Source organism: Mesorhizobium sp. 2RAF21 (genome assembly GCF_052115345.1).
GTDB lineage: Bacteria > Pseudomonadota > Alphaproteobacteria > Rhizobiales > Rhizobiaceae > Mesorhizobium > Mesorhizobium terrae.
In genome coordinates, this window is record NZ_JBFRGM010000034.1 from 1 (window position 1) to 42,270 (window position 42,270).

Consider the following 42,270-nt stretch of genomic DNA (forward strand, 5'->3'; position numbering starts at 1 on the left):
AGATGCTGGCGCCTTCCGGGCGCCCCGCCAGTGTTCTTGCCCCGGACCGACCTCGCCGTCGTTCGCGACGGCAGACTTCGGGCCTCGAAGCCGCCATTTGCGGCGGCCGGGTTTTTCCAGGGCCCGGACTTAGGGCTCGTCACCAGACAGCGCCACCGTTAGCGCTGCCAGTCCGGCACCGGCGCCCTCCCTGATACCCGGTGCGCACCAGGTTCCCGTGAGGGCGATGCGCCGATTGTCGACTGAAGGCGAGCGGCGTGAACAAATCCGCGCACGATTTTTCGCGTGGTTTGCGGCAAGGGATTGAACGGACAAGGTTCTTTCTTTCGACCTGCGTCTTCCTCCACGCATCCAATCCACATCCCGCACCGTGCCGACGCGTCAGTGTTCCGGCATGGATTCCCGACACGCTTCGCTCGTTCCTCGCTCACGCGGTCGGGAATGACGGATGTCCTCGAGCGCTTTCGCCAATCGCGCGGTTCTGATCGCAACGGTTTTGACGGCCACTGTCGTTCGCACCGACGGGTTTAGGGGACCGCCGTTGTTCGCGCAGACGGTTTTAGGGATCGCTGCCGTTCGCAACGACATTGATGCGAGGCTGGGCATGGACAATTGGCGAGACCGCCCATGCAACTCGTCATTCCCGGCCGCGTGAGCGACCGCAGGGAGCGGTGCGTGTCAGGAATCCATGCCGGAACGCTGACGCGCCGGTGCGGTGCAGGACGTGGATTGGACGCGCGGCCCGAGGCCAACGGAATTGGAAAGGAACCCTTCAGTGGCCGTCGAAGGCCATCAGGGTACGCACCGGCACATTGAGCGCCTCGAGCTTCTTGCGGCCGCCGAGGTCCGGCAGATCGATGACGAAACAGGCGGCGATGATATCGGCGCCGATCTGGCGCAGCAGCTTGACCGCCGCCTCCGCCGTGCCGCCGGTGGCGATCAGGTCGTCGATCAGGATGACCTTTTCGCCCGGCGCCACGCCGTCCTTGTGCATCTCCATCTCGTCCAGCCCGTATTCCAGGCTGTAGGCGACGCGCACGGTTTCGTGCGGCAGCTTGCCCTTCTTGCGGATCGGCACGAAGCCGGCCGACAACTGGTGGGCGACGGCGCCGCCGAGGATGAAGCCGCGCGCCTCGATGCCGGCGATCTTGTCGACCTTGCGGCCGGCATAGGGATGCACCAGCTCGTCGATGGCGCGCCGGAAGGCCTGGGCATTGCCGAGAAGCGTGGTGATGTCACGAAACAGGATGCCGGGCTTCGGATAGTCCGGAATGGTGCGGATCGAGGCCAGCAGCGTGTCGGTCGAAGAAGATGTCATCGGGAATCCATGTCGTGCCGCCCCATCGATAGAGACTGGCGCGGGCAAAGGAAAGTGCGAAGCCGGCATGGCCTCGCATTTTCGGCCGCGACCCGTGGCCTGCCCCGCTCAGGCCAGGGTGTCGGGCTCGGTGGCGCGCGGATCGTCCGGCTCCGGTGCCGCCTTCAGCGCCACCGCGACGAGGCCCGCAGCGACCATGAAGGCGCCGACCAGCCACAGTCCGGCCTTCGGGTTTCCGGTCAGGTCGGTCAGCCAGCCGGTCACATAAGGGCCGACAAAGCCGGCGAGATTGCCGAGCGAGTTGATGAGGGCGATGCCACCCGCCGCCGCAGCACCTGTGAGGAACATGGTGGGCAGCGCCCAGAAGGTGGGCAGCGCCGCGCAGATGCCCATGGCGCAGATCGTCACCGCGATCATCGTGGTGAAGGGTGACTGCATGTAGAGCGCGACGGGAATGGCGAGCCCGCCGACAATGGCCGGGATCGCCACATGCCAGACACGTTCGCGGGTGCTGTCGCCGTGGCGCGCCCACAGATACATGGTGACGGCGCCGAACAGGTAGGGGACGGCGACGATGAAGCCCTGCTCGACCAACGAGTAGTGCGTGTTGAAGGTCTGCTGGAAGCCAGCGATGATCGTGGGCAGGAAGAAGCCGACCGCATAGAGCCCGTAGACGATGCCGAAATAGACGAAGGCCAGCGCCAGCATGCGCGGCTGCGTCAGCGCCTTGACCAGCGGATAGTGATAGCGCTGCGCGGTCTGGACACGTTCGGTATCCATCTCGTTTTGCAGCCAGGTGCGCTCGTCGGCGTCGAGCCAGGCCGCGTCCTGCGGCCGGTCGGTCAGGTAGAACCAGCACATCACGCCGAGCAGCACCGCCGGCAGGCCCTCGACCAGGAACATGAAGCGCCAGCCGTCGAGCCCGAACAACACGCCATGGCCGGTGGCGATCAGCCAGGCCGACAGCGGCGAACCGAATACCGACGACAGCGGTATCGCCACCATGAACAATGCCACCGCCCGCGCGCGTTCACGCTTGGGGAACCACAGCGTCAGGTAGAGGATGATGCCTGGGAAGAAGCCCGCCTCGGCGATGCCGAGCACGAAGCGCAGCGCATACATGGTGAGCCCGTTGGGCACGAACGCCATCGCAGAGGCGACGATGCCCCAGCTGACCATGATACGCGCGATCCAGCGGCGCGCGCCGACCTTGTGCAGCATCAGATTGCTGGGCACTTCGAGCAGCAGATAGCCGATGAAGAAGATGCCCGAGGCGAGCCCGAAGGCCGCCTTGTCGAAGCCCAGCGCATCGTTCATGCCGTGGGGTGCCGCGAAACCGATATTGGTGCGGTCGAGATAATTGACGAAATAGAGCAGGCCCAGGAAGGGCAAAAGCCGCCAGGCGACTTTTTGAATGACACGCTCGCGGATGTTGGGGGCAACGGAAGTCGAGTGAGATGAACCGACCACGGCTTTTCTCTCCGATTCGACGCCCTCCCCCGTTGGCTACGTAAACATGCGCGCGTCAGGGTGTCCATTGGCATGCGCCAGGCTGAAACAACAAAAAGGGCGCCACCTGGGCGCCCTTTCCTGACGGTTGTGGTATCGAAGACTGGCCCGGAGGCAGGCTTCCTACATGCCGAGATCGGCGCGCAGTTCCGCCTTGGCCGCATTGTATTCGGCCTCGAATTCGGCGTTGTGCTGCAGGTTGGAGGCGATCACCGCGCCGGAGATGCGGCCCATTTCGATGTCGGACGGATAATGGATGCCGGCAACGACGCGGTTGTTACCGTATTCCCAGGCGCGCGCCATGATCTCAGGCCGCTTTTCGGGAACCATGTTGGACAGGATGATGCCCATCATGGTGCCAACCGTGGTGTGACCCGACGGCCAGGAGCCCGAGGTGGACGGCTTGACGATGGGCTTGACCATGTCGCTCAGCATATGCGGGCGGGGACGCTTCCAGGTGTCCTTGGCGGGATCGACGACCGCGCCTTCGGTGGCCGCGACGCGTTCGAAGAAGGCGTCGAGCTTGGGCAGCGTCTCCTTGGTGAACTTCGGACCCATGACGTCGGCGAAGCGCCAGACGTTCTCTTCGGCGTCGGCCTTGGCGCGTGCTTCCATTTCGGGCGTGCGGGTGAGCTGCATCGTCAGCACCTCGGCGATTTCGGCCTTGGTCTTGGCCGAATCATTGGCCGGCGGCGACGGCAGGATCGCGGTCAGATCGACATCGGTATTGGTGAGGAAGGGCTTGGCCTCTTCGGCCTGGCCGGTGGCGGTCAGGACGATGAGGAAGAGGCCGGCAAGCAGGCTGGTTTTGCGCATGGGAGACATCCTTTGCGAGGGAGACGGCGGAGCTTCTTCCGGCTCGGTGACAGCCATGTGACGCCACCCGCAAATGCAAAGGGCCGGCCTGAACGAACAGGCCGGCCCTTGCGGAAAACAGGATGTCCCAGGCGTCAGTGAGCGACGTTCGACCACACCTTGCGCTTGGTCAGATACATCAGCACCGCGAACAGCAAGAGGAAGATCATGACGCGGAAGCCGGTCTTCTTGCGGTCTTCCAGATGCGGCTCGGCGGCCCACATCAGGAAGGCGGAAACGTCTTCCGAATATTGCTCGACCGTCTGCGGCGCGCCRTCGTCATAGGTGACCTGGCCGTCGGAGATCGGCTTCGGCATCTTCAGCGACACACCCGCGTTGAAATACGGGTTGTAGTGCGTGCCTTCGGGAACGGTCATGCCGGCCGGCGGCTGCTGGTCGTAGCCGGTGATCAGGCCGTGGATATAGTCCGGACCGCCGGTGGCGTACTGCGTGAAGATGTCGATGACGAACTGCGGGAAGCCGCGCTCGATGCCGCGCGCCTTGGCAAGCAGCGACATATCAGGCGGAACCGCGCCGCCGTTCGACGCGGCAGCGGCCTTGTCGTTCGGATAGGGCGACGGGAAATAGTCGGAAGGAATGCCGGGGCGCTCGAACATCTCGCCGGCGTCGTTCGGGCCATCCGGAACGGTGTAGCCGGCGGCGAAGGCCTTGACCTGCGCTTCCGAGTAACCGAGGTCGGAGAGCGTGCGGAAAGCCACCAGCTTCATCGAGTGGCAGGCCGAGCACACTTCCTTGTACACTTTCAGGCCGCGCTGCAGCTGTGCCTTGTCGTAGGTGCCGAACGGCCCCGCGAAGGTCCAGTTCATCTCCTTCGGCTTGTGGATCGGGAAATGCGTCGGGTTGGCCTCATGCGAAGCCTCCCCTGCCTTGCCCGCTTCCTCGGCATAGGCGGCCGCGCCGACGAAGAGCGCGGAGACCGCCGCGAGCGAAATGAGAATCTTCTTCATACCAATATCCCCTGGATTCTCTTGACGCTCAGCCCTTGGTTTCCGGAGCGGCGGTGGCGCCCGACGGATGCCCGGAGCCGGACTTGTTCTTTTCCAGAACCGCCTCGGTGATCGAGTTGGGCAGACGCCGCGGCGTCTCGATCAGCCCGAGCACCGGCATGATAATCAGGAAGAAGGCGAAGTAGAACAGCGTCGCCAGCTGCGCCATCAGCACATAGGAGCCTTCCGCCGGACGCGAGCCCAGCCAGCCGAGCAGGATGGCGTCGATCGCGAACAGCCAGAAGAACAGCTTGTACCAGGGCCGGTAGACAGCCGAACGGACCTTCGAGGTGTCGAGCCACGGCACTAGGAACAGCATGGCGATGGCGCCGAACATGGCGAGCACGCCGCCGAGCTTGGAATCGATCGGCCCGATGTTGAAGGTGATGGCGCGCAGGATCGCGTAGAACGGCAGGAAGTACCATTCCGGAACGATGTGGGCCGGCGTCTTCAGCGGATCGGCGACGATGTAGTTGTCGGGATGGCCGAGATAGTTCGGGATGTAGAAAATGAAGTAGGCGAACAGCGCCAGGAACACGATCATCGCGAACGCATCCTTGATGGTCGCGTAGGGCGTGAAGGCGACGGTGTCGGTCTTCGACTTCACCTCGATGCCGGTCGGGTTCGACTGGCCCACCACGTGCAGCGCCCAGACGTGCAGAATAACGACGCCGGCGATCATGAACGGCAGCAGGTAGTGCAGCGCGAAGAAGCGGTTCAGCGTCGGATTGTCGACCGCGAAGCCACCGAGCAGCAGTTCCTGGATCCAGGTGCCGACGAGCGGAATGGCGGTGAAGAAGCCGGTGATGACGGTTGCGCCCCAGAAGCTCATCTGGCCCCACGGCAGCACGTAACCCATGAAGCCGGTCGCCATCATCAGGAGGTAGATGATGCAGCCCAGGATCCACAGCAGTTCGCGCGGCGCCTTGTAGGAGCCGTAATAGAGACCGCGGAAGATGTGCATGTAGACGGCAATGAAGAAGAACGACGCGCCGTTGGAGTGCATGTAGCGCAGCAGCCAGCCATTGTTGACGTCGCGCATGATCTTCTCGACCGAACCGAAAGCGAGGTTCGTGTCGGAGGTGTAGTGCATGGCCAGCACGATGCCGGTGAGGATCTGCGCCACCAGCATGATCGAAAGGATGCCGCCGAACGTCCACATGTAGTTCAGGTTGCGCGGCACCGGATAGGCGACGAAGCTGTCATAGACGAGCCTCGGCAGCGGCATGCGCGCGTCGAACCAGCGTCCGATGCCGGTCTTGGGCGTATAGGTCGAGTGTCCCTCGCTCATGGATATGTCCCCCTGCCTCAGCCGACGCGGATCTTGGTATCGGAGATGAATGAAAAGACCGGCACGGCCATGTTTTCCGGCGCCGGGCCCCGGCGGATACGGCCGGACGTGTCGTATTGCGAACCATGGCACGGGCAGAACCAGCCGCCGAAATCGCCCTGCTGGCCGAGCGGAATGCAGCCGAGATGGGTGCACACGCCGATCATCACCAGCCAGTTCTCCTTGCCCTTGCCGGCGGAGCGGTCAACGTCGGTAGCCGGGGCATCCGAGGCGAGGTTGGCGTTGCGGGCGAGCGGATCCTTCAACTCGTCCAGCTTGACGTCCTGCGCGGCCTTCACCTCTTCCGGGGTGCGGTTGCGGATGAAGACCGGCTTGCCGCGCCACTTGACGGTCAGCGACATGCCAGGCGTCAGCGAAGACACGTCCACCTCGACCGAGGCCAGCGCACGCGTCGAGGCGTCGGGCCGCATCTGGTCGATGAACGGCCAGGCGACCGAAGCCGCGCCGACAACGCCGGCCATGCCGGTGGCGATATAAAGAAAATCACGGCGATTGGGGTCGTGGGTATCGTCGGTTGCGCTCACGGGTGCCTGGTCCTTTCGCCTCTTCCGTGCCGAAGGGCGAGCCCCCTGTCCCGCTTGAGCATCCCCGCTCAATTCGCACCGGCCCGACAGCGCATGGCAACAGGCTAGCGAATTCCTCCGGCATTTGGATTTCGGTTTATGCGTGCGGCCCGTTTTTGTCCAGTCGGGTGAGCACGACAGGGCAGATTGTCGCGGGGACAAATGCCGCGCCGGGAAACGATCCTAGCCCGCACCCAGCCTGACAAGCACTTCCCGCGGGATTTCAAGGTCGCGGATCACTGCATCGTGACGGCGGAACCCGCACAATTCGCGCTGGATGAACCAGGCATAGACCGCGTCCGCCGCCTCCTTGAGCAGTTTGACCCGGCCGGGCTCGTCGCCGGCATGGGCGCGCAGGCGAGCGACGGCTTTTTCAGCCCGTTCGCCAGCCCTGCCGAGCGCCGCCGCCTTTTCGGCCAATATCTCGTGGCCGAGCGCATCGAACAGCATTTCGGAGGCGGAATTACCGGAGAAACGGGAAGGAGGGCGCAACGACATTCAGTGCCTTTCCTCGAGAGCAGGCTTTTGCGCCTGCCCATCCAACATCAGGCGATGCGTGACGAAGTCCTGCTGGACGGGTTGGAAACCCAGCGATTCGTAGAAACGATGCGCCGCAACCGGTGCGCGGGTGTTCAGCACGGAAAAGTGCCGGCCGGCGGCGTCGATCACCGCGCCGACCAGAATGGCGCCCACGCCACGCCGGCGATGGGCTTCGCCGACATAGAGGTGCCGCACCCGGCCCTGCCGTTGCCCGGCGACATAAGGATCGATGTTGAGGCCGCACACGCCTGCCAGCTCGCCGCCGCGCCATGCGCCCAGCAACATCTCGCCCATCGCGTCAAAACGATTGCCGCCTTCGGCCCAATTGCCCTCCAGCCGCGCCAGCATCGCAAAACCGTTGCGCCGGCTTTCCTCCAGCAATGGCTGGAACGGCGGCGCCGTCGGCTGGAGAGGCTGCACCAGATAGGCGAACGAGACGGCCATGACCTCACTCCGCCGCCCTGGTCTCGTCCAGCGGGTCTTGCTCGTTGAACAGGAAGCCGCCGGATTGGCGTTTCCACAGCCGGGCATAAAGACCGTCGAGCGCCACCAGTTCGTCATGGGTGCCTTCCTCGACGATTCGGCCCTTGTCCATCACCACCAGCCGGTCGAGTGCGGCGATGGTGGAGAGCCGATGCGCGATGGCGAGGACGGTCTTGCCCTCCATCAATTGATAGAGATTGTCCTGGATCGCCGCCTCGACCTCCGAATCGAGCGCCGAGGTCGCCTCGTCGAGAATGAGGATCGGCGCGTCCTTCAACATCATGCGGGCGATCGCCACCCGCTGGCGCTGGCCGCCGGACAATTTGACGCCGCGCTCGCCGACCTGCGCCTCGTAACCTTTGCGACCGCGGGGATCCTCGACGTCGACGATGAAGTCGTGCGCCGCCGCACGCCTGGCCGCCTCGACGATCTCGGCGTCGGAGGCGCCTTCGCGGCCATAGCCGATATTGTCGCGGATCGAACGGTGCATCAGCATCGCTTCCTGGCTGACCACGCCGAACTGGGCGCGCAGCGACGCCTGCGTCAGGTCGCGGATGTCGCGGCCATCGATCAGGATGCGGCCCTTTTCGACGTCGAACAGCCGCAGCATCAGGTTGACGACAGTCGTCTTGCCGGCGCCCGACGGCCCGACCAGCGCGACGCGCTCGCCCGGGCGGATATGCAGGTTCAGATTGTCGATGACACCGCCTTCCTTGCCATAGTGGAAGGAGACGTTCTCGAAGCGGATGTCGCCGCTGGAGCGCGGTATGGCGACGGCATTCTCCGAATCGCGGATGGCCGGTGTCACCGAGATGGTTCGCGTGGCGTCCTGGATGGTGGCGTAGTTGCGCACCAGCCCGTTGATGTTGAACATCATCCAGCCCGACATCTGGTTGAGCCGGAAGACGAGGCCGAGCGCGGCCGCTATCGCGCCCGTCGAGATATGGCCGGTCGTCCAGTTCAACACCGCGATGACGGCGATCAGGCTCATCATGATGCCGTTGAGGACGGCGACCGAGGAGCGGACCGTGGTGATCGCGCGGGTCAGCCGCACCACCGCCGTCAGGAAGCCCTCCAGCCCGTCGCGGATATAGGCGTGCTCGCGCTTGCCGCTGTCGAACAGCTTCACCGCGACGATGTTGGTGAAGGCGTCCACCAGCCGACCGTTGAAGACCGAGCGCTGGTCGGCGGTCTCGCGCCCGGCGCGCCGCATTTCAGGCAGGAGGAACCAGACGATGCCGGCGTAACCTGCGAACCACAAAGCGACGACGACGCCCATCAGCGGATCGAGCGAGACCAGGATGGTGATTGCCAGGATCAGGAAGGTCAGGAACGACCACATGGTCTGCAGGACGTTGATGATGAAATCGCCGACGGCCTCGCCGCCCTGCATGATCTTGGTAGCGATGCGGCCGGCGAAGTCGTTCTGGTAGAAGCCGTAGGGCTGCTGGATCACCCGACGGAACGCCTGCCAGCGCACCATCGAATAGAAACCCGGCACCACCACCTGCTGCTCGACGATCGCCGAGGCGATCATGATGACGGCGCGCACCACGAGGATGAGGAACAAGAGCCCGACCAGCGCCAGCCAATGATCGGTCAGCAATGCGGCCGGCGACGACTTGTCGAGCAGATCGATCAGCCAGCCGACCGACCAGTACATGGCCGCATCGACGGCACCCGCGAGGCCACCGGTGACCAGAAGCAAAAGGAAAGCGCCCTTGGCCTGGTTGGCGAAATAGAGAATGAACCGCCAGGCATCCGCCGGCAGCACTTCGCGATCCGTGTCGCTGAACGGATCGATGGTGCCCTCGACGGTGCGCCAGATGCGGTCTCGGAATCCTCCGGTGCTCACGCCCCAGTGTCCTCACTCATGGCTTGAACGAACTGATTCAAGGCATCAAATGCCACGCTCATCCTTTTGTTCCGATTCACGTCTTCGCGATAGCGGCCCGACCGGCCGCAAACACCGCTGAAGATCGGCATGGCCCGCCGCTCCATGTCATCGCTCCACCGCCGCTTCGGTCAGCTCAGCCTTCGCGCCGACGGCAGGTTCCTGTGCGGGACCGTCGTTCGGCAGGAAGCCGCCCGACTGGCGCTGCCAGAGCTGGGCATAGAGCCCGCCCCTGCCCACCAGTTCATCGTGCGAACCTTCCTCGATGATGCGGCCCTGATCCATCACCACCAGCCGGTCCATCGCCGCGATGGTTGAGAGCCGGTGGGCGATGGCGATCACGGTCTTGCCTTCCATCAAGCGATTGAGGTTCTCCTGGATCGCCGCCTCGACTTCCGAATCCAGCGCCGAGGTTGCCTCGTCGAGGATCAGGATCGGCGCGTCCTTCAGCATGACACGAGCGATGGCGATGCGCTGGCGCTGCCCCCCGGAAAGCTTGACGCCGCGTTCGCCGACATGGGCATCGAAGCCGGTCCGCTCCTCGCGGTCCACCAGACCGGCGACGACATCGGCGACATGGGCCGCATCCACCACCCGCGACATGTCGGCATCGGTGGCGTCCTGGCGCCCGTATTTCAGATTTTCGCGCACCGAGCGATGCAGCAGCGACGTGTCCTGGCTGACGAACCCGATCGCGGCGCGCACGCTCTCCTGGGTCACGTCGCGCACATCCTGTCCGTCGATCAGGACGCGGCCGTCCTGAACATCGTAGAGGCGCAGCAAAAGGTTCACCAGCGTCGATTTGCCGGCGCCCGAACGACCGACGACGCCCACCCTCTCACCCGGCGCGATTTTCAGCGACAGGTTTTCGATGAGGCCGCCTTTTCCGTCCTTGCGCCCGTAGTTGAAATTGACCCGATCGAGTTCAATCGCGCCCGTGGTCACCCGCAGCGCCCTGGCGTCGGGCCTGTCGAGCATCCTGATCGGCTTGGCGATGGTGGTCATCGAGTTGCCGGCCGTGCCGATCTGCCGGAAGATGTTCCCGCCGGCATCCAGGATCCTGTAGGAGATGCCCGCGATCTGCAGCGCAAAGGGGATGGCCGTGGCCACCGCCGCGGCACTCATGCCGCCCGCGCTCCAGCGCGCCAGCGCCAGCCAGCTGATGGCAACCAGCAGGCTGGCGTTCATGACGAACAAAGCCGACCACATGCCGGTGAACACGCGCATCAGCCGGTAAAAAGTCTTGGCGTGCTCGACCACCGCTTGCGACACATACCTGTCCTCATGCTCGCCGGTCGAGAACGTCTTCAGCGTCAGGATGTTGGTGTAACTGTCGACGATGCGGCCACTCATCACCGACCATTGTTCCGAAAGGTCCGTCGAACGCTGCGCGATCAGCGGCATGCAGTATCTGAGCAGCAGACCATAGAGCACCAGCCAGACGACGATTGCAGCGACCAGCGTGAGGTCGAACTGCGCCAGCACGGTGACGGCCACCGCGACGAACACCACGGCATACCAGACCGTATCGATGGTCAGGTTGACGGCGATCTCGATGGAATCGCCGCTCTGCATGACCTTGGTGCCGATGCGGCCGGCGAAATCGTTCTGGAAGAATGTCCAGTCCTGCCGCGTGACATGCCAATGGCTCTGCCAGCGGATCAGGTCGATGAAGTTCGGCGCGATGGCGTGGTTGCGGACAAGCGCGTCGAGGGCGATGGTGAGCGGCCGCAGGAAGACGACGCAGGCCATGACGACCAGCATCGTTCCATGCTCCGTGAAGAAGCCGCGCGGATCGGAACTCGCCAGCATGCCGACGATAATGCCCACGAAGATCGGCAGCATCGCGTCCACGACAGCGCCCGCCGCGACGAACAGCATGCGCATCGCGAAGCCGGTGCGGAACTGCATGATGAAATAGCGGAAAAAATTCCAAAGCCCCATCGGCGGCTGGCGGTTTTCCGCCAGCGCAACGGGGGAATAGCGGGTCTCAAACCAGTCGAAGACTTTGGCGAACATCTTCATCACTCACGCGGGTGCGAGCCCCTGGAACTCAGGTCTGGCACCCGGATTTTACCGATGCCAGACGCCAGGGATTCGTTTTCGACAGTCCAAAGGACACCATCCGCGCCGACCGGCGCGGATGGTGCAGGGCAAAACCTATTCCGCTGCTTCCTCGGTCACCTCGGCGCCCATCTTGGCCGCCGGTTCGTGGCCGGGATCGTCATGCAGCAGGAAGCCGCCCGACTGGCGCTGCCAGAGCTGGGCATAGAGCCCGCCCTTTTCGACCAGCTCGTCATGCGTGCCCTCTTCGATGACGCGGCCCTGATCCATCACCACCAGCCGGTCCATCGCCGCGATGGTCGACAGGCGGTGCGCGATGGCGATGACGGTCTTGCCCTGCATCAGCTTGTAGAGGTTCTCCTGGATCGCCGCCTCCACCTCCGAATCCAGCGCCGACGTTGCCTCGTCGAGGATGAGGATCGGCGCGTCCTTCAGCATGACGCGGGCGATGGCGATGCGCTGGCGCTGTCCGCCGGACAGCTTGACGCCGCGCTCGCCGACATGGGCGTCGAAGCCCTTGCGACCCTTGGCGTCGGCCAGCGCGCCAATGAAGCCGAGCGCCTCGGCACGGCGCGCGGCCTCGACCATGGCTTCCTCGCCGGCATCGGGACGGCCATAAAGGATGTTGTCGCTGACCGAACGATGCAGCAGCGACGTATCCTGCGTGACCATGCCGATATGGGCGCGCAGCGAATCCTGCGTGACGTCGGCGATGTTGTCGCCGTCGATCAGGATGCGCCCGCCTTCCAGGTCGTAGAAGCGCAGCAACAGGTTGACCAGCGTCGACTTGCCGGCGCCCGAGCGGCCGACGATGCCGACCTTCTCGCCGGGCTTCACCGTCAGCGACAGGTTTTCGATGACGCCCTTCTGCTTGCCGTAGTGGAAGCGGATGTCGTCGAAGCGGATCTCGCCCTTTTTGACATCGAGCTCCTTGGCGTTCGGCTTGTCCTCGACCAGGCGCGGCAGCGAAATCGAGCCGATGCCGTCATGCACCGTGCCGATATTCTCGAACAGCGCCGACATTTCCCACATGATCCACTGCGACATGCCCCAGAGCCTCAGCACCAGGCCGATGACCACGGCGACCGCGCCGATCGTCACCATCTCGCCGAGCCACAGCCAGATCGAAAGCGCCGCGACCGAGAACAGAAGCAGCGAGTTCAACACGTAGAGCACGCCATAGAGCTTGGTGACCAAACGCATCGACCGGTAGACCGTGTCGAGGAAGCTCGCCATGCCTTCCTTGGCGAAGGAGGCCTCGCGCTTGGCATGCGAGAACAGCTTCACCGTCTGGATGTTGGTGTAGCTGTCGACGACGCGCCCGGTCATCGTCGAGCGGGCGTCGGCCTGTTCCTCACCGACCTTGCCGAGGCGCGGGATGAAATATTTCAGCAGCACCAGATAGCCGATCAGCCAGACGGCGAGCGGCACCGCCAGGCGCCAGTCGGCGGAGCCGACGATCACCAGCATGCCCAGGAAGTAGACGATGACGTAGTTGAGCACGTCGATGAGCTTGATGACGCATTCGCGCACGGCAAGCGCGGTCTGCATCAGCTTGGTGGCGATGCGGCCGGCGAACTCGTCCTGGTAGAAGGTCATCGACTGCTTGAGCAGATAGCGATGCACCTGCCAGCGAATGCGCATGGGATAGTTGCCCATCACCGTCTGCTGGTTGAGCAGCGAATGGAACCACACGGTCCCGGGCAGCACGAAAAGCACGACGAAGGCCATGCCCGCCAGCTTCCACTTCTCGGTCTGCAGGAAGGTCTCGCGGTTCTGCGCCGACAGCCAGTCGACGATATGGCCGAGGAAGCCGAACATCCACACTTCGGCAACAGCGATCGCCGCGATCAGAACGGCATCGATTGCGATGTAGGGCCATACGCCGCGCGTATAATGGATGCAGAAGGCCAGCAGCGTCTTCGGCGGCTCGACCGGCTCCTCGGCCGGAAACGGATTCAATCTATTCTCAAACCAGCGGAACATCGTTTCGTACTCTAAATGAAAAATTGGGAGGCGCGCGCAGCTTTAAGCCGCGCGCGCCCATGCGGTTGCATCACTCTTCTCTTCGGCCTGCCGGGCAGCCGGCTGTCTCGCATGGTCCCTGCCTGGACGGGAAGCGGCAAGGCCTTCGCCTACAGGCCCGCGCTCTCCCTCCTGAGAGGCCGACGCCGGAACATCCGTCTTCACCAAGCGCGGCTTGAACAGGCCGATGAAGCGGCGCACCAGCGACGGTCGGCGGGGAGCCGGAACGGCCATGGAGAAGTCGACATCCGGCAGCATGCCGCGATGCGGCCGGCGCCTCATCTCGGCATGCGACGCCGACGAGTGGGTTTCGCCGACCAGCAGCGCCCAGCTTGCCAGTTTGCGTTCGTGCAGGCTGCGTGAGCCCGGTGTCTTACAGGGATCGAACATCGGTCCGTCCTCCAGTGAAAAGAACAGGTTGAAAGATGGATTGGACCCATCGGCAAAAGGCATGCCGGTGGTGAAAAACGGTTGGAACTGAACGCGGTCAGACGGGGCGTACAGCCCCCGGGTCTTGGGTAAAAACATCGCAGGATTCCCTTGATGGCCGGAAGAGAGGTCCGGCTGGGATCGGTGCGATGGAGCCTAGAGTGCTAGGAGAAACGTCGAACCGAGCCAGCCGTCGGGCATACGCCCCACGCCAGAAGGCGTGTGATACACATGGTCAGGATGGTTTCCATGAACGCCTCCGTCGGTTCGAGTTGACAATGCCGGCCTGATACACGCATTCGCAAAAAATGACCAGATGCCAGTCGAGCAATCGCCGAAACCAGGAACCATCTGTGGCCGATCTGCCACGCATCCAGAAGACGCCGAAATGAAGCACGGTCTGCGCATCGCCCTCTACCAGCCGGATATTGCCGGCAATACCGGGACAATTTTGCGCTTCGCCGCCTGCACGGGCCTTGCCGTCGACGTCATCGAGCCTGCCGGCTTCGACCTGTCCGACCGCAACCTCAGGCGCGCCGGCATGGACTATCTGGAAATGGCGGCGCTCACCCGCCATGTCGACTGGCCTCGCTTCGAGGAGTGGCGGCGCAGCGAGGGCCGCCGGCTGCTGCTTTTGTCGACCAAAGCGGTCGTGCCCTATACGGATTTCGCCTTCGCCGAGGGCGACGTCATCCTGTTCGGGCGCGAATCCGCCGGCGTGCCGGACACTGTCCACGATGCCGCGGACGCGCGTCTGCTCATCCCCATGCAGGCCGGCGCCCGCAGCCTCAACGTGGCGCTTTCGGTGGCCATGGTGGCTGGCGAGGCCTTGCGGCAGCTGGCTTAGCGCCTCTATTCCGGTGCCCTCCGCCTCGGCCGGAGCACTGAAGACAGCACGCCGTCCGTCTTTTCCAAGATGACTCGCCGAAACCGCCCAGCCTGACGCGCACATCGTCTTTCGCCTTCGCTTATCTCTCGAAGACAATTTCTCTACAAGTTCAAGCTAACTTGAAGTCAAGAGACGCGAGGGACGGAGGCGCTTTGGGCCGCCGCGCCGGGTCAATCGGCGACCGGCAGCCTGCGAATGGTGAATTCGATGACGTCGCCCGGCCGTTCGAACCAGCTTTCGATGGTCGTCCAATAGGCCTGTCTGGGCCACCGTTCGAACCACTCCTTCGCCTTCAATCGGGCGTCGGAACGCGGCAACACAAAGGTTTCGCGCAGGAAGCCGTCACGTGGCGTGGCCTCGGCGCGGGCACGGTCCAGCCTCTTCTTGAGGCCATCCAGCGGTGGTCTTGCGGGAGTACGCACAAAAAGAACTCCTTGACCCAACTTCTGAGAAGATTAGGGATCGCGCCCGAAAAAGACGAGTCATTTGTCGGGCAAAGATGCCCGCGCCCGGAGACGGCACTTGGAACGACCCGAAATACCGGCTGGTCTGCCCGCCGACATCGAAGACAAGAAGCAGCGCGCCCGCGCCTGGTTCGAGGAACTGCGCGACCGCATCTGTACCGCCTTCGAGGCGATCGAGGACGAACTGACCGGCCCGCAGGCTTCCTGGGCGCCCGGCCGCTTCGAGCGGACGCCGTGGCTGCGCGAGGACGGCAAGGGCGGCGGCGGCACCATGTCGATGATGCATGGCCGCGTCTTCGAGAAGGTGGGAGTGCACACATCCACCGTCCATGGCGAGTTCTCGCCCGAGTTCCGCAAGCAGATACCGGGCGCCGAGGAAGATCCGAGCTTCTGGGCAAGCGGCATCTCGCTGATCGCCCACCCCTGGAACCCGAACGTGCCGGCCGTGCATATGAACACGCGCATGGTGGTCACCTCCAGACACTGGTTCGGCGGCGGCGCCGACCTGACCCCGGTGCTCGACCGGCGCCGCACCCAGGACGATCCCGACACGGCCTGCTTCCACCGCGCCATGCAGTTCGCCTGCGAGAAGAACGCGGCGGTGGCCGACTACGCCCGCTTCAAGACCTGGTGCGACGACTATTTCTTCCTGCCGCACCGCAACGAGGCGCGCGGCATCGGCGGCATCTTCTTCGACTGGCAGCAGTCGCCGCAGGAGAAAGGCGGCTGGGAGGCGGACTTTAATTTCGCGCAGGATGTCGGCCGGGCTTTCCTGGTCGTTTACCAGCATCTGTTGCGCGGCAACTTCAACGACAACTGGACCGACGGCGACCGCGAGGAGCAGTTGATCCGGCGCGGACGTTATGCCGAGTTCAACCTGCTCTACGATCGCGGCACGCTGTTCGGCCTGAAGACCGGCGGCAACGTCAATTCGATCCTGTCCAGCCTGCCGCCGCAGGCGAAATGGCCCTGATTTGACAGGAACTTGCCGCCACACCGGCTAATTCGCCCAGGCTTCGCCAGGGCAAACCACGGCCGCGACGGCCATTTTCGAGGCAACCAAAGCGGCGGCGGCGTGTTATGCTAACCGTTCCGACGACGAGGAAAGGAGGACTTCGATGAAGGAATTTCACTGCGGCTCGCTCGTCCCCGGCTGCGACTGGCACACCCGCGCCGAGGAGGAAGCGGAGGTCATGCGCCGCGCGGTCGAGCATATGCGCGAAACCCATGGCGAGACGATCATCCGCGAGACCATGGTCGAGGCCATTCGCTCGCGCATCGAAAAGGTCCGCGACGCGGCCTGATCAGGACTTGTTGAGTATTTCGGCGGCGCGTTCGAGCAGCGCGCCGCGGTCTGGCTGGAAGCCCTTCTCCACCCATTCCGTCTCCAGCGTTTTCAGCAACGCTCCGAATTTCGGACCCGGAGACAGGCCAAGCGCCGACATATCGGCGCCCTTGACCGGAAAAGCCGGCTTTTCCCATTTCTCCGCGTAGCCGAGCAGACGCGCATAGCCGCCGGCCTCGGTCAGTGCCGCATCGTCGGTGGCGACACGGGCACGCGCCGCCGACAGCGACAGTTTCAGCCGGTCGACGACCGCCTGGCGGTCGCCGAGATACAGGGTCTTGGCGAGCATGCCTTCGGTCGTCTTCGCCTCGATAGTCGGCGTCAGCGCCCAGCGCTGCATGCGGTTTGCCTCGTCGGACGAAAACCGCAGCCGTTCCGCCATCGCCTTCATCCTGGCCGCATCCGGCGGCACCATAGCCGCCAGCCGTAGCAGCGGCTGTACCGGCCAGCCGAGATCGCGTTCCGCCGCGATCAGCCCGTGGACGGCGTCGATGCCCCACTTCTCGCTTTCCGGCAGCACGCGCGACAACACGCCGGCCTGCCGCATCCACAGCAATGCCCGCGACGGGTCCGGCGCCGACAGCAATTTCTTCAGCTCCGCCCAGACACGCTCCGCCGAGAGCCGGTCGAGGCCCTCTTTCAGCCGCGCGCAGGCTTTCAGGCCGTCCGCGTCGGGACGCCCTGCCCCATACCAGGCGAAAAACCGGAAAAAGCGCAGGATGCGCAGATAGTCCTCGCGGATACGCTTTTCGGCATCGCCGATGAAGCGCAGGCGTCTTGCGGCGATGTCGGCGATGCCGCCGACCAGATCGACCACGGTGCCGTCTGCCTTCGCGTAAAGCGCGTTGATGGAGAAGTCGCGTCGCTCCGCATCCGCCTTCCAGTCGCGGCCGAACGACACTTTCGCATGGCGGCCGTCGGTCTCGACATCGGCCCTCAGCGTCGTCACCTCGTAACCCTTGCCGGCAATCACCACGGTGATGGTGCCGTGTTCGATGCCGGTCGGCACCGCCTTGAACCCGGCGGCCCGCGCACGCCGCATCGTCTCCTCGGGGCGATTTGTGGTGGCGATGTCGATATCGGCCACCGGTTCGCCGATCAGCGCGTTGCGCACCGCGCCGCCGGCGATGCGCGCCTCTTCGCCCGCTTCCGACAGAGCGGCCAAAAGGCGCTTGAGGTTCTTGTCGGCGAGCCAGTCGGCCTTGTCGGCGATGGAGACGCTATCCGTCACGCGTAGAGCCTTTCATAGAGCGTGCGGATAATGCCGGCCGTCACGCCCCAGATGCGTTGGCCGTCATACGGCATCTCGTAGAAGAACCATTCGAGGTCGTTCCAGAAGCGGCTGTCGCGGCGGTGGTTGGTCGGGTCCATCAGAAAGCTGAGCGGCACCTCGAAGGCGGCGTCGACCTCGTCATGGTTCAAGGTCAGCGAAAAACCCGGCCGCACCACAGAAAGCACCGGCGCGATGCGGTAGCCGCTGCCGGAGACATAGTCCGGCATGCGTCCGACAATGTCGATGAAGCGGCGGTCGAGCCCGATCTCCTCGTGGGTTTCGCGCAAGGCGGCGAATTCAGGGGAATGGTCGTCGTCGTCGATCCGCCCGCCCGGAAAGGCGACCTGGCCGGTGTGGCTGCGTAGCGTTTCAGCGCGCTTGGTCAACAGAACGGTGGCTTCAGTGCCCCGGTCGATGACCGGGATCAGCACGGCGGCGTCGCGCAGCGGCTCGCTGCGTTTCAGGCGCGGATGGCCGGGGTTGAAACGATGGTCGCCATCCTCGTCGGGATGCACCAGGAAATTCTCTTCCCGCGCAGCGCGCATGCGGAAATCGGCAGCCGAGAACAAAGGAGGCAACGATTGGTCCATCAGGCGCTCAGTTCCGCAAGCCGGATCGCCGGCATGACCGGGTAGACCTCGCCATTCGACCGCAAGGCGAACATCGCCACGCCGCCGACGTCGATCTCCTCGCCATGGCCGACCAGTTCGTACATCACCGGCCGCGCCACCAGCGCCTCGAGCCGGCCGCGCACCAGCACATAGGGTTTCAACCCGCCGGTCTCGGCCTCGTCGACGAAGCGCAGCGGGTTGGCCGGCCCGACCTCGACCACGTCGCCGACATTGGTGCGGAAAGTGATGACCTGCTCCCCGTCCCCGGCCGAGACATCCACCTCGACGGCGACGAAGGGCGCGTCGACCACACGGATGCCGACCCGCTCCACCGGCGTGACCAGATAGGTCCTGCCGTCTTCGTCCTGCCGCAGCACGGTCGAAAAAAGTTGCACCAGCGGCATGCGGCCGATGGGCGTGCCGAGATAGAACCAGGTGCCGTCCTGGCGGATTTCCATGTCGATGTCGCCGCAGAAGGGCGGGTTCCAGCGTTCGACCGGCGGCAGGCCCTTGCCGGCACGGGCGGCACGCGCCACCAGCGCCTCCAGCCCGCGCGCGTCGGCGGCGGCGGTCATGCTGTCGGGTGCTTGTCCGGAGGTTGCGGTCATCGTCACGAAATAGTCACTGTTGTTGCGCTTGTCAGCTATACACGGTCAAATAAGCTCGGGGTCAGAGCCCGGCGAAGGCCGAATCGCCGTACGATGAACGCGCATATGATGCGGGCCGGCGTCCTCAACGACAAGGATCGATGCCTGATGAGCGTGATGGTCAAGGAAAGCCCGATCGACGAGAAAGAGATGATCGCCGCCGCCGAAAAGGCGCTGGCCGACATCTCGCGGGTGCGCGACGGCGTCGGCCGCGTCATCTTCGGCCAGGAAAGCGTGATCGAACGCGCCCTGGTGGCGCTTCTGGCCGGCGGCCACGCGCTGCTGGTCGGCGTGCCGGGCCTGGCCAAGACCAAGCTGGTGGAGACGCTGGGCGTGGTGCTCGGCCTCGATGCCCGCCGCATCCAGTTCACGCCCGACCTGATGCCGTCCGATATCCTGGGCTCGGAGGTGATGGAGCAGGACGAAAGCGGCAAGCGCTCGTTCCGCTTCATCCGCGGACCGATCTTCGCTCAGCTCCTGATGGCGGACGAGATCAACCGCGCCAGCCCGCGCACGCAGTCGGCGCTGTTGCAGTCGATGCAGGAATACCATGTCACCATCGCCGGCGCCCGCCACGACCTGCCCGCCCCCTTCCATGTGCTCGCCACGCAAAATCCGCTGGAGCAGGAAGGCACCTACCCGCTGCCCGAGGCGCAGCTCGATCGTTTCCTGATGCAGATCGACATCCTCTATCCCGAGATCGAGGCCGAACGGCGCATTCTGCTGGAGACCACCGGCATCGACGAGGCCAAGCCGCAGAACATGCTCGATCCCGCCCGGTTGCGCGATATCCAGACGCTGATCCGCCGCATGCCGGTGCCCGAGAGCGTCGTCGAAGCGATCCTCAAGCTGGTGCGTTCGGCGCGGCCCGGCCAGGGCAATGCCGAAACCGACAAGCATGTCGCCTGGGGTCCCGGCCCGCGCGCCAGCCAGGCGCTGACGCTCTGCGCCCGCGCCCGCGCGCTCTATGACGGCCGCCTCGCCCCGTCGGTCGACGACGTCAAGGCACTGGCCGAGCCGGTGCTGCAACATCGCATGGCGCTGACCTTCGCCGCCCGGGCCGAAGGCATGAGCGTGCGCGACGTGGTGGCGAAACTGACCAAAGGGCTGTGATGGCCAGGATCGGCGAGGCACAGGCACCGGTTGCCGCGCATGACGCGCTGGCAAGGGGCCGCCTGCGCGCATCGCTGGTGCCCGATCTGCTGGTCGAGGCGCGCCGCATCGTCAACACGGTGATCGCCGGCTGGCACGGCCGCCGCAAACGCGGCATCGGCGAGGATTTCTGGCAGTTCCGACCCTATGTCGAGGGCGAGGCGGTGGCGCGCATCGACTGGCGCCGCTCCGCCCGCGACGACCACACCTATGTGCGCGACCGCGAGTGGGAAGCCGCCCACACCGTCTGGCTGTGGGCCGACCCGTCTCCGTCCATGCTCTACAAATCGGCCGGCGCGAAAGTGTCCAAGCAGTCGCGCGCGCTGGTCCTGACACTCGCCATGGCCGAACTGTTGTCGCGCAGCGGCGAACGCATCGCCTGGCCGGGCGTCACCGACCCGTTCACCAACCGCAACGGCGCCGAGCGCATCGCCGCGCGCCTTGCCCATGCCGCGGTTTTGCCGGCCAGGCCCGACCTTTCCGGCATACGCCGCTTCGCCGACGTCGTGCTGATCAGCGATTTCCTTGACCCTGTCGAGGAGACGTTCGAATGGCTGGACGGGTTGGCCCGGCGTGGCGCGCGCGCCCATCTGGTCGAGGTGGCCGATCCCGCCGAGGAGACATTCCCTTATGCGGGCCGCACGGAATTCACCGACCCCGAAACAGGCGAAAAGCTGATCGCCGGTCGCGCCGAAGTGCTTTCCGAGGACTATCGCAGGCTCTATGTCGCCCGCCGTGAGACACTGGCGGCCTGGGCCAAGCGCCTGGGCTGGAGCTACACCGTCAACCACACCGACCACCTGGCTTCCGAAGCGCTGGTGCGGCTGCATATGGCGCTCAGCGTCGATGACAGCCACCTCGGAAGGGTCGGCGCATGAGCTGGCTGCCGCTCTCCTTCGGTGCGCCCATGGTGCTGTGGGGCCTCGTCGCCCTGCCCGTCATCTGGTGGCTGCTGCGCTTCACGCCGCCGCAGCCGCAGAAGGAAGTGTTCCCGCCGCTGAAGATCCTGGCCAGGGTGCTACGCTCGGAGGACACGCCGAACCGCAGCCCGTGGTGGCTGACCCTGCTGCGCCTGCTGATGGCCGGCCTGGTCATCTTCGCGCTGGCCGACCCGGTGTGGAACCCGCGCGAGCGTATCCCTGTCGGCGGCAGCCTGCTTGCCCTCGTCGTGGACAATGGCTGGGCGAGCGCGCCCGACTGGAACAAGCGTGTCGCTACCGCCGAGCGGCTCATCAACGATGCCGAGAAGAAGGAGATGCCGATCATCCTTGCCTTCACGGCGGAGAAGGCGAACCAGCAGATCGGTCCCTACAGTGCGGGCGATGCCCGCAGCCGCCTGAACGCGGTGCAGCCGCGCCCCGTGCCGGTCGACCGCGAAGGTGTTTTCCTGGCCGTCGCCAACACGATCGGCCAGAGGACCGGCGCGACCATCGCCTTGCTCACCGATGGCCTCGCCGCCAAGGATGATGACAAGGCTTTCGCGACATTGCTTGCGGCCAAGCCCGCCAACATCGTCTGGGCCGCGCCGGATCGTCTCGATATGGTCGGCTTGACCGCGGCCGACAACGGCCTCGATCGCTTCAGCGTCACCGCCATACGCGCGCCCGCAGGCGTGCCACGCGCCATGACCGCCGGCGCATTCGACGAAAAGGGCCGGCGTATCGGCGACGCTGCCCTCACCTTCCGACCCGGCGAAGCGGTAGCATCGGGCGAAATCGTCGTTCCCTTCGAACTGCGCAACGATTTCGCCGCGATCTCGCTGGACGGAGAAAATCACGCCGCCGGCGTCCGACTGCTCGACGGGACGGCAAAGCGCCGGCGCGTTGCCTTGCTGTCTCAGGCACCGACGGACGATACCAGGCAGCTTCTCTCCCCGCTCTATTACATCCGCCGCGCTCTTGAGCCATCGGCCGACATCATCGAACCGAAAAGCCCGGACCTCCAGGAGGCCATTCCGCAGCTTCTGGAGCAGAAGCCGGCGGTCATCGTCCTGGGCGATGTCGGCACCGTGCCGGACGCGGTGCGCGAGCCGCTGATCAAATGGATGCAGAATGGCGGCACCTTGATCCGTTTTGCCTCGACGCGGCTGCTTACCGCCGGCAATGACGACGAGTTGCTGCCGGTGAAGCTCAGGCTCGGCGAACGCCTGCTGGGCGGCGCGCTTTCCTGGACCGAACCGCAGAAAGTGACCGAGTTCCCATCGAACGGCCCGTTCGCGAAACTCGCGCCGCCGCAGGACGTGACCGTCTCGCGCCAGATCCTGGCCGAACCGACCCCGACCTTGGCCGAACACACATGGGCGACGCTGGCCGACGGCACCCCGCTGGTGACGGCCGACAGCCGCGGCAAGGGTATCGTGGTGCTTTTCCACATCACCCCTTCGGCGACGTGGTCGAACCTGCCGATTTCAGGAAGCTTCGTGGAAATGCTGAGAGCCATCGTCCAGCTCTCGCGCAACCAGGGCGCTGTTGGAGCATCAACGGAAAACGCGCCCGCCGCCACTTTGCCGCCCTACCGGATGATTGGCGCCGACGGCCAGATCGGGCCGCCAAGCGGTGAAGCAAAGCCCTTGCAAACCGGCAAGGCTCCGCTGCCCGTGACCATAGAGAACCCACCCGGTCTCTACGGTACCGAAAACGGCGTATTCGCGCATAATCTTTTGCCGGCGGATGCGACATTGGCGCCGATCAGCCGCCCGACGGTATCGATCCCCGTCGTCACCGAAAGCTACGCCGTCGACGAACAGCAGGACATCAAGGGACCGCTGCTGTTCGCCGCGCTTGCACTGTTGATCGTCGACGGATTGGTCGTGTTGTGGCTGACCGGTCTCTGGCGCCGGGCGGCCGGCCGGATGACGGCGGCAGCCGTCGCGCTGATCATCCTTCCCGCGCTGTTCCTGCCCGTACCGCCCGCCTTCGCCAGCGACGCCAAGCCCGGCGATCAGCAGGCGATCGACGCTGCCACCGTGACGCGGATCGCCTATGTGCTGACCGGCAATTCCAGCATCGATGCCGTTAGCCGCGCCGGAATGGGGGGGCTTACCCGTTTCCTGCGCGAAAAGACCGCGCTGGAACCCGGCGACCCGACCGGGGTCAACATCGAAAGCGACGACCTCGCCTTCTACCCGCTCATCTACTGGCCGGTGGACGCCAATGTCCCGGTGCCGTCGCAATCCGCGATCGCCCGCATCGACGAATATATGAAAAATGGCGGCACGGTTCTGTTCGACACGCGCGACCAGTTCGCCGCCACGCTCGACGCTTCCGCCAGTCCGGCGACGCAGCGCCTGCGCGATATTCTGGGCACGCTCAACGTGCCGCCGCTGGAGCCGGTGCCGTCCGACCATGTGCTGACCAAGTCGTTCTACATCCTGAACGAGTTTCCGGGACGCTATGCGGGAAGCCCGCTCTGGGTCGAGGCCTCGCTCGAGGCCAGCAACCCCGGCAACCGCCCGGTGCGCACCGGCGACGGCGTGACGCCGATCATGATCACTTCGAACGATTTCGCCGGCGCCTGGGCCGAGGACGAAAACGGCAATCCGCTCTTTCCGACCGTGCCGTCCGACCCGATGCAGCGCATCTATGCCTTCCGCGCCGGCGTCAACATCATCATGTACATGCTGACCGGCAACTACAAATCCGACCAGGTGCACGTGCCGGACCTGCTCGAACGGCTTGGTCAATGAGATGAACTGGTCGCTCGCCTTCGAACCGCTCCTGTCCTGGCCCCTGCTGGCGGCGATGCTGGTGCCGCTGGCGCTGCTTGCCGCTGTCGGCCTGTGGTTCCGTCAGCGCGGCGCAGTGCTGCGCCTTGTAGCCCTTGCCGCGCTGGCGCTTGCCCTGTTCAACCCGGTGTTCCTGGACGAAGATCGCGAAGCGCTGAAAAGCGTCGTCGCCGTCATCGTCGACCGCAGCCAGAGCCAGGACATCGGCGACCGCACCGCCCAGACCGACGCCGCCGTTGCCGGCCTGAAGGAACGGCTCGCCCGCTTCAAGCAGTTCGACGTGCGCGTCGTCGAGGCCGGCAAGAGCGGCGCCGCCGAGGAACGCACCGAGACCCGCCTGTTCTCGGCGCTCGACGGCGCGCTGCGCGACGTGCCGCCGTCGCGTGTCGCCGGCGCGGTGATGATCACCGACGGCGAGGTGCACGATGTGCCGGCCGGCCGGCCGGAGTTCAACGCACCGCTCCACGCGCTGATCACCGGCCACGAGAACGAAAAGGACCGCCGCGTGCGCTTCGACAAGGCGCCGCGCTTCGGCCTTGTCGGCAAGCCGCTCGACATGACCTATCGCGTCATCGCCACCGACGGGCAGACCGGGCCCGTCGACGTGCGCGTCTCCGTCAACGGCCAGCAGGTCGCGGTCGAACGCGCCTTCATCGGCCAGGAAATGCCGCTGCAGGTGACGATCCCCAGCGCCGGTCGCAACATCGTCGAACTCACCATCCCGAAGGAGGATGGCGAGTTGACCGACATCAACAACCGCGCGATCGCGCTGGTGGACGGCATTCGCGAAAACCTTCGCGTCTTGCTGGTCTCGGGCGAACCGCATGCGGGCGAACGGACCTGGCGCAACCTGCTCAAATCCGATGCGTCGGTGGATCTGGTGCATTTCACCATTCTGCGGCCGCCCGAGAAGCAGGACGGCACGCCGATCAACGAGCTGTCGCTGATCGCCTTCCCGACACGCGAACTCTTCGTCGACAAGATCAACCAGTTCGACCTGATCATCTTCGACCGCTACCAGCATCGCGACGTGCTGCCGATCCTCTATTACGACTACATCGCCGAATATGTCGAAAAGGGCGGCGCGCTGCTGATCGCGGCCGGCCCCGAATATGCCGGACCGAGCACGATTGCCCGCACGCCGCTGATGTCGGCCCTGCCCGGCATGCCGACCGGCGAGGTTATCGACAAGGCCTTTTATCCACGCCTGACCGAACTCGGCCAGCGTCACCCGGTCACCCGTGGGCTTGAGGGGTCCGAAGCCAGTCCGCCGCGCTGGGGCCGCTGGTTCCGCACCATCGGCATCGATCGGCCCGAGGGCGAAGTGGTGATGAAGGGAGCCGAGGACCGCCCGCTTCTGGTGCTCGACCGCAAGGGCCAGGGCCGCGTCGGCATGCTGCTTTCCGACCAGGGATGGCTGTGGGCGCGTGGCTTCGAAGGCGGCGGCCCGCATGTGCAGCTCTATCGCCGCGTCGCGCACTGGCTGATGAAGGAACCGGAGCTGGAAGAAGAACGGCTGACCGCCGACGGTCGTGGCATGACGCTGGAGGTGCGCCGCCAGACGATGAGCGACGATCCCGGCGCCGCCCGCATCATCACCCCTTCCGGCAAGCCGCTCACCCTGACCTTGCAGAAATCGGAGCCGGGAATCTTCAGCGGCAGCATGGAGGTCGGCGAAATCGGTCTCTATCAGGTTGCCAATGGCGACCTGACCGCGCTTGCCCATGTCGGCCCCATCAATGCGCCGGAATTCGGCGATGTCGTTTCCACGGAGAGCAAGCTGAAGCCGGCCACTGAGGCCACCGGCGGCAGCGTGCGGCGCCTCGTCGCCGGCACCGGCAGCGACATCGCGCTGCCTTCGATCGTGCCGGTGCGCGGTCAGGCCGAGGCTGCCGGACGCGACTGGATCGGCTTGCGCACCACCGACGACAGCGTGCTGAAGGCGGTGTCGCGCGTGCCGCTGTTCGGCGGCTTCCTCGGGCTCGGTCTGCTGCTCCTGGCGCTGGGCAGCATGTGGTACCGCGAAGGCCGCTAAAGCGATCCGGCAAGTATGACAGGGAGCCGCCGCTTCGGTTGCTCCAGCCAAGCTATCCGAGACGACGGAGATAGCGCGCCGTAACGACTTTAGATCAGCTTGCGACACGCCCGCCAAACGACAAGAAGGCCGCGCTCCGAAACCCCGGAGGCGGCCTTCTTGTCGATCCCGCCCGTGGCGGAAGCCGTATGTTTAGGCGGCCTTCTTGGCAGCCGCGTAGTGGTGACGATGATGCTTGCGGGCGTGATGCTTCCTGTGGTGCTTGCGATGATGAGCGCGGTGATGATGCTTCTTGTGCATCACGTGCTTGGCAGTCTCGGCGGCATTGGCCGAGCTGGCGCCGACGATCGGCATCGAGAAGGCAAGCGCCACGGCGAGGCCGAGGGCCGACAGAAGGGACTTTCTCATGGACGTGTTCCTATGTTCCTGGTTGAGCGGGCCAGTACCGGTCGCGTGTCCGTTGGGAATCGGTCGCCGCCGGCAGGAATGACCCTGGCGCATGGGCCGGACAGAGGGGGCGCCTGACGAATAGTCGCCCGGGCTGCACGTCGAAGCGTCGTTTCCGCTGAGGCCCGCATGGCCGCGGCGGGTCGGGAGACCGCAAGACCGCCTTCGAGAGGGGGGACGCCGAAGGCGGTCTCGAGGTTAGCCAAGGACGATTTACATCGTCTTCTTGGCTTCGGCCTTCTTGGCAGCCTTCTTGTGCTTCTTCACAACTTTCTTCTTGGTGACCTTCTCGACCGGCTTCTTAGCGGTCGCGGCCGGAGCTGCGGTGGTGGTGGTGGTGGCAGCAGCCGGAGCGGTCGTCGTGGTCGTGGTCGCCGTGGTCGAAGCAGCGTTCGCGGCGGTCGTGCCGAGAACCGGCATCGAGAAAGCGAGAGCAACAGAGAGGCCGAGAGCGGAGAGGATGGTCTTCTTCATAATAGGCTTCCTTTTTTCAGTTTGGGTCGAGCTTCACTGACTGGGATCGTCAGGTGTCACTCCAAGAAGCTTCAAAGCGGTGGCGTAGGTCCGGATGCCCTGGGCCTGCTTGCGGTCCGCGCAATACCGGGTCGCCTTCTTTTGAAGCACCTTTGCCTGGGCGACCTGAGCCGCCTCGGCGTGGGTTTCGATGGCCTCGTCGAGTTGTTGACTTAGCCGGTTGCAACGTTCGCTGCGGGTGATGGGGGTGTCTGCTTGCGAATGTCCGACGGCGGACAGGACAAGCGAAACGCCGAGCATCGCAGCCATCCATCCATTCGAACATCTTTGCATCGTCAGTCCCTGCGTTCCCCGTTTGCGAGGCGCCGCGACCGGTGTTCTGGCCGCTGCGAGGACCCTTATCGCATCGGTTTTTTGCGTCAGTTTTTCCCGGATGTTGAATTTTGTTTCTGGATTGTTTCTGAGGAGGACGCGCCTTCGAAACGCCGCAGCCGCTGGCCAAGACGATCGGGCAACCCTATCCTAAGGGCGAAACCAACTGCCTCCCCGGCAAAGCATTGCAATGGGTATCTCGTGAAATCCGATGCACACATTCTGATCGTCGACGACGACAAGGGCATACGCGATCTGCTTCAGGAGTTTTTCGAGAAGCGCGGCCTGCGCACCTCGGTGGCCCGCGATGGCAACGAAATGGAAGCCACGATGCGGCGCAACCAATTCGACCTGGTCATCCTCGACGTGATGCTGCCGGGCAAGAGCGGGCTGGAACTGTGTCGCGAGCTGCGCAACACGAACCAGGCGCTCCCCATCATCATGCTGACCGCCGTCAACGAAACGACGGACCGGGTGGTCGGCCTGGAGATGGGTGCGGACGATTATGTGCCGAAACCGTTCGACCCGCGCGAACTGCTGGCCCGTATCCGCGCCGTGCTGAGGCGCAACAACGCGACTGAGGCCCCAAGGCAGCCGCCGCGCCAGGTCTACCGCTTCGCTGGCTGGACGATGGATTGCTCGCGCCGCCGGCTGATCGCGCCGGGCGACGTGCGGGTGGAACTGACCGCGGCCGAATTCAACCTGCTGCACACATTCGTCAAGAGCGCGCAGCGCGTGCTCACCCGCGACCAACTCGTCGAACTCTCCGGCGGCGACGTCGGCATCAACTATGACCGCAGCGTCGACATTCTGGTCAGCCGGCTCAGGCGCAAGATGGAAGACGACCCCCGCACGCCCAAGCTGATCCACACGGTGCGCAGCGGCGGCTACCAGTTCATTCCCGAGACCACCTCCGAATGAAGCGGTTCCTGCCACAGACCCTGCCCGCCTGGGTTCTGCTGATCGTGATCGCCGCGCTTTTGATGAGCCAGGTCGCCACACTCTATATCGTGGCTAGGGACCGTGCCGCCGTCGCCGACATCGTCGACTACTACCGGCTGAACGATCGCGCCTATTCGGTCGTCCAGCTGCTTTATGCGGCCACTCCGGCGGACCGCAAACGCATGGCTTCCGGTGTTGCTAGCACCAGCTATGCGATGACCGTTTCCGACAGCCCCGTCGTCACCTCTTCGATCGCCCAGAACGACCAGCTGGCGGAACTGGAGGACATCCTCGTCAGCCGCCTCGCTCGCTTCGGCGTCACCGAGGCAAGGGTGCGGCGCGACGAGGCGACCCAGCCCGAAAAACCCGTCCGCAAACCCGGCTCCGATGCCGGCGAGGTGGAAAAGGATCTCCTGAGGCTCGCGGCGGGATTCTCCGAAAGCGACAAGCTGACCGCTTCGATCGAGTTCTCCGACGGCCAATGGCTGAACTTCACCGAACCGATCATTCCGCCAGGCCCGGTGCTGAACCCCGAGAGCCTGCCGCTTTATGCCATCGTCGCCGGTCTCGTCGTGGCGATGTCGGTCTGGTCGCTGCGCCGCCTGACCGCGCCCTACCGGGTGATGGAAACGGCGGTACGGCGCATCAGCAACGACCTGAAGAGCCCGCCCATTTCGGAAGCCGGCAGCCGCGAGATCCGCGCGGCGGCCCGGGCGATCAATTCCATGCAGTCGCGGCTGCGCGAATATGTCGAGGATCGCGAGCAGCTCGCGGCGGCGCTGGCGCACGACCTGCGCACGCCCCTCACACGCATGCGGCTGAGGCTGGCACTGCTGCGCAAGTCGAAGCTGCACGACGACCTCGCCCGCGATTTGAGCGACATCGAGGACATCGCCCGCTCCGTCATCGATTTCGCCACCTTCGAAGTGGCGGAGGAGAAAAGCGAGCGCATCGATTTCCTGTCACTGGTCGAATCCGTCGCCGACGGCTTCCCCCAGGTAACGCTCGACGACAACGGCACGCCGTCGCGCGAACTGATCTGCCTGGCGCGGCCGGTGGCGCTGCGCCGCTGCGTCACCAACCTCATCCAGAACGCGGTGACTTACGGCCAAAAGGCGCATCTCAGCCTGCATCACTCCAACAGCCAGATGGCGCTGGTCATCCGCGACGAGGGTCCCGGCATACCGCAGGCCAAGCTGGACGCCGTGTTCAGCCCGTTCGTCCGGCTGGAGAAATCGCGCAACCGCGAAACGGGCGGGCTGGGGCTCGGCCTGACGATCGCCCGCAACATAGCGCGGGCCGCCGGTGGGGAAATCTATCTGTCGAACCATCCCGAAGGTGGCCTGCAGACCGAACTGCGACTGCCGCTCGCGGTCTAGCGCCAGGCAGCGATCCGGCCGGCCGCTTCATCCAGATTGTCGGCCAGCGTACGACCGGAAGCCTTGCGGGGTTTCAGGTCGTGGTCGCCGTCGGGCAGCCACTGGACGGCGATTGTCCGGGCAAGCTTGTAGCTAGCCACTTCCTCGCTGGTGCCGAACGGGTCGCGTTCGCCCTGGCAGATCAAGGTCGGGCATTCCATTGCGGCGAGGTGAGCGGTTCTGAGCTTGTCCGGCTGGCCGGGCGGATGGAACGGGTAACCGAGGCAGACGAGCCCGGCGATTTTTCCCGTCCTGAACAGTTCGTCGGCGACCATGCTGGCAACCCGCCCGCCCAGCGACTTGCCGCCGATCAGCAACCTGCCGCTCGGTGCGGCAGCAGCGACGGCCTGCCGGTATTCGTCCAGAAGCACCTCGGCGCGAGGCGGCGGCTTGCGCTGGCCGGAGCGCCGCGCCGCCATGTAGCCGAACTCGAAACGCAGAGTACGGACGCCTTTGCCCGCCAGTTGCGCCGAGACGGCATTCATCCAGTCCGAATCCATCGGCGCGCCCGCGCCATGGGCAAGCAGAAGCGTGGTGCCGGCGTCAGCCGGGCCGTCGTCAAGAAACGAGGTCATGCCAATCCCCTGCGTTCGTTCGGCACACCGGTCCGGAAAGACACGAACCTATCGGCGCAGAACCGCCGAGAGAACATCGCGAATGCCGATGGCGCCGACGAAGCGCGACTGGTCGTCGAACAGCGCCACCGGAGCCGTTTGCGAGCGGTGCATGGCCAGCATCACGGTCTTGAGCGGCGTGCCGGGCGTTGCCCAGAACACCTGCGCCGCCTCGTCGGGCTGGCGCTCGACCTCGGTGCAGGAAACCCATACCGCCGGCTTGCCGTCGCGCTCGGCGGCAGCGACCAGGCCATGGTCGTCGATCTTGAAACGCGTGGTCTTGCGACGGTCGAGCCAGATCCAACCTTCCTCGGCCTGCTCCAGATCGCGGCGGTCGCGCATGACGTTCCAGGCGGTGAGCACCGAGAGCGGGTTCACATTGGCGATGAAGTCGCGCACATAGTCGTTGGCGGGCCGCAGTACGATGTCTTCCGGCGGACCGGACTGCACGATGCGCCCGCCCTCCATGATGGTGATCGTATTGCCGATCTTCAGCGCCTCTTCGAGGTCGTGGCTGACGAAGATGATGGTCTTCTTCAGCGTCTTCTGCAGCTGCAGGAGCTCGTCCTGCAGCTTGGTGCGGATCAGCGGGTCGAGCGCCGAGAACGGCTCGTCCATCAACAGGATCGGCGCTTCGGTGGCGAAGGCACGCGCCAGGCCGACGCGCTGCTGCATGCCGCCCGACAGTTCATGCGCGTATTTCTTCGACCACGGGTCGAGGTTGACGAGCTTGAGCTGCTTGTCGACGCGGGTCTTGCGCTCGGCGTCCGGCACGCCGGCGAGTTCGAGGCCGAGCCCGACATTTTCCTCGACCGTGCGCCAGGGCAGCAGGCCGAATTGCTGGAACACCATGGCGACCTGATGCTGGCGCAACTGCCGGAGCGTCGCCTCGTCGCAGGAGACGACATCGACCATGCCGTCGCCATTCTTGACCATGACCTGGCCGCGGCTGACGATGTTGAGCCGGTTGACGGCGCGCAGCAGCGTCGACTTGCCCGAACCTGACAGGCCCATCAGCACCGAGATCTCGCCCTCGTTGACAGTGAGGTTGGCGCCGGCGCAACCCAGCACATTGCCAGTCTGCTCGAGGATTTCGGCGCGGGTCGCTCCCTTGTCGACCATTGCCAGCGCGTCGGCCGTGTCCGGACCGAAGACGATATCGACATTCCTGAAATCGACGGCGACGCTCATTTCTTGCCTCCCACGCCAATGCGCGTCATGCGGTCGAGCACGATAGCCAGCACCACGATGGCAAGGCCGGCCTCAAGACCGAGGTCGATCCTGCGCGAGCCGAGCGCCCGGTTGATTTCAGTACCGAGACCGCCGGCGCCGATCAGCGCGGCGAACACCACCATCGACAGCGACAGCATGATGCACTGGGTCAGGCCCGCCATGATGGTCGGCAGCGCCGCCGGCAGCTCGACCTTCCACAACAATTGCCGCTTGGTGGCGCCGAAGGCCTGGCCGGCTTCGATGATCGAGGTCGGTACCGAGGTGACGCCGAGATGAGTCAGGCGCACCGCGGTCGGGATGACGAAGATGATGGTGACGATCAGGCCCGGCGCGTTGCCGAGACCGAACAGGGTTAGCACCGGGATCAGGTAAACGAAGGTCGGCAAGGTCTGCATCAGGTCGAGCACCGGCAGCATCACCTTGTAGACCTTCGGCTTGTGCGCGGCCCAGATGCCGAGCGGCACGCCGATCGCCATCGAGGCGGCAGCAGCGGCAACCACAAGCACCAGCGTCTGCACCGTCTGCTTCCACAGGCCCTGGTTGATGATGAAGAGCAGGCCGAGGAACACGCCGATGGCCAGCACCTTCGACCGCTGCAGCCACCAGGCGAGCAGCGCGATCAACAGCACGACGAGGACCGGCGGCATGACGAGCAGCAGGCTCACGATGCTGTCGAGCAGCGTGTTCAACCCGTTCGAAAAGCCACGGAAAATGCTGTTGAAATTATCCGTGAGGAAGGTGAAGAACGCCTTGCCCCACGCGCCGATCGGTATCTTCCAGGTCACCAGGAAGTTTGAAACCGGATCCATCTGCCCTCCCATCTCGCGCCGCCGTCCGCCCCGCACGAACGATCATCTTGTCACAGGATATGGAAAAGGGCAGCCCCCGGCCGGGCGGCTGCCCCTTTAGCGTCGCCCGCCAGGGGCGAGGTCGGTCAGCCGCCGATCGCAGTCTTCACGGCCGCAGCCGCGTCGCTACCGTCGAAGGCGGTCACGCCAGTGAGCCAAGGCTTGACCGCGTCGGGGTTCTTCTTCAGCCATTCGGTCGCGGTCTTGTTGGCATCGCTGCCCTTCAGGATCGAGTCCATCATCTGGCCTTCCATATCCAGATTGAACTTCAGGTTCTTGATGAAGGCGCCGGCATTCGGGCACTCCTGAAGGTAACCCTTGCGCACGTTGGTGGAGACGGTGGCGGCGCCAAAGCCGGAATTGCCCATGCCGTCGAGATAGGTGATCTTCATGGCGCCCATCACCGGATGCGGCGTCCAGCCGAGGAAGGCGATCCACTTGTTGTCCTTCATCGACTGCTCGGCCTGGGTCAGCATGCCGGCTTCAGAGGACTCGACCAGCTCGAAGCCCTGCAGATTGTCGGCGGGGTTCTTGATCATGTCGAGGATGATACGGTTGCCGTCATTGCCGGCCTCGATGCCGTAGATCTTGCCCTCGAACTTGCCGAGATCGGTCAGCGTCTTGACGCCGGCGTCGGCGACATAGGACGGCACGACGATGCCGTAGCCGGCGCCGGTGAGGTTCTGGCTGATCGTTTCGACGGAGCCTTCGGCGGTGTAGTCCTTGATGTCGTTGGTCATCGACGGCATCCAGTTGCCGAGGAAGACGTCGAGATCCTTGTTCTTCAGCGATGCATAGGTGACCGGCACCGAAAGCTGGATGACCTCGGGCTGATAACCGAGCGCGGTCAACAGCACGGAGGCCACGCCCGTGGTTGCCTGGATGTCGGTCCAGCCCACATCCGACAGACGGACCTTCTTGCAGCTCTCCGCATCCCCGGCGAAAGCCGTACCGGTAGCCAGGAAGGCCGCAAGGCTCATTCCTGCGACGAAAGACTTCATACGCGACATGAACTTTCTCCCATTGTGTCTGTTCGGCGAAGCGGAATCCGACGCCTGGCCTTGTTATGTCAGCCAAACACCATTCTTGTGCCGTTTCAAGCACCACGAGATACGATTGACGGCGCGCATTGGCCGATCAGCGACACGGCTAAGCTTTTTTGGTGGACGGCCGAAAAGCGCCCCTCGCAGCCGCGTACAACTTCTGCATAAAGGGCCATGGCAAAGCTCTATTTCAACTACGCCACCATGAATGCCGGCAAGACGACCATGCTCTTGCAGGCATCCTACAACTATCGCGAAAGCGGCATGACGACGATGCTGTTCGTCGCCGGCCATTACCGCAAGGGCGACACCGGGCAGATCTCGTCGCGCATCGGGCTCGAAGCCGAGGCAGAAATGTTCCGCGACGGCGACGACCTTTATGCCCGCATCGCCGAACACCACGAGCACACCACCGTCCATTGCGTCTTCGTCGACGAGGCGCAGTTCCTCGAGGAAGCGCAGGTCTGGCAATTGGCCCGCGTTGCCGACCGGCTGGGCATCCCCGTGATGTGTTATGGCCTGCGCACCGATTTCCAGGGCAATCTTTTCACCGGTTCGCGCGCCCTCCTCGCGCTCGCCGACGATCTGCGCGAGGTGCGCACCATCTGCCGCTGCGGGCGCAAGGCGACGATGGTCGTGCGGCTCGGCCCCGACGGCAAGGTCGCCAAGCAGGGCGAACAGGTCGCCATCGGCAAGGACATCTACGTGTCGCTCTGCCGTCGCCACTGGGAGGACGAGATGGGGCGTGCCCAGCCGGACGACTTCATCGGCTTCACGCGGCCCTGACCGCGGCGAACGGGACTCTGGCCGCCGCAACACGACGCTGATACGGTTGGCCAACCGATCCGAGGAAGACCCATGACCCGCCAGGCGCTCGGCCCAGCCATCGCATTGATTTCCGTGCTGATCTCCATGCCTTCCTTCGCCGGAGGCGACGCAGCGGCCGGCAAGAAGGTCTTCACCCGCTGCATGGCCTGCCACGACGCCACCTCCGAGCAGGACAGGGTCGGCCCGCATCTCTTGGGCGTCATCGGCCGCGCCGCCGGCAGCGCGCCGAGCTATCTGTCACGGTATTCGCAGGCCATGAAAGACGCCGGCGGTGGCGGTCTTGTCTGGAGCGAAGCAACCCTGACCGACTATCTGCGCGCGCCGAAGGCGAAGGTGCCGGGCAACAAGATGGGCTTCGCCGGGCTCAAGGACGATGCCGACATCGCCAATGTGATCGCCTATCTCAAGGCCGACCCCAAGCCGTAAGCGGCGAACGAAAGACCACCGACATCGGCCGCATTGCGGCGAAAGCGCCTGGCCTGTCTTTCAATCGCCAATCGCCCCCCATATATTCGCCGCAACCTGTCGCGTGCAGGTCCGTGTTGACACCGCTAGGGGGACCCGATGGCGACATTGCAGAATTTCGACACCGAGATTGCCAAGACCAAGCAGGTCGTCGAGGAGATGCGCTCCAAGATCGAGCAGTCCGGTAGCGTGCTCGACACGCTCGCCAAGGCCGACAAGAAGATCGGCGATGCCAATTTCGACATCGAGAACGCCCGCATCGACGACGTGCTGAAACAGCAAAAGACGATGGAAGCCAACATCGCCGACCTCATCATCGGCCTCGAGGACGCCACCAACGTGTTCGGCGCCGAATTCGAGAGCATGAAAAACTACACCGGCTGGGAAAACTTCGTCGGCATCTTCTCGGCCCAGAAGAAGCAACGCCTGCGCACCGACCGCGTGCGCAACATGTCGCTGGCCGGCAACCTGCAGGAACTGCTGGCCAAGTCCGACACCATCGTCGGCATCCTGAAGGCGCAGAAGCAGGTGCTCGACCAACGCTACAAGACCTCCGAGGCCAGCCTTTCGCAGGTGATCGAGCGCCGCAAGGCGACCATGACCGAGCTGGAAGCCGTGCAGAAGCGCATCATGGAACTGAACCCGATGCTGCTCGACGTCGAGAACAGGATTGCCGCCTCGACCAGCCAGAAGGATCGCACCGCGCTGGAGAGCGAGCGCTCCAAACTGGCCACCGAATACAACGAGCGCCAGGCCAAGGAGCAGGAATTGCTGGCGGCCAGCCAGACGCTGGAGCGCTACACGTCCATGTTCCAGACCTTCGTGGATTCGCTCAACAACCAGATCGCCGCGCAGTCGACGCTGATCAACAAGCTGACCATCGATACCGAGCAGCGTATCGTGCTCTACAAGGCGCTGGAGGATTCGCTGAAGACAGCCGCCCAGCAGGATGTCGCCCACAAGATCAACACACTGGGCTCGCAGGTCGACACCACGGCTGAGGAGACCATGGCCGGCATCGGCGCCGCCGCGCAAAAACACATTGGCGACCTGCTCGAGATGCATGAGAAGAACATGGTGGCGACCGCCGACATCCAGCGCCGCAAGAAGCTGGCCGACGATGCCTTTTCGCGCCGCTTCGAGGATGTGATGAAGAAGCACAACGCCGCGAACTACGTGCAGTCCTGACCACGACACGACAGGACTGTCCGCATTCAATGCCTTCTTCCGATCGCCCCCATAGCCGCCATCCCTTCGCCTGGAAGGGAGTAAAGCCATGACCGTCGAGACCGAAGCGGCCGAGCGCTATTTCTCGGCCATCACGGCCGCCCTGTCGGGGCTGGAAATCTTCATGCGCGACGACCGCTCGCCGCTCTACCGGCACGGCATCGTCGCCAAGATCGTCGCCGAATACATCGCCCGGCTCGACAAATCCTTCACCTGCTGGCGCAACCGGCTGGGCTTCATGGAGACGTTCAAGATCTCGCGCGCCGAAAGCGGCTATCCGGTGTTCCAGAACCTGCTCGAACTGGAAAACGACCGCCGGCAGGCCGATAGCCGGCTGGCGACGATCCCCTCGGCCCGCGAACTGCGCGCCGAGATGGCCGACTTCATCCTGCGCCACAAGGAGTTTCCGGCAGCGCTCCAGAAGTCGATGGCCGAGCGGCTTTACCTGGAAGACATCAAGAGCGGCGAGACCTTCGCGCCCTTCTCCCTGGCGCAGACCGCCAAGGTCTCGGTCAATCCGAAATCCGGCCTGCCCTATTATCTCGTGCATTGGGCAAGCTTCGACGGCACCGCCAATTTGCCGCTGATCTATATGGCGACCGTCGAGGATTCCTCCGACGGCATCGTGCGCCAGCTGGTCGACAAGGACGGACGCCTGAACGAGAAGGTCGAGATACCGCTGCCCGTCGACGGCCTGCTCAACCCCGACCTTGCCCGCCGCTTCGACGACTTCACCGAAAAGAACTCGTCCTACTCGCTGGCGCCGCTGACCATCGCCGTCAATCTCGACAAGGATTTCGAGCCACTGCATCCAAAACAGCTGCGGCGCGTGGTGCTCGGGCCCTTCTATTCGGCCGGCATCACCGACAACAATTCGACCGTCACCGAGGTGCTGGCCAAGGTGCGCAAGCCCGAAAATGCCTGGCTGCTGACCTGGACGATCCAGGAGGTCTATTCGAAGGGCGAGAAGCCCGGCCGGCGCGGCCTGTTCTCCAGCGAGAAGACCACGCAGGAGTTCTTCATCAACACCGACGATCTCGAAGCGACCCGCCAGGGCGTTTCCAGCTACGAGAACCACGCGCTTGTGCCGCACGAGGCCTATCAGGCGCTCTACGCCGCCGGCGAGGCGCAGAAGATCTTCGGCGGCTACAAGGTCCATATCCTGTCCGGCGGACGGGTGATTTCGGATGTGTAGCGACCATCCGAACCAGACGGCTTGACGGGGGACGAATGGATACCGGCCTGACCACCATCTCCGAAGCGGCGATCGAAAAGCATCGCGCCACCGCGCAGAGCTTCATCACCCGCATCGTCGTGCTGGAAGACCCCGCCCGCGAACAGGGCACGGCGCTCGCCGGCACCGGTCGCCGCTTCGTCTCGACGGTTTCGACCGGCTCGGTGCGCAAGACACGCGAGGTGGAACTGGTAAGAACGGTTGCCTCCGTGCGGCCGGACGATCAGCTGCTGTCGATCCCGCAGCACACGCTGCTTTACCGCGCCCGCCGCGGCATCGCGATCGCGCTGGCGGTCGCCGACATTTTCGCCGAAGGCTCCGACCTCGAAAGCCTGCAGGCCAGGAACGCTCGCGCGCCGCTTGAAGGCGACGAGGCCAGCCATTTCAAGAAACTTTTGTCGGCCTCCGCCTATGTTTCGGCTTTTGCGCTGGCGTCCTACCTAACGCAGTCGATCGACAGCGACGGCGAGGCGCCGAACGACATCGCCGAGCCCGATCTCCTGTTCGACACGCCGCAGGATGCGGTCAAGTCGCTGGTGGCCGGCCTTGACCGGGCATTGTCGGGCGCCAAGGACGATGCCGACCTGCTGGCGCGGGCGAAAAGCTTCGCCCGCATTACCATCGACGGGCTTCTCGCCCGCAAGGGTCGCTTCGACGGGCTGGGCACCTTCGAGAACGCGCATATCCGCATCGACGCCGACGATTTCATCCTCGACGGTTTCGACGTCGCTCCCGGCAAGCGTGCCAAGCCGCTGGTGATGACTTTCAAGAAGCCGGAAGAAGTCGTCGGCAACCACATCGCCAAATACCAGTCGATCAAGCTGGCCAAGATGCTGATGGCCTACGACTTCGACCGCGAGCTCAACCCGTTCGTCGAACTTGGCGGCTTCCTGTTCACCTTCATCGGCGACGGCGCACCCGGCACCGGCAAGACCACGCTGATCCAGATGATCGCCGGCCTGGTCAACGATTACTGCAAGGTCGCCGGCTATCCCTTCGCCTATGAGAATTTCGGTGTCGACCAGATCTCGTCCTACCAGGGCAAGTCCGGCCAGAATTGCCGGCAGTTCATCAACAATGTGCTGAACCCGCGCGCCATCGGCTTCGGCACCATCGACGACATCGACCAGGTGGCGGCCAAACGCTCCGACGACCGGGCTTCCGCCGGCCAGCAGGAAATCACCGGCGTCTTGATGGACGCCTTTGCCGGTGCCGGCACGGTGGTGCGCGGCAATTGCTCTTTCGGCATGTTTTCCAACTATCCGGAAAACGTCGACGACGCGTTGCGCCAGCGCGCCGGCGCCCGCTGGCTGGTCGACGGTCCGCAGACCCGCGACGACTACATCGACATCTTCGTGCTTTTGGCCGGCAAAAACCACAAGATCCCGCTCGGCGACCACGAGCTTTACGCCGCGCAGGAAATCCAGCGTGCCGTGACCGAAGCCTATGGCGAACACGCCAAACCTCGGGAAGACGGGCTCGTAAGAGTTTTCGAGCGTTTCACCAAGGAGAATGGCACGCCCAAGACCATGGAGGACGTCGGCACTTATCTGCACATGATCAAGGAAGCAGAACCGCGCTTCACCGGCCGCGCCATCAAGAACGTCACCGACGCCATCAAGATGCGGGCGATGGACATCGAACTTCCCGACGAATGGTTCGAAAAGCCCGAGGCCTTCATGCACAAGGCCTATGACGAGAAGAAAGCGATGATCGAGGAACTGCGCGGGCCATTCGACATGGACATGGTCATGCAGGAGATCAACCGCTACGCCGACTCGGAGTTCCGCTACGCCGACAAGTCCGACGACGCAGCGGTGGACAAACTTCTACGCGACGCCAGGCTGCGCGAACGCGCCGCGCGCGAAATGGCGGAGTTGCAGAAGAAGGGGCTGTGGAACGCCTGATGGACCTCCTGCGCGACAACGAGCTGATCTATGGCCGGTTGCTCACGGTGGACGAGCCGCATCTGATCGGGCGCTACAACAAGGCACTCGCCGCGTTCGGCCTGAAGCCGACGGGGCTGGAGAGCTTCCATATCGACCGCACCGGCTTCTCGCCGGAGATCGCCGAGGAATGCGGAGACCAGGCCTATCTCGATCCGAACGGGGTCAACCGCCGCTTCATCATCCTCACCCCATCGCAGATCGATCTGCCGGTGGTGCACACCGCCTTCTCGAACACCTCGCAGCTGATGTTCGAATTCATGTCCAGGAACAGCCGCGCCATCGACGCGCTGACCATCAAGGACGTGCTCTATGGCGAGATCGAGGATTCCGTCTCGAAGGTCGAGGACATCGAGGATCTCCTGTCCATCAACCAGGTCGAGTTCCGCGTTCTTTCGGCCGAAGACGTTCTCGGCAAGGCGGCGGAACTCGGCACCCTGGTCGATCGCCTGAAACAGGAACCCGACGCCTGGCGCGACAACGAGATGCTCGACCGCATGGTGGAACTGGCCAAGGTCACCGGCGATATCCGCGAGAACGCGCTGGTGCCGGACCAGGTCATCTTCCGCCACAACGCATACTGGACAAGCCATTTCGGCGGGCTCTATGTCTTCGTCGACAAGGACGTGACAACGGTGGTCGGCGACCCCGCCGCGCCCGGTTTCCGCCGCTCGCGGCCGTGGCAGGTGAGCTACCTGTCGATCAAGGACGCCGACACTGTTTTCAAGTTCCTCGCCACCTCCGGGCGCATCGAACTGCCGCGCGCGTCATGGGTCGAGAGTTCCGGCTATCTCGAGCACCGCGCCGAGATGGTGGTGCGCGACCTGATCTGGCAGTCCGATCCGGACCGCAACCTCTCCAGCGTCGACAAGGTGTGGCTGCAGACCTGGATCCACAACCACGCCGACGCGATCAACCGCGACGGCAATTTCCCCTTCCTCAACGCCGCCAAGCGCGAGATCGGCCAGCTTGGCCGGTTGAAGATCGAGGAGGTAAAGCCGCAGCAGCGTTTCCTGGTGGTGCGCGCCAAACCAAGCCATCCCGACGCCTGGCTGACCAACCGCCTGATCTCCGATTTCGTGCCGTCGGACTTCGTGTCCCGCTACATTTTCAACAAGCAGGGTTTCTATCGCGACTACGAAGGCTACAGCGAGGTATGGCGATCGCATGTTGTCGATGTCCTGAAAACCACATATCTCAGGGACAAGGCGACGTTCAGGACCCGTCTCTATGGCCTGGCCGACTGAACCGACGAGGGGTGTCACCGCATGCTTGATCCGATCGTGAACTTTTTCACCCGGATGTTTCAATGGATCGGCCGCGGTATCGGCTTTCTGATCGGCATAGCGCTGTGGCCGTTCATGTGGGTCGGCCGCTGGTATTTTCAGCGGGGCTGGATGCTCAAATCCATTCTGGGTGCCGCCCTGCTCGTGCTGATCGGGCTCTACGCCAATTTCTTCTATGCCACCCAATGGTGGAACAATTTCGATCCGAACTACGTCAACAAATATGACTTCGCCAAGAGAGACGTCTCGGCCGGCGAACAGGTGACGGCCGGCGGCGGCACCGACACGACCAAATCCTGCGCGCGCTCGGCGATCGCCGACATGACGGCCGACTTGACCGATTTCAACGTGAACCAGAATGCCTGGATCTCGTCGATGATCCTCTACAAGGTCGGGCTGTTCGGCTACGACTGGGACAAGACGCCGTTCATGGACAACAAGGCCTCGTTCCAGCGCGGCATCAACCAGGCGGTGCGTCGCACATCGACCGAGCTTGCCGACAATATGGGCCGCGTGCGCACCACCTCGCAGATCGACGGCGACCTGCAGGAAGCCCGCGGCAACCTGCAATTCGACGAAGCCACCTGGTATTTCGGCTTCAGCCCGTTCGGCCCCAAGACGCCGACGCCCAGCTACTATCGCGACGCCATCAAGAAGCTGCGCGCCTTCAACGGCAGGCTTTCCACCTGCCAGGCCGTGTTCGACGCCCGCGCCGACAATCTCAAGCAATATATCGACCGTATCGCCTCAGACATCGGCTCGACCTCGGCCATCCTCAAGGACCGCGCCGAGAACTACGATTACGGCTTCTTCGACTTCCGCGCCGATGACCGCTTCTGGTTCGCCTATGGCCAGCTCTACGCCTATTACGGGCTGATGAAGGCCGCGCAGGCTGACTTCGAGGACGTGATCAAGCAGAAGAACCTGAAGAGCCTGTGGGACACCATGGACGCCCAGTTCGTCTCGGCGCTGCGCATCCAGCCCTGGATCATCGCCAACAGCGACGAAACCGGCATCTTCGCGACCCATCTGACGACGATGGGTTTTTATATCCTGCGCGTCCGCTCGAACATGGTCGAAATCAGCAGCGTGCTTTCGCAGTAGCGAATAGCGAATAGCGAATAGCGAATAGCGAATAGCGAATAGCGAACAAATTAGCCGGCTGCGGCCATGTCGCAAGCAGGATTTAATGTACGCTCCGGCCTTGCCTACTCGCTACTCCCTATTCGCTATTCGCTCTAAACGACCCTGTCGCATTTCGCGTATTGTGCGGCTGTTTTGAGACGGCGGGATGGCCTCCCGCTCGGCTTCTATGCAGCCCGACACCGGCGGCCAATGCCGCGCCTGCCACCTGACGATTTGGGAGACCACCTTATGGCCGACTATAAGAGCGACATTGAGATAGCGCGCGGCGCGAAGAAGCAGGCGATCCAGGCGATCGGTGCCAAGATCGGCATACCGAGCGAGCATTTGCTGCCCTATGGCCACGACAAGGCGAAGGTGTCGGCCGAGTTCATCAAGTCGGTGAAAGGCAACAAGGACGGCAAGCTGATCCTGGTCACCGCCATCAACCCGACACCGGCCGGCGAAGGCAAGACGACGACGACGGTGGGGCTCGGCGATGGCCTGAACCGCATCGGCAAGAAGGCGGTGGTGTGTATCCGCGAGGCCTCGCTCGGTCCGAACTTCGGCGTCAAGGGCGGCGCCGCCGGCGG

At 64.2% G+C, this 42,270-nt stretch carries 40 protein-coding genes; 17 read left to right on the plus strand and 23 right to left on the minus strand.

Annotated elements, in window-relative coordinates:
* Window positions 1-772 precede the first annotated feature (772 nt).
* From AB4136_RS31685 to AB4136_RS31740, 12 genes are all read right to left on the minus strand, one after another.
* A complete protein-coding gene (locus AB4136_RS31685) occupies window positions 773-1,318 on the minus strand; it encodes an adenine phosphoribosyltransferase (RefSeq protein WP_024925517.1) in 546 nt (181 codons plus the stop codon).
* A gap of 108 nt (window positions 1,319-1,426) precedes the next feature.
* Window positions 1,427-2,788 carry an MFS transporter gene (locus AB4136_RS31690; protein ID WP_024925518.1) on the minus strand — a complete coding sequence of 454 codons (1,362 nt, stop codon included), beginning with the start codon at window positions 2,786-2,788 and terminating at the stop codon, window positions 1,427-1,429.
* Window positions 2,789-2,950: 162 nt separating this feature from the next.
* Window positions 2,951-3,643 (minus strand): acid phosphatase, encoded by a 693-nt coding sequence (locus tag AB4136_RS31695; RefSeq protein WP_024925519.1) that lies wholly within the window; start codon window positions 3,641-3,643, stop codon window positions 2,951-2,953.
* Between the two features lie 134 nt (window positions 3,644-3,777).
* Complete coding sequence (locus AB4136_RS31700; RefSeq protein ID WP_024925520.1) at window positions 3,778-4,650, minus strand: cytochrome c1; 873 nt, start codon at window positions 4,648-4,650, stop codon at window positions 3,778-3,780.
* 28 nt (window positions 4,651-4,678) lie between these two features.
* Entirely contained in the window at window positions 4,679-5,980 is a 1,302-nt protein-coding gene (locus tag AB4136_RS31705) for a cytochrome b (protein ID WP_024925521.1), read from the minus strand.
* A 17-nt stretch (window positions 5,981-5,997) separates the two neighbouring features.
* Window positions 5,998-6,564 (minus strand): ubiquinol-cytochrome c reductase iron-sulfur subunit, encoded by a 567-nt coding sequence (gene petA / locus AB4136_RS31710; RefSeq protein ID WP_137901384.1) that lies wholly within the window; start codon window positions 6,562-6,564, stop codon window positions 5,998-6,000.
* A gap of 222 nt (window positions 6,565-6,786) precedes the next feature.
* Window positions 6,787-7,101 (minus strand): DUF6665 family protein, encoded by a 315-nt coding sequence (locus tag AB4136_RS31715; RefSeq protein ID WP_137901385.1) that lies wholly within the window; start codon window positions 7,099-7,101, stop codon window positions 6,787-6,789.
* Complete coding sequence (locus AB4136_RS31720) at window positions 7,102-7,587, minus strand: GNAT family N-acetyltransferase (RefSeq protein WP_441932193.1); 486 nt, start codon at window positions 7,585-7,587, stop codon at window positions 7,102-7,104. It abuts the gene before it with no gap.
* Between the two features lie 4 nt (window positions 7,588-7,591).
* Entirely contained in the window at window positions 7,592-9,481 is a 1,890-nt protein-coding gene (locus AB4136_RS31725) for an ABC transporter ATP-binding protein (RefSeq protein ID WP_137901387.1), read from the minus strand.
* A 147-nt stretch (window positions 9,482-9,628) separates the two neighbouring features.
* A complete protein-coding gene (locus AB4136_RS31730) occupies window positions 9,629-11,539 on the minus strand; it encodes an ABC transporter ATP-binding protein (RefSeq protein ID WP_137901388.1) in 1,911 nt (636 codons plus the stop codon).
* A 141-nt stretch (window positions 11,540-11,680) separates the two neighbouring features.
* Complete coding sequence (locus AB4136_RS31735; RefSeq protein ID WP_137901389.1) at window positions 11,681-13,570, minus strand: ABC transporter ATP-binding protein; 1,890 nt, start codon at window positions 13,568-13,570, stop codon at window positions 11,681-11,683.
* A gap of 42 nt (window positions 13,571-13,612) precedes the next feature.
* Window positions 13,613-13,999, minus strand: a complete 387-nt coding sequence (locus AB4136_RS31740; RefSeq protein ID WP_441932196.1) for a hypothetical protein — start codon at window positions 13,997-13,999, stop codon at window positions 13,613-13,615.
* 427 nt (window positions 14,000-14,426) lie between these two features.
* Here AB4136_RS31740 and AB4136_RS31745 point away from each other — a divergent pair, with 427 nt between their 5' ends.
* The gene (locus AB4136_RS31745) at window positions 14,427-14,885 is read left to right on the plus strand and encodes a tRNA (cytidine(34)-2'-O)-methyltransferase (protein ID WP_137901390.1); all 459 of its coding nucleotides are present in this window, start codon (window positions 14,427-14,429) and stop codon (window positions 14,883-14,885) included.
* A gap of 212 nt (window positions 14,886-15,097) precedes the next feature.
* Here AB4136_RS31745 and AB4136_RS31750 read toward each other — a convergent pair whose 3' ends face one another.
* Entirely contained in the window at window positions 15,098-15,349 is a 252-nt protein-coding gene (locus AB4136_RS31750) for a hypothetical protein (protein ID WP_137901391.1), read from the minus strand.
* 100 nt (window positions 15,350-15,449) lie between these two features.
* On the opposite strand from AB4136_RS31750, the gene hemF reads away from it, so the two are divergent.
* Both hemF and AB4136_RS31760 read left to right on the plus strand, forming a co-directional pair.
* Window positions 15,450-16,364 (plus strand): oxygen-dependent coproporphyrinogen oxidase, encoded by a 915-nt coding sequence (gene hemF, locus AB4136_RS31755; protein WP_137901392.1) that lies wholly within the window; start codon window positions 15,450-15,452, stop codon window positions 16,362-16,364.
* 145 nt (window positions 16,365-16,509) lie between these two features.
* A complete protein-coding gene (locus tag AB4136_RS31760) occupies window positions 16,510-16,695 on the plus strand; it encodes a DUF1059 domain-containing protein (protein WP_024925532.1) in 186 nt (61 codons plus the stop codon).
* On the opposite strand, the gene AB4136_RS31765 is transcribed toward AB4136_RS31760, so the two are convergent.
* Genes AB4136_RS31765 through AB4136_RS31775 form a run of 3 tightly spaced genes read right to left on the minus strand, consistent with a single transcriptional unit; the run spans window position 16,696 to window position 19,228 of the window.
* Window positions 16,696-17,967, minus strand: a complete 1,272-nt coding sequence (locus AB4136_RS31765; protein ID WP_137901393.1) for a CCA tRNA nucleotidyltransferase — start codon at window positions 17,965-17,967, stop codon at window positions 16,696-16,698. It lies immediately after the preceding gene.
* Entirely contained in the window at window positions 17,964-18,599 is a 636-nt protein-coding gene (locus AB4136_RS31770; protein ID WP_024925534.1) for a CoA pyrophosphatase, read from the minus strand. Before AB4136_RS31770 ends, AB4136_RS31765 begins: the two co-directional genes overlap by 4 nt.
* Window positions 18,599-19,228: a DUF1285 domain-containing protein gene (locus tag AB4136_RS31775; protein WP_024925535.1), complete on the minus strand. Its 630-nt coding sequence runs from the start codon at window positions 19,226-19,228 to the stop codon at window positions 18,599-18,601. The genes AB4136_RS31770 and AB4136_RS31775 overlap by 1 nt, the downstream gene beginning before the upstream one ends.
* A gap of 147 nt (window positions 19,229-19,375) precedes the next feature.
* Between AB4136_RS31775 and AB4136_RS31780 the strand changes: the two genes are divergently transcribed.
* From AB4136_RS31780 to AB4136_RS31795, 4 genes are read left to right on the plus strand one after another with little or no spacing between them, the layout of a single operon-like run.
* Window positions 19,376-20,380, plus strand: a complete 1,005-nt coding sequence (locus AB4136_RS31780) for an AAA family ATPase (RefSeq protein WP_024925536.1) — start codon at window positions 19,376-19,378, stop codon at window positions 20,378-20,380.
* Complete coding sequence (locus AB4136_RS31785; RefSeq protein WP_024925537.1) at window positions 20,380-21,297, plus strand: DUF58 domain-containing protein; 918 nt, start codon at window positions 20,380-20,382, stop codon at window positions 21,295-21,297. Before AB4136_RS31780 ends, AB4136_RS31785 begins: the two co-directional genes overlap by 1 nt.
* Complete coding sequence (locus AB4136_RS31790; RefSeq protein WP_024925538.1) at window positions 21,294-24,104, plus strand: DUF4159 domain-containing protein; 2,811 nt, start codon at window positions 21,294-21,296, stop codon at window positions 24,102-24,104. The genes AB4136_RS31785 and AB4136_RS31790 overlap by 4 nt, the downstream gene beginning before the upstream one ends.
* 1 nt (window position 24,105) lies before the next feature.
* Complete coding sequence (locus AB4136_RS31795) at window positions 24,106-26,178, plus strand: membrane protein (RefSeq protein WP_024925539.1); 2,073 nt, start codon at window positions 24,106-24,108, stop codon at window positions 26,176-26,178.
* Between the two features lie 192 nt (window positions 26,179-26,370).
* Here AB4136_RS31795 and AB4136_RS31800 read toward each other — a convergent pair whose 3' ends face one another.
* The 3 genes from AB4136_RS31800 to AB4136_RS31810 form a co-directional block, all read right to left on the minus strand.
* Window positions 26,371-26,586, minus strand: coding sequence for a hypothetical protein (locus AB4136_RS31800; protein WP_024925540.1), 216 nt, complete (start codon window positions 26,584-26,586; stop codon window positions 26,371-26,373).
* A 252-nt stretch (window positions 26,587-26,838) separates the two neighbouring features.
* Complete coding sequence (locus AB4136_RS31805) at window positions 26,839-27,099, minus strand: hypothetical protein (RefSeq protein WP_137901394.1); 261 nt, start codon at window positions 27,097-27,099, stop codon at window positions 26,839-26,841.
* Window positions 27,100-27,132: 33 nt separating this feature from the next.
* On the minus strand, window positions 27,133-27,408 hold the full coding sequence (locus tag AB4136_RS31810) for a hypothetical protein (protein WP_441932200.1): 276 nt from the start codon (window positions 27,406-27,408) through the stop codon (window positions 27,133-27,135).
* A 264-nt stretch (window positions 27,409-27,672) separates the two neighbouring features.
* Here AB4136_RS31810 and AB4136_RS31815 point away from each other — a divergent pair, with 264 nt between their 5' ends.
* Window positions 27,673-28,392 (plus strand): response regulator transcription factor, encoded by a 720-nt coding sequence (locus AB4136_RS31815; protein WP_137901396.1) that lies wholly within the window; start codon window positions 27,673-27,675, stop codon window positions 28,390-28,392.
* The gene (locus tag AB4136_RS31820; protein ID WP_137901397.1) at window positions 28,389-29,792 is read left to right on the plus strand and encodes an ATP-binding protein; all 1,404 of its coding nucleotides are present in this window, start codon (window positions 28,389-28,391) and stop codon (window positions 29,790-29,792) included. Before AB4136_RS31815 ends, AB4136_RS31820 begins: the two co-directional genes overlap by 4 nt.
* On the opposite strand, the gene AB4136_RS31825 is transcribed toward AB4136_RS31820, so the two are convergent.
* The 4 genes from AB4136_RS31825 to choX all read right to left on the minus strand — a co-directional run bounded on the left by AB4136_RS31825 (window position 29,789) and on the right by choX (window position 33,536).
* Window positions 29,789-30,406 carry an alpha/beta family hydrolase gene (locus AB4136_RS31825; RefSeq protein WP_137901398.1) on the minus strand — a complete coding sequence of 206 codons (618 nt, stop codon included), beginning with the start codon at window positions 30,404-30,406 and terminating at the stop codon, window positions 29,789-29,791. The two genes, AB4136_RS31820 and AB4136_RS31825, sit on opposite strands and share 4 nt — an antisense overlap.
* 48 nt (window positions 30,407-30,454) lie before the next feature.
* On the minus strand, window positions 30,455-31,636 hold the full coding sequence (gene choV, locus AB4136_RS31830) for a choline ABC transporter ATP-binding protein (protein WP_137901399.1): 1,182 nt from the start codon (window positions 31,634-31,636) through the stop codon (window positions 30,455-30,457).
* Window positions 31,633-32,487, minus strand: a complete 855-nt coding sequence (gene choW, locus AB4136_RS31835; protein ID WP_024925547.1) for a choline ABC transporter permease subunit — start codon at window positions 32,485-32,487, stop codon at window positions 31,633-31,635. The genes choV and choW overlap by 4 nt, the downstream gene beginning before the upstream one ends.
* Before the next feature lie 125 nt (window positions 32,488-32,612).
* On the minus strand, window positions 32,613-33,536 hold the full coding sequence (choX, locus tag AB4136_RS31840; RefSeq protein WP_441932203.1) for a choline ABC transporter substrate-binding protein: 924 nt from the start codon (window positions 33,534-33,536) through the stop codon (window positions 32,613-32,615).
* A 207-nt stretch (window positions 33,537-33,743) separates the two neighbouring features.
* Here choX and AB4136_RS31845 point away from each other — a divergent pair, with 207 nt between their 5' ends.
* From AB4136_RS31845 to AB4136_RS31880, 8 genes are all read left to right on the plus strand, one after another.
* Complete coding sequence (locus tag AB4136_RS31845; protein WP_024925550.1) at window positions 33,744-34,355, plus strand: thymidine kinase; 612 nt, start codon at window positions 33,744-33,746, stop codon at window positions 34,353-34,355.
* A 126-nt stretch (window positions 34,356-34,481) separates the two neighbouring features.
* Window positions 34,482-34,823: a c-type cytochrome gene (locus AB4136_RS31850; protein WP_373426400.1), complete on the plus strand. Its 342-nt coding sequence runs from the start codon at window positions 34,482-34,484 to the stop codon at window positions 34,821-34,823.
* A gap of 138 nt (window positions 34,824-34,961) precedes the next feature.
* Window positions 34,962-36,050, plus strand: a complete 1,089-nt coding sequence (locus AB4136_RS31855; protein ID WP_024925552.1) for a hypothetical protein — start codon at window positions 34,962-34,964, stop codon at window positions 36,048-36,050.
* An 88-nt stretch (window positions 36,051-36,138) separates the two neighbouring features.
* Entirely contained in the window at window positions 36,139-37,284 is a 1,146-nt protein-coding gene (locus AB4136_RS31860; RefSeq protein ID WP_024925553.1) for a hypothetical protein, read from the plus strand.
* Between the two features lie 35 nt (window positions 37,285-37,319).
* The gene (locus AB4136_RS31865) at window positions 37,320-39,230 is read left to right on the plus strand and encodes an AAA family ATPase (RefSeq protein ID WP_024925554.1); all 1,911 of its coding nucleotides are present in this window, start codon (window positions 37,320-37,322) and stop codon (window positions 39,228-39,230) included.
* Complete coding sequence (locus tag AB4136_RS31870) at window positions 39,230-40,516, plus strand: DUF6638 family protein (protein WP_036254425.1); 1,287 nt, start codon at window positions 39,230-39,232, stop codon at window positions 40,514-40,516. The genes AB4136_RS31865 and AB4136_RS31870 overlap by 1 nt, the downstream gene beginning before the upstream one ends.
* Window positions 40,517-40,537: 21 nt before the next feature.
* A complete protein-coding gene (locus AB4136_RS31875; protein ID WP_024925556.1) occupies window positions 40,538-41,659 on the plus strand; it encodes a DUF2333 family protein in 1,122 nt (373 codons plus the stop codon).
* Between the two features lie 270 nt (window positions 41,660-41,929).
* A partial coding sequence (locus AB4136_RS31880; RefSeq protein WP_441932207.1) for a formate--tetrahydrofolate ligase occupies window positions 41,930-42,270 on the plus strand: 341 nt, incomplete at its 3' end.

Bases quoted from the DNA above. Each gene is read 5' to 3' on its own strand.
- AB4136_RS31685 (WP_024925517.1), bottom strand. From the start codon at position 1,318: ATGACATCTTCTTCGACCGACACGCTGCTGGCCTCGATCCGCACCATT.
- AB4136_RS31695 (WP_024925519.1), bottom strand. From the start codon at position 3,643: ATGCGCAAAACCAGCCTGCTTGCCGGCCTCTTCCTCATCGTCCTGACC.
- AB4136_RS31705 (WP_024925521.1), bottom strand. From the start codon at position 5,980: ATGAGCGAGGGACACTCGACCTATACGCCCAAGACCGGCATCGGACGC.
- AB4136_RS31715 (WP_137901385.1), bottom strand. From the start codon at position 7,101: ATGTCGTTGCGCCCTCCTTCCCGTTTCTCCGGTAATTCCGCCTCCGAA.
- AB4136_RS31720 (WP_441932193.1), bottom strand. From the start codon at position 7,587: ATGGCCGTCTCGTTCGCCTATCTGGTGCAGCCTCTCCAGCCGACGGCG.
- AB4136_RS31730 (WP_137901388.1), bottom strand. From the start codon at position 11,539: ATGTTCGCCAAAGTCTTCGACTGGTTTGAGACCCGCTATTCCCCCGTT.
- AB4136_RS31735 (WP_137901389.1), bottom strand. From the start codon at position 13,570: ATGTTCCGCTGGTTTGAGAATAGATTGAATCCGTTTCCGGCCGAGGAG.
- AB4136_RS31740 (WP_441932196.1), bottom strand. From the start codon at position 13,999: ATGTTCGATCCCTGTAAGACACCGGGCTCACGCAGCCTGCACGAACGC.
- AB4136_RS31745 (WP_137901390.1), top strand. From the start codon at position 14,427: ATGAAGCACGGTCTGCGCATCGCCCTCTACCAGCCGGATATTGCCGGC.
- AB4136_RS31760 (WP_024925532.1), top strand. From the start codon at position 16,510: ATGAAGGAATTTCACTGCGGCTCGCTCGTCCCCGGCTGCGACTGGCAC.
- AB4136_RS31770 (WP_024925534.1), bottom strand. From the start codon at position 18,599: ATGGACCAATCGTTGCCTCCTTTGTTCTCGGCTGCCGATTTCCGCATG.
- AB4136_RS31775 (WP_024925535.1), bottom strand. From the start codon at position 19,228: ATGACCGCAACCTCCGGACAAGCACCCGACAGCATGACCGCCGCCGCC.
- AB4136_RS31780 (WP_024925536.1), top strand. From the start codon at position 19,376: ATGAGCGTGATGGTCAAGGAAAGCCCGATCGACGAGAAAGAGATGATC.
- AB4136_RS31785 (WP_024925537.1), top strand. From the start codon at position 20,380: ATGGCCAGGATCGGCGAGGCACAGGCACCGGTTGCCGCGCATGACGCG.
- AB4136_RS31790 (WP_024925538.1), top strand. From the start codon at position 21,294: ATGAGCTGGCTGCCGCTCTCCTTCGGTGCGCCCATGGTGCTGTGGGGC.
- AB4136_RS31795 (WP_024925539.1), top strand. From the start codon at position 24,106: ATGAACTGGTCGCTCGCCTTCGAACCGCTCCTGTCCTGGCCCCTGCTG.
- AB4136_RS31800 (WP_024925540.1), bottom strand. From the start codon at position 26,586: ATGAGAAAGTCCCTTCTGTCGGCCCTCGGCCTCGCCGTGGCGCTTGCC.
- AB4136_RS31805 (WP_137901394.1), bottom strand. From the start codon at position 27,099: ATGAAGAAGACCATCCTCTCCGCTCTCGGCCTCTCTGTTGCTCTCGCT.
- AB4136_RS31810 (WP_441932200.1), bottom strand. From the start codon at position 27,408: ATGGCTGCGATGCTCGGCGTTTCGCTTGTCCTGTCCGCCGTCGGACAT.
- AB4136_RS31820 (WP_137901397.1), top strand. From the start codon at position 28,389: ATGAAGCGGTTCCTGCCACAGACCCTGCCCGCCTGGGTTCTGCTGATC.
- AB4136_RS31825 (WP_137901398.1), bottom strand. From the start codon at position 30,406: ATGACCTCGTTTCTTGACGACGGCCCGGCTGACGCCGGCACCACGCTT.
- choV (WP_137901399.1), bottom strand. From the start codon at position 31,636: ATGAGCGTCGCCGTCGATTTCAGGAATGTCGATATCGTCTTCGGTCCG.
- choW (WP_024925547.1), bottom strand. From the start codon at position 32,487: ATGGATCCGGTTTCAAACTTCCTGGTGACCTGGAAGATACCGATCGGC.
- choX (WP_441932203.1), bottom strand. From the start codon at position 33,536: ATGTCGCGTATGAAGTCTTTCGTCGCAGGAATGAGCCTTGCGGCCTTC.
- AB4136_RS31845 (WP_024925550.1), top strand. From the start codon at position 33,744: ATGGCAAAGCTCTATTTCAACTACGCCACCATGAATGCCGGCAAGACG.
- AB4136_RS31850 (WP_373426400.1), top strand. From the start codon at position 34,482: ATGCCTTCCTTCGCCGGAGGCGACGCAGCGGCCGGCAAGAAGGTCTTC.
- AB4136_RS31855 (WP_024925552.1), top strand. From the start codon at position 34,962: ATGGCGACATTGCAGAATTTCGACACCGAGATTGCCAAGACCAAGCAG.
- AB4136_RS31860 (WP_024925553.1), top strand. From the start codon at position 36,139: ATGACCGTCGAGACCGAAGCGGCCGAGCGCTATTTCTCGGCCATCACG.
- AB4136_RS31865 (WP_024925554.1), top strand. From the start codon at position 37,320: ATGGATACCGGCCTGACCACCATCTCCGAAGCGGCGATCGAAAAGCAT.
- AB4136_RS31870 (WP_036254425.1), top strand. From the start codon at position 39,230: ATGGACCTCCTGCGCGACAACGAGCTGATCTATGGCCGGTTGCTCACG.
- AB4136_RS31875 (WP_024925556.1), top strand. From the start codon at position 40,538: ATGCTTGATCCGATCGTGAACTTTTTCACCCGGATGTTTCAATGGATC.